The sequence below is a fragment of the Psychrobacter sp. CX18 genome (assembly GCF_057396215.1).
In genome coordinates this window covers 1-57,671 of sequence record NZ_JBXYJH010000001.1, presented here as the reverse complement: position 1 = coordinate 57,671, position 57,671 = coordinate 1, and the positions used below count along the sequence as shown (strand labels likewise).

The 57,671-nt window shown below is 41.0% G+C and carries 48 protein-coding genes, 1 tRNA gene and 1 riboswitch; of the genes, 28 read left to right on the top strand and 21 right to left on the bottom strand.

Annotated elements, in window-relative coordinates:
* Positions 1–255 precede the first annotated feature (255 nt).
* Positions 256–1,134 carry a KPN_02809 family neutral zinc metallopeptidase gene (ypfJ, locus tag AC2SLT_RS00245; RefSeq protein WP_486545213.1) on the top strand — a complete coding sequence of 293 codons (879 nt, stop codon included), beginning with the start codon at positions 256–258 and terminating at the stop codon, positions 1,132–1,134.
* Between the two features lie 166 nt (positions 1,135–1,300).
* Here the strand turns inward: ypfJ and rho are convergent, their stop codons facing one another.
* Entirely contained in the window at positions 1,301–2,569 is a 1,269-nt protein-coding gene (rho, locus tag AC2SLT_RS00240; RefSeq protein ID WP_486545642.1) for a transcription termination factor Rho, read from the bottom strand.
* A gap of 986 nt (positions 2,570–3,555) precedes the next feature.
* On the bottom strand, positions 3,556–3,882 hold the full coding sequence (gene trxA, locus AC2SLT_RS00235) for a thioredoxin (protein ID WP_486545211.1): 327 nt from the start codon (positions 3,880–3,882) through the stop codon (positions 3,556–3,558).
* Positions 3,883–4,332: 450 nt separating this feature from the next.
* On the opposite strand from trxA, the gene AC2SLT_RS00230 reads away from it, so the two are divergent.
* The 3 genes from AC2SLT_RS00230 to AC2SLT_RS00220 all read left to right on the top strand — a co-directional run bounded on the left by AC2SLT_RS00230 (position 4,333) and on the right by AC2SLT_RS00220 (position 7,194).
* Positions 4,333–5,046, top strand: a complete 714-nt coding sequence (locus tag AC2SLT_RS00230; RefSeq protein WP_486545210.1) for an RluA family pseudouridine synthase — start codon at positions 4,333–4,335, stop codon at positions 5,044–5,046.
* 235 nt (positions 5,047–5,281) lie between these two features.
* On the top strand, positions 5,282–6,400 hold the full coding sequence (locus AC2SLT_RS00225; protein ID WP_486545209.1) for an MBL fold metallo-hydrolase: 1,119 nt from the start codon (positions 5,282–5,284) through the stop codon (positions 6,398–6,400).
* Positions 6,379–7,194: an SDR family NAD(P)-dependent oxidoreductase gene (locus AC2SLT_RS00220; RefSeq protein WP_486545207.1), complete on the top strand. Its 816-nt coding sequence runs from the start codon at positions 6,379–6,381 to the stop codon at positions 7,192–7,194. Before AC2SLT_RS00225 ends, AC2SLT_RS00220 begins: the two co-directional genes overlap by 22 nt.
* A 372-nt stretch (positions 7,195–7,566) precedes the next feature.
* Here the strand turns inward: AC2SLT_RS00220 and AC2SLT_RS00215 are convergent, their stop codons facing one another.
* The 3 genes from AC2SLT_RS00215 to AC2SLT_RS00205 all read right to left on the bottom strand — a co-directional run bounded on the left by AC2SLT_RS00215 (position 7,567) and on the right by AC2SLT_RS00205 (position 10,429).
* Positions 7,567–8,178, bottom strand: a complete 612-nt coding sequence (locus AC2SLT_RS00215) for a nitroreductase family protein (RefSeq protein WP_486545205.1) — start codon at positions 8,176–8,178, stop codon at positions 7,567–7,569.
* A 269-nt stretch (positions 8,179–8,447) separates the two neighbouring features.
* Positions 8,448–9,380 (bottom strand): pirin family protein, encoded by a 933-nt coding sequence (locus AC2SLT_RS00210; protein ID WP_486545203.1) that lies wholly within the window; start codon positions 9,378–9,380, stop codon positions 8,448–8,450.
* Positions 9,381–9,715: 335 nt separating this feature from the next.
* The gene (locus AC2SLT_RS00205) at positions 9,716–10,429 is read right to left on the bottom strand and encodes a pirin family protein (protein WP_486545201.1); all 714 of its coding nucleotides are present in this window, start codon (positions 10,427–10,429) and stop codon (positions 9,716–9,718) included.
* A 335-nt stretch (positions 10,430–10,764) separates the two neighbouring features.
* On the opposite strand from AC2SLT_RS00205, the gene AC2SLT_RS00200 reads away from it, so the two are divergent.
* Positions 10,765–11,091, top strand: coding sequence for a GNAT family N-acetyltransferase (locus tag AC2SLT_RS00200; protein WP_486545200.1), 327 nt, complete (start codon positions 10,765–10,767; stop codon positions 11,089–11,091).
* A 156-nt stretch (positions 11,092–11,247) separates the two neighbouring features.
* On the opposite strand, the gene ycaC is transcribed toward AC2SLT_RS00200, so the two are convergent.
* The 3 genes from ycaC to AC2SLT_RS00185 form a co-directional block, all read right to left on the bottom strand.
* Entirely contained in the window at positions 11,248–11,898 is a 651-nt protein-coding gene (gene ycaC / locus AC2SLT_RS00195) for an isochorismate family cysteine hydrolase YcaC (protein WP_486545198.1), read from the bottom strand.
* A 277-nt stretch (positions 11,899–12,175) separates the two neighbouring features.
* Entirely contained in the window at positions 12,176–12,904 is a 729-nt protein-coding gene (locus AC2SLT_RS00190) for a YoaK family protein (RefSeq protein ID WP_486545197.1), read from the bottom strand.
* Between the two features lie 261 nt (positions 12,905–13,165).
* Positions 13,166–13,591, bottom strand: a complete 426-nt coding sequence (locus AC2SLT_RS00185) for a DoxX family protein (protein ID WP_486545195.1) — start codon at positions 13,589–13,591, stop codon at positions 13,166–13,168.
* Between the two features lie 495 nt (positions 13,592–14,086).
* Between AC2SLT_RS00185 and AC2SLT_RS00180 the strand changes: the two genes are divergently transcribed.
* On the top strand, positions 14,087–15,031 hold the full coding sequence (locus AC2SLT_RS00180; protein WP_486545193.1) for a LysR family transcriptional regulator: 945 nt from the start codon (positions 14,087–14,089) through the stop codon (positions 15,029–15,031).
* A 62-nt stretch (positions 15,032–15,093) separates the two neighbouring features.
* Here AC2SLT_RS00180 and AC2SLT_RS00175 read toward each other — a convergent pair whose 3' ends face one another.
* Both AC2SLT_RS00175 and AC2SLT_RS00170 read right to left on the bottom strand, forming a co-directional pair.
* Positions 15,094–16,371 carry an iron-containing alcohol dehydrogenase gene (locus AC2SLT_RS00175; protein ID WP_486545192.1) on the bottom strand — a complete coding sequence of 426 codons (1,278 nt, stop codon included), beginning with the start codon at positions 16,369–16,371 and terminating at the stop codon, positions 15,094–15,096.
* 452 nt (positions 16,372–16,823) lie between these two features.
* Positions 16,824–16,914: transfer RNA gene (locus tag AC2SLT_RS00170), tRNA-Ser, on the bottom strand.
* A gap of 544 nt (positions 16,915–17,458) precedes the next feature.
* On the opposite strand from AC2SLT_RS00170, the gene AC2SLT_RS00165 reads away from it, so the two are divergent.
* From AC2SLT_RS00165 to AC2SLT_RS00155, 3 genes are all read left to right on the top strand, one after another.
* The gene (locus AC2SLT_RS00165; RefSeq protein WP_486545191.1) at positions 17,459–18,355 is read left to right on the top strand and encodes a DNA/RNA non-specific endonuclease; all 897 of its coding nucleotides are present in this window, start codon (positions 17,459–17,461) and stop codon (positions 18,353–18,355) included.
* A gap of 126 nt (positions 18,356–18,481) precedes the next feature.
* Positions 18,482–18,820: a hypothetical protein gene (locus AC2SLT_RS00160; protein WP_486545190.1), complete on the top strand. Its 339-nt coding sequence runs from the start codon at positions 18,482–18,484 to the stop codon at positions 18,818–18,820.
* 292 nt (positions 18,821–19,112) lie between these two features.
* Positions 19,113–19,496, top strand: a complete 384-nt coding sequence (locus tag AC2SLT_RS00155; protein WP_486545188.1) for a DUF2147 domain-containing protein — start codon at positions 19,113–19,115, stop codon at positions 19,494–19,496.
* A 287-nt stretch (positions 19,497–19,783) separates the two neighbouring features.
* Here AC2SLT_RS00155 and AC2SLT_RS00150 read toward each other — a convergent pair whose 3' ends face one another.
* Positions 19,784–22,258 (bottom strand): neutral/alkaline non-lysosomal ceramidase N-terminal domain-containing protein, encoded by a 2,475-nt coding sequence (locus tag AC2SLT_RS00150; protein WP_486545187.1) that lies wholly within the window; start codon positions 22,256–22,258, stop codon positions 19,784–19,786.
* Between the two features lie 101 nt (positions 22,259–22,359).
* Between AC2SLT_RS00150 and AC2SLT_RS00145 the strand changes: the two genes are divergently transcribed.
* Positions 22,360–23,016, top strand: coding sequence for a YchJ family protein (locus tag AC2SLT_RS00145; RefSeq protein WP_486545186.1), 657 nt, complete (start codon positions 22,360–22,362; stop codon positions 23,014–23,016).
* Positions 23,017–23,173: 157 nt separating this feature from the next.
* On the opposite strand, the gene AC2SLT_RS00140 is transcribed toward AC2SLT_RS00145, so the two are convergent.
* From AC2SLT_RS00140 to AC2SLT_RS00130, 3 genes are all read right to left on the bottom strand, one after another.
* Entirely contained in the window at positions 23,174–24,130 is a 957-nt protein-coding gene (locus AC2SLT_RS00140; protein ID WP_486545184.1) for a class II glutamine amidotransferase, read from the bottom strand.
* Positions 24,131–24,472 (bottom strand): putative signal transducing protein, encoded by a 342-nt coding sequence (locus AC2SLT_RS00135; protein WP_486545183.1) that lies wholly within the window; start codon positions 24,470–24,472, stop codon positions 24,131–24,133. It lies immediately after the preceding gene.
* 209 nt (positions 24,473–24,681) lie between these two features.
* On the bottom strand, positions 24,682–25,935 hold the full coding sequence (locus AC2SLT_RS00130; RefSeq protein WP_486545181.1) for a homoserine kinase: 1,254 nt from the start codon (positions 25,933–25,935) through the stop codon (positions 24,682–24,684).
* A 723-nt stretch (positions 25,936–26,658) separates the two neighbouring features.
* Here AC2SLT_RS00130 and hisF point away from each other — a divergent pair.
* The 7 genes from hisF to glmS all read left to right on the top strand — a co-directional run bounded on the left by hisF (position 26,659) and on the right by glmS (position 34,968).
* The gene (hisF, locus tag AC2SLT_RS00125; protein WP_486545179.1) at positions 26,659–27,429 is read left to right on the top strand and encodes an imidazole glycerol phosphate synthase subunit HisF; all 771 of its coding nucleotides are present in this window, start codon (positions 26,659–26,661) and stop codon (positions 27,427–27,429) included.
* 232 nt (positions 27,430–27,661) lie between these two features.
* Positions 27,662–28,183 carry a 6,7-dimethyl-8-ribityllumazine synthase gene (gene ribH / locus AC2SLT_RS00120; protein ID WP_486545178.1) on the top strand — a complete coding sequence of 174 codons (522 nt, stop codon included), beginning with the start codon at positions 27,662–27,664 and terminating at the stop codon, positions 28,181–28,183.
* A gap of 260 nt (positions 28,184–28,443) precedes the next feature.
* On the top strand, positions 28,444–29,262 hold the full coding sequence (gene nusB, locus AC2SLT_RS00115; protein ID WP_486545177.1) for a transcription antitermination factor NusB: 819 nt from the start codon (positions 28,444–28,446) through the stop codon (positions 29,260–29,262).
* A 177-nt stretch (positions 29,263–29,439) separates the two neighbouring features.
* A complete protein-coding gene (thiL, locus tag AC2SLT_RS00110; protein WP_486545175.1) occupies positions 29,440–30,549 on the top strand; it encodes a thiamine-phosphate kinase in 1,110 nt (369 codons plus the stop codon).
* 27 nt (positions 30,550–30,576) lie between these two features.
* Positions 30,577–31,194 carry a phosphatidylglycerophosphatase A family protein gene (locus AC2SLT_RS00105; RefSeq protein ID WP_486545173.1) on the top strand — a complete coding sequence of 206 codons (618 nt, stop codon included), beginning with the start codon at positions 30,577–30,579 and terminating at the stop codon, positions 31,192–31,194.
* Positions 31,195–31,554: 360 nt separating this feature from the next.
* Positions 31,555–32,919, top strand: coding sequence for a bifunctional UDP-N-acetylglucosamine diphosphorylase/glucosamine-1-phosphate N-acetyltransferase GlmU (gene glmU, locus AC2SLT_RS00100; protein ID WP_486545172.1), 1,365 nt, complete (start codon positions 31,555–31,557; stop codon positions 32,917–32,919).
* 201 nt (positions 32,920–33,120) lie between these two features.
* Positions 33,121–34,968 (top strand): glutamine--fructose-6-phosphate transaminase (isomerizing), encoded by a 1,848-nt coding sequence (gene glmS / locus AC2SLT_RS00095; RefSeq protein WP_486545171.1) that lies wholly within the window; start codon positions 33,121–33,123, stop codon positions 34,966–34,968.
* Between the two features lie 118 nt (positions 34,969–35,086).
* On the opposite strand, the gene AC2SLT_RS00090 is transcribed toward glmS, so the two are convergent.
* Positions 35,087–35,605 (bottom strand): META domain-containing protein, encoded by a 519-nt coding sequence (locus AC2SLT_RS00090; protein WP_486545170.1) that lies wholly within the window; start codon positions 35,603–35,605, stop codon positions 35,087–35,089.
* A gap of 589 nt (positions 35,606–36,194) precedes the next feature.
* Here AC2SLT_RS00090 and AC2SLT_RS00085 point away from each other — a divergent pair.
* The gene (locus AC2SLT_RS00085) at positions 36,195–37,085 is read left to right on the top strand and encodes a fructose bisphosphate aldolase (RefSeq protein ID WP_486545168.1); all 891 of its coding nucleotides are present in this window, start codon (positions 36,195–36,197) and stop codon (positions 37,083–37,085) included.
* Between the two features lie 128 nt (positions 37,086–37,213).
* On the opposite strand, the gene AC2SLT_RS00080 is transcribed toward AC2SLT_RS00085, so the two are convergent.
* Both AC2SLT_RS00080 and thiC read right to left on the bottom strand, forming a co-directional pair.
* Positions 37,214–39,976, bottom strand: coding sequence for an autotransporter domain-containing protein (locus tag AC2SLT_RS00080; protein ID WP_486545166.1), 2,763 nt, complete (start codon positions 39,974–39,976; stop codon positions 37,214–37,216).
* A 220-nt stretch (positions 39,977–40,196) separates the two neighbouring features.
* A complete protein-coding gene (thiC, locus tag AC2SLT_RS00075; protein ID WP_486545164.1) occupies positions 40,197–42,215 on the bottom strand; it encodes a phosphomethylpyrimidine synthase ThiC in 2,019 nt (672 codons plus the stop codon).
* 421 nt (positions 42,216–42,636) lie between these two features.
* Positions 42,637–42,782, bottom strand: a riboswitch (TPP riboswitch).
* 353 nt (positions 42,783–43,135) lie between these two features.
* Here thiC and pstS point away from each other — a divergent pair.
* From pstS to phoU, 5 genes are all read left to right on the top strand, one after another.
* Positions 43,136–44,305 carry a phosphate ABC transporter substrate-binding protein PstS gene (gene pstS / locus AC2SLT_RS00070; protein WP_486545163.1) on the top strand — a complete coding sequence of 390 codons (1,170 nt, stop codon included), beginning with the start codon at positions 43,136–43,138 and terminating at the stop codon, positions 44,303–44,305.
* A 142-nt stretch (positions 44,306–44,447) separates the two neighbouring features.
* On the top strand, positions 44,448–45,398 hold the full coding sequence (gene pstC, locus AC2SLT_RS00065) for a phosphate ABC transporter permease subunit PstC (RefSeq protein WP_486545161.1): 951 nt from the start codon (positions 44,448–44,450) through the stop codon (positions 45,396–45,398).
* Positions 45,399–45,508: 110 nt separating this feature from the next.
* Complete coding sequence (gene pstA / locus AC2SLT_RS00060; RefSeq protein ID WP_486545159.1) at positions 45,509–46,408, top strand: phosphate ABC transporter permease PstA; 900 nt, start codon at positions 45,509–45,511, stop codon at positions 46,406–46,408.
* Between the two features lie 71 nt (positions 46,409–46,479).
* On the top strand, positions 46,480–47,391 hold the full coding sequence (pstB, locus tag AC2SLT_RS00055; protein WP_486545157.1) for a phosphate ABC transporter ATP-binding protein PstB: 912 nt from the start codon (positions 46,480–46,482) through the stop codon (positions 47,389–47,391).
* 380 nt (positions 47,392–47,771) lie between these two features.
* Positions 47,772–48,563, top strand: a complete 792-nt coding sequence (gene phoU, locus AC2SLT_RS00050) for a phosphate signaling complex protein PhoU (RefSeq protein WP_486545156.1) — start codon at positions 47,772–47,774, stop codon at positions 48,561–48,563.
* A 127-nt stretch (positions 48,564–48,690) separates the two neighbouring features.
* On the opposite strand, the gene AC2SLT_RS00045 is transcribed toward phoU, so the two are convergent.
* The 3 genes from AC2SLT_RS00045 to argH all read right to left on the bottom strand — a co-directional run bounded on the left by AC2SLT_RS00045 (position 48,691) and on the right by argH (position 50,884).
* On the bottom strand, positions 48,691–48,843 hold the full coding sequence (locus tag AC2SLT_RS00045) for a hypothetical protein (RefSeq protein WP_486545154.1): 153 nt from the start codon (positions 48,841–48,843) through the stop codon (positions 48,691–48,693).
* Positions 48,844–48,906: 63 nt separating this feature from the next.
* Positions 48,907–49,200, bottom strand: a complete 294-nt coding sequence (locus AC2SLT_RS00040) for an oxidative damage protection protein (RefSeq protein WP_486545152.1) — start codon at positions 49,198–49,200, stop codon at positions 48,907–48,909.
* A gap of 208 nt (positions 49,201–49,408) precedes the next feature.
* On the bottom strand, positions 49,409–50,884 hold the full coding sequence (argH, locus tag AC2SLT_RS00035; RefSeq protein WP_486545150.1) for an argininosuccinate lyase: 1,476 nt from the start codon (positions 50,882–50,884) through the stop codon (positions 49,409–49,411).
* 570 nt (positions 50,885–51,454) lie between these two features.
* Between argH and hemC the strand changes: the two genes are divergently transcribed.
* The 4 genes from hemC to AC2SLT_RS00015 all read left to right on the top strand — a co-directional run bounded on the left by hemC (position 51,455) and on the right by AC2SLT_RS00015 (position 55,086).
* Complete coding sequence (gene hemC / locus AC2SLT_RS00030; protein ID WP_486545148.1) at positions 51,455–52,459, top strand: hydroxymethylbilane synthase; 1,005 nt, start codon at positions 51,455–51,457, stop codon at positions 52,457–52,459.
* Between the two features lie 194 nt (positions 52,460–52,653).
* Positions 52,654–53,613: a uroporphyrinogen-III synthase gene (locus tag AC2SLT_RS00025; RefSeq protein WP_486545147.1), complete on the top strand. Its 960-nt coding sequence runs from the start codon at positions 52,654–52,656 to the stop codon at positions 53,611–53,613.
* A 22-nt stretch (positions 53,614–53,635) separates the two neighbouring features.
* Positions 53,636–54,106, top strand: a complete 471-nt coding sequence (locus tag AC2SLT_RS00020) for an acyl-CoA thioesterase (RefSeq protein ID WP_486545145.1) — start codon at positions 53,636–53,638, stop codon at positions 54,104–54,106.
* Positions 54,106–55,086: a hypothetical protein gene (locus AC2SLT_RS00015; RefSeq protein WP_486545144.1), complete on the top strand. Its 981-nt coding sequence runs from the start codon at positions 54,106–54,108 to the stop codon at positions 55,084–55,086. Before AC2SLT_RS00020 ends, AC2SLT_RS00015 begins: the two co-directional genes overlap by 1 nt.
* A gap of 36 nt (positions 55,087–55,122) precedes the next feature.
* Here AC2SLT_RS00015 and upp read toward each other — a convergent pair whose 3' ends face one another.
* Positions 55,123–55,761, bottom strand: coding sequence for a uracil phosphoribosyltransferase (gene upp / locus AC2SLT_RS00010; protein WP_486545143.1), 639 nt, complete (start codon positions 55,759–55,761; stop codon positions 55,123–55,125).
* A 215-nt stretch (positions 55,762–55,976) separates the two neighbouring features.
* Here upp and AC2SLT_RS00005 point away from each other — a divergent pair, with 215 nt between their 5' ends.
* Positions 55,977–56,612, top strand: a complete 636-nt coding sequence (locus AC2SLT_RS00005; protein WP_486545640.1) for a DNA glycosylase — start codon at positions 55,977–55,979, stop codon at positions 56,610–56,612.
* Positions 56,613–57,671 lie beyond the last annotated feature (1,059 nt).

Genomic DNA, 57,671 nt, shown 5'->3' with positions numbered 1-57,671 from the left:
GATTATAATATAATGACATAACTTAAAATACATTTAAAATTTTAATTAAATAGTCACTAAATGTTAAAATAAAATTTGCTTTCTTCATTATATAAATATAACTTTCTATAATACAGCAGCCTAATCTAAAACTTAAGACACACTTGAATCAAGTTTCTAGAGTTATTCTTTTAAAGTAGTACTCAAAAATGCTCTAAAGAAAGTATCTAAAAATGACCCCAAATAAAATTTAATGACATTCCGAGGCAAATACTGATGAAATGGCGTGATAGAAGACGTAGCTCAAATGTTCGTATGAGCGGTGGGAAAGCAGCTGGTGGCGGTATCTTTGGTATTATTATTGGTTTGGTTCTTTGGTTGGTATTTGGGGTGAATCCCATGACTGCTTTCCAAACGGGTCAATCAATGACTGCCGGAAGTAGCTCAACGACGCAACCGGTAGACGATAATAGTCGAGATGCACAGTTTGTTGAAACTGTTTTGGCAGATACGGAAGACGTTTGGCACCAAATTTTCCAAGAGTTTGGTGAAACTTATAAAGAACCGACATTGGTTTTATTTGAGGGAAGAGTGAGCTCTGCTTGCGGTAGTGCAACCTCTGCAACTGGCCCTTTTTATTGTCCAGGAGACCAGCAACTGTATTTGGATACCTCTTTCTTTAAGGAAATGCGGCAAAATATAGGGATTGCAGGTGATCAACAGGGATCTGGTGATGCAGAAAACCAAGGTAAAGCGGGTGACTTTGCGCAAGCCTATGTCATTGCACATGAAGTGGGACATCACGTTCAAACGTTACTTGGTACCTCGCAAAAAGTCAATCAGGCGCGCCGTCAAGTCAGTGAAGCACAAGGTAATGAGTTGTCTGTGCGTCAAGAATTGCAAGCCGATTGTTATGCTGGTGTTTGGGCCAATCGCAATCAACAGCGCGTGCAATTTTTGGAAGAAGGCGATATTGATGAAGCCTTACATGCGGCTAGTCAAATCGGTGATGATCGTTTAGCAAAAGCCAGTGGGCAATCCGTAGTACCAGATAACTTTACTCATGGTACCAGTCAGCAACGGGTAAACTGGTTCACCAGAGGGCTTGAAACAGGAGATATCCGTAATTGTGATACCTTCTCTGGCGCTATATAAACGACTTTCGTCTTCATCGATAGGTTGATAGATCTGATGCAACTAAATTAACATCAATTGACCAGAGAATAAAAAAAGACCGCTGTTCATCAGCGGTCTTTTTTTTATAAGCACTTAGGTATTTTTATAAGCACTTAGGTAATCGGGTGTCATCGCTCAGTTTAGCTTAGTTTTGCGATTTGCGCGTCATTTGATCAAAGAAATCATCATTAGTTTTGGCTTCTTTTAATCGATCTAATAAGAACTCAGTGGCCTGAGTACCATCCATAGGTTGCAGCAGCTTGCGCAAAATCCATACTTTACGTAGCGTGTCTTCATCAAGTAAGCGCTCTTCACGACGCGTTCCCGACTTTTTGATGTTAATCGCAGGGAAGACACGCTTTTCAGCTAAGTCTCGCTCTAGAGTGATTTCTTGGTTACCTGTCCCTTTAAACTCTTCGAAGATAACGCTGTCCATCTTACTACCGGTATCGATAAGGGCGGTTGAAATAATGGTCAAGCTACCCCCTTCCTCGATATTTCTTGCCGCACCAAAGAAGCGTTTGGGCTGAGCGAGGGCATTGGCATCCACACCACCGGTCAATACCTTACCTGAAGAGGGAACCACAGTGTTATAAGCACGAGCCAAACGGGTAATTGAGTCAAGTAAAATGACCACATCTTGTTTATGTTCAACAAGCCGTTTCGCTTTTTCAATAACCATCTCAGCAACTTGAACATGGCGCTGTGGTGGCTCATCGAAGGTTGATGCTACGACTTCTCCACGGACAGTACGCTGCATTTCGGTCACTTCCTCTGGGCGCTCATCTATCAGCAATACGATTAAGTAACATTCTGGGTTATTGCGGGTAATGGACTGTGCAATAGTCTGCAACAATACCGTTTTACCAGCTTTGGGCGGGGCAACAATGATAGAGCGCTGACCCTTACCGATAGGAGCGATAAGATCGATAACCCGGCCTGTTAAGTCTTCTGTAGTACCGTTACCCATTTCAAGTCTTAGCTGTTCTGTTGGAAATAAAGGCGTGAGGTTTTCAAAAATGAGCTTATGACGAGAGCGATCAGGGGTATCAAAGTTAATTTCACCGACTTTAAGTAAGGCAAAATAACGTTCAGAATCTTTAGGAGGACGAATGGTGCCTGCTATCGAGTCGCCTGTCTTTAAGCTAAAACGACGGATTTGACTTGGGCTTACATAAATATCGTCGGGGCCAGCTAGATAGGAGCCTTCTGAAGAACGTAGGAAGCCAAAACCGTCAGGCAGCACTTCTAGTACACCATCGCCATAGATGGCTTCCCCGTTTTTCGCATGCTTTTTTAATATAGCAAAAATGATGTCTTGTTTGCGGCTTCGAGCTAGGTTATCTAGCCCCATTTCCTTTGCAATATTAAGAAGTTCAGTAACGGAGTTCTTTTTAAGTTCAGTCAGGTTCATAGAGGTTTCGTTTGATGGTTGTTGAGTCATAGTCATTTGCCAGTACGCCAAAGTAAACTAAGCATATGCGATAAATAATAGAGGTCTAGACGATAGCGAGGTATCGCTATAGACAAGTGGAATTAACAAGTTCTGAAAGGAATAAAATAGTGTCATTAGCATGAAGCATTGGTTTAGATTTAATAAAAACTTATTTTAATAGACAGTAATATACAGATTTATAGAGTCACCATATAAGTAAATAATGCATTATAAAACTGCTTTAATAATTGTTATTCACAATTAATGTGTTACTCGGTCAGGTTGACTTAGCCTGTTAATGAAGTCTTGATGACAGTGTTTGGTGTATTAAACGTAGTCAACTTTATTGACCAAATTGACCGAGCTATCTGACTTAGACAAAGGTGGTAAATGATATCTTCGAGCAAAGATGAGGCATACTTTTTATTTAAGAAAGTGTGAAAAGATATAATGATTGTCAGTATGTGACTGATATCATCGATACTAGATCATAAAAAAATATTAATAACTGGCGCCATATCGAGCAGAAAGCACGTTATATGGGAAGCATTAAGGCAAGGAATGATCGAGCAGAGATTGCGTGCAGATTAGGGTCTACTTGTTAAAAGGGATCAACAAAGTGCGTATTTCTAATTGCAACTCACAAATTGACAATAGGTATTCTCTAGGACTCAAACTATACGGTGTTTACCCGCTTTATGTCAATGGTTTTGTTAAACTAAAGCAAAATTTAAAAGAAAGCAGCTTAATATTGTTCCTTAAGCTAAAAATTGTTCATAAAATAGCTCTAAACAATTCTAAAAAGAATAACTTAAAAAGATAAGCCCTAAGAAGATAAACTCTAAAAATGTAAAGTGACCGTTATTAAACAGTCACTTTATCATCACTGGCAAAAATGATGCCACTAGACTCTAATGATTTAAATAGAAATTTATATCAAATAGCGGTATCCATTAGTTAGTAGCTTATAGATGCTTATCTAATAGGGCAGCAAGATCCGCTTTTGGTTGTAAGCCCATGACCGTGTCTACTTTTTCGCCACCTTTAAATACCATTAACGTTGGGATGCTACGAATACCAAAACGGCTGGCTGTTTCTGGATTTTCGTCAACATCAATTTTCACAATAGTGACTTTGTCTTTATATTCGTCAGCTAATTCTTCAAGAATAGGCGCGATCGCTTTACAGGGTCCACACCAGGCTGCCCAAAAGTCTAATAATACAGGGAGCTCAGAATTAATAACGTCTTGATCGAAGTTGGCATCTGATGAGTTAATGATTAAATCTGACATGGTTGTATCCTTATGAAATAATAATAAAGTATAGAAATGAAAGGGAAGAAAGTAAATAGGTATCAAAAGATCGTATCAGTCAACCCAAGCTGTTACTGTCCAAAGTACAAGCGGGTGCTAATTGAAGAACATATTACCAATAATAAAAAAAAGGTAAGATTCGTTAAATTATACGCACTATAATACCATTATTAGATTAAATTTTTGTTCTTACCCCGTTAAGTATGGTTGATAATTGGTATTGATGTAATTGATGGTATACTCCTGCTATGGATTGGCTTAAGTATATTACCGGCAGTTAATCCTCTATTTAACCTGATACCAATTCTAGAAATTAACTTATCGAGGAAGACGCGTACAAACGCTACCAATACTAGGTTCAGCGAGACTGACAAAGATAGATTATTTTATAGAAAAGGTATTACACACCTTCAGCCATTGCGACACATTATGCCATTATCAATTGAAACCGTTAATCGACTAAATATTGAAGAAAATCAATACAACGAGCAGTTTTTTAAAGATTTTTTATCTCGAATTACCCTCTATGAAGATGAAGATATTCTACTCGTCAATAAGCCTGCAGGACTACTGAGTATTGACGGTAAAGACTTAAAGGTCAGCCTATTATCAAGACTTGAGCGGGCAATGCCTGAGGTGAAGCTGATCCATCGACTGGATATGGATACCTCAGGCTTAATGATATTTGCTAAGAACAAACTAGCACAGACCCATATTAGTAAGCAGTTTATTGAGCGTATTCCCCAAAAGGAATATCAGGCCATCGTGCAAGGCACTTTAGCAATACCCGGCAAAAAAGGGGAGATCAATATTCCTGTGCGCTATGAACCCAGTATTAAGCCCAAACATGTCGCAGATCCTGATTGGAAAAAGCATGCCTTAACTCGTTATGAAGTCTTACATCATGAGCTTCGTAAAGGTAAACCCGTCACCCGTGTGGCCTTACATCCTGTAACGGGACGTAGCCATCAGTTGAGGGTGCATATGGTGCATTTAGGACACGTCATTATTGGCGATCCGATTTATGCAGAAGGGGAAGCATTGGGCCTAGCACCGAGATTAAATTTGCACGCGCATAAATTACGCTTAAAACACCCGACCATGAATACGTGGATGGCGTGGGAGAGTGACGTTCCCTTTTAGAGTAAGTTCTAAATTTTTAGAAAAAACTTTCTTTCGTTTGAAACAGGTAGTATTTTATAAATGGTAGTAGTTAATGGTAATAGGTGATGTCATATTTTGACGATGACCACCCATTGTTCGTGTTTAGTGTCCTTTCTTTCTGAACTCATCTTTTATTTGAAGCCAAGCTTGTGTTAGACACCAAGCTTGTATTTTAACTAAATACACCTCTTCCCTCTCATACAAGGATAGTCATATGAGTATTATTCATCCTTTCTCTCACTTTAAATCAGCCCGAGATGCCGCAAAGCCATTAGATCGGGTTGAAGATGTTCGAGGGGCTGCAACAGACTTTCGTAACACCATGCTAGGTAAGCCAAAAGTAAAGTTTTACAAAACCTTTGAGCTTATCCGTATTCCGTATCCTACTAAATACGGCTATCTGAATGCCTTCGGACTACCCACGCCCTACCTGCATATCTGTAATAAACTGTTTGTCATTCAATTTGATAGTGAAGAAGGTATAAAAACCTTGCTCGTCAGTCCTTCTGATTGGGAACATCAACGAGATACGCCTTATTTCTACCATATGCTACAAGATACAGGTGTCTTAGCAAAACCAGTTGAGACGTTAATCGTCAAACCTAAAAACACCGTTTTGGGGGCACTTAAACAGCTTGGTCTAGATCCTGCAGATGTGGATTATATTACCTACGATCATTTGCATACTCAAAATATTACCCGGTGGTTAGGCGGTCAACGTGATGGCGAAAGTCACGCTGCTATTTTCCCTAATGCAAAGTTATTGGTCATGCGAGAGGAGTGGGAAAGTACGCAAGCACTACTGCCATGGCAAAACCAGTGGTATTGTCCTGGAGGTATTGATGGGGTAGAGGACAGTCGTATTGAGTTGTTGGATGGTGATGTGTTTTTAGGAGACGGCTCTGTAGCGCTCATGCATACAAAAGGCCATACCGAAGGCAATCATTCGATTGTGGCACATACTGATCAAGGACTATTGGTGACATCTGAAAATGGTGTTAGCATGGATGCTTATGCACCACAGCACTCTCAAATTAAAGGATTGGCTAAATATGCAGAGTTGACCCAATCTGAAGTGGTGATGAATGGGAATACTTTAGAATTTGGGGTGGATCAATACCTGTCAATGATTCAAGAAAAAACGGTCGCTGGTCCTTATCCTAAAGATGAGCGTTTCTACAATATGGCGTTATCTTCAGAGTCGGCCGGTTTTACGCTATTTCCAGGGACTGCGCCAACCGTACGTATGGGCGAATTAGAATTTGGTAAATTCACACCCAAAACTAAAAAAAATAAAAAAAGAGGTGGGATATGGCGCAAACTTATATCGTAACAGGCGCTGCATCTGGTATTGGATACGCACTAAGCCAAAGACTGCTAACATTGGGTCATAATGTCTGTGCCTGTGACCTCAATTATGAGGCGTTACAGGCGCAATATTTGGATCACGCCTTAGCCGATAAAGGGGGGCCACTTATATTGCAGCAACTAGATGTGCGCCGTAATGAGGACTGGCAAGCGATGGTGGAGCGCGTGCTCAGTCAATGGCAAAAGATTGATGTATTGTGCAATGTTGCGGGCGTTCTTAAAGAGAATTGGATAGCAGATATTGTGGTGCCAGATGACGTTGATTTTCATTTTGATATCAATGTTAAAGGTACTGTATTTGGCACCCAAAGCGTGGTCGAGACGATGATTAAGCAGGGCAGTGGTCATATTATTAATATAGCATCACTCGCGGCGTTATCCCCTGTACCTGGGTTATCGCTTTACAGTGCCAGTAAATATGCAGTGCGCTCGTATTCATTGGCGGCCGGTATGGAGCTTGCAGAACATGGTATTGCGGTGACAACCTTGTGCCCTGATGCGGTACAAACACCGATGCTGGATCAACAAAAAGATAAGGAGCAGGCTGCGCTTACTTTCTCTGGCAATCGTACTTTAAGTGTTGATGAAGTGGTTGATGCTATTGTCGGACCGGTATTACAGAAACGTCCGTTAGAGATGGTACTGCCAGCGAGTCGTGGTGTGGTGGCAAAAGTTGCCAATATGTTCCCACAAACGACCGGTCGATTTGTCGATATCTTCCAAAAGCAAGGAGCTAAGCGACAAGCAAAAAGTGAATAGTAATGTTAAAAATGTGGGCCTAACAATAAACACCAAAAATAACTTATCTTTGCCAAACGCTCTTAGCCAACAATGGGTTTGTTTCCAAAATAGGTTCAGTTTCAAAATAGGTGAATTTCAAAAATGCTATCAGAGTGTTCAACAGACCCTAAATAAAGGTCAATAAAAAAGCAGCCCTAATTTCTCAGGGCTGCTTTTTAGATCTCATTAGGCATTATGTATATCACAATGCTCATTTAAAGAGATTATTTTTAATACCTTTTCTATAAAATAACCTATCTTTGTCAGTCTCGCTGAACCTACTATTTGTAGCGTTTGCACTCGTCTTCCTCGATAGGTTAATTTCTAGATTTGGTATAAGATCAGCGATGATTATTTACCAAAAACTTTCATACGTTTTTCGATAGATTCAAACTCTTTGTCGCCAGCTGGTGCTTCAATACCACCGAATACCATTTGAGCAACAAGATCCCAATTCTTATCAATGTTCCAAGTGCTCGCAACTTGGCTATCGATTAGTGGGTTATAGTGCTGTAAGTTTGCACCAACATTAACGCTGGCTAGTGCAGTCCAAATAACATATTGATGCATGGCATTGGTTTGCTGTGACCAAGTTGGGAATTTGTTTGCATATAAAGCAAAGTTGTTTTGTAAGTACTCTACAACGCCTTGGTCTTCAAAGAATAAAACAGTACCAGCGCCCGCTTTAAAGCCTTCAAGTTTTTGTTTAGTGCCTTCGAACTGCTCATCATCTTGTACTACTTTACGTAGCTCGTCTTCAGTGATTTGCCAAAGTTTTTTATGGTCTTCGCCAAATAATACAACGATACGAGTTGATTGAGAGTTGAAAGCTGATGGGGTGTGCTTGATAGCATGCTCAACGATATCAACAACTTGTTGTTTATCAACAGGAAGTTGATCATTTAAAGCATAGATTGAACGACGAGCTTCTGCAGCGTTTTGAAGGGTTTTTAAGTCTGACATAATAAATCTCCATTAAACTAAATTGGTTAATTAACAATTATTTTGTTTATACATTGACACATATCAAAGTGTGACTCAATGTTATAAACAGACCCTAGTCTCAAGTACTCATTTTAATGCTTCGTTTTTCTTAGTTATCGTACTTTAGATCACTCAAATAACTTGAGACAATTATAAAAACTTATGCTTAGAACTGACATTGTATTTTTGTAAAATATTTTAACAATGACCTACCTAAATTAACTATTAATAAATAATTAAAATAGTATTTATTCTTTAAAGCCTTCTGGTAAAGCAGGGGCCTCTAAGCGCTTCAAATCCGAATCGACATTACCAAAGCGAGGATGGTGATTGTTCCAATCTTCAATGGCTTGTTCAATATCTTCTTTGTTGTCTGAGACAAAGTTCCACCATAGTAGAACCTTCTGGTTCAATGGCTCACCGCCTAATAGCATAAAACGAGTGCCTTTCTTACCTGAAACCTTAATTGTCGTCTGCTCTGTCACATCATCAAAACGGATTAGTTCATTTTGCTCATATTGAGTGCCGTTATAGTCAACACCGTCAACGACCATCAATATGCCATACTCCAAACCCGGTTCTAAGGTTAAGTTGACGTCACCATCTTCGACAAGATGAACATCTACCCCAACAAGTTTTGAGTATTGAATAGTCGGCGCTTCATACCGATCACCTTCTGGGGTGGTGTACTCACCTGTTGTCAATACAAGTTCAGCACCTTCTGCAGTCCAGCTTGGTAGCTCTGGATAATGATGGAAGTTACGTTCAATCTTCTGATCTAAAGGCAACGCAATCCATAATTGGACCATATTCATACCGCGCCATGCGTTGGCTGAACCACCAGTATCTGGAAAAACGCTTTGTTCGGTATGGCTAATGCCCTGATCTGGTCCAGTGCCTGCGGTCATGACGTTGACTTGGTTTTTGGTGATGACTTGCTTATTACCAATACTGTCTTTATGCAGTACTTCGCCATCAATCATCCAACTAAATGTCTGCAAATTGATATGGGGGTGACGACCGACTTGCATACCCTCTTCATCTTCGCCAAATTCAGCGGGGCCGGCATGATCCATAAAGCACCACGCACCGATAGGCTCCTTGCCTTTATTAGGCAATAAACGGGCAATAGGAATACCACCAACATCGGCTAAGCGGGGTTCAAGTGTTTTAGTTTTCATATTTACCTCTAAATATTTATTATTTATGATAGCTCAATAGTATTACTAATAGGTTATAAGAATTAAAAGGTATGTATCAAAAGTTGTATGAATACCGTGTTAAAAAATATTATTAACCATATATGAGCAAGGGGAAGTAGTACAGTAGTTTATCTCACTATTTTAAAATAAGCGACTTCGTTAAAAATTGTAATACTATGTCAGGGTCTACTCGTAGCGATAGGTCACATTGCCGATACTTCAAGATATTGGGCTGATTTTGTCTATTAAACGGTTGTTATTGCACAAGACTGGTCTAAAATAAAGACTGTCTGAATTAGTTATCATTAAGTCGTTTATAGTGTTAGTGGCACATCCATCACCAAGACTTGTGCATTTTCTAGTACATCCATCGTAAAGCCTTTGGTATCAGAAATACCAAGGCCATCGCGGCCTTCTAAAACCTGACCATGAATCACGACTTTTCCAGAAATGACAAAGACGTACGCCCCATTAAGAGGACCGCGTATGCTATAAGTCGTGGTAACGCCTTTATCAAACTGTCCCACACTAAACCAAGCGTTTTGATGAATCCAGACACCTTGATCGTCAGGGAATGGGGACAGCACTTGGCTAAATTGATTTTGCTTAAGTAATTCAACTAAGCTGACTTGTTGATAGCGAGGTTTGACATCTAAGGTATTTGGCACTACCCAAATTTGTAAAAACTTAACTGGTTGCACATCATCGCCGTTCATTTCAGAATGGGTCACCCCTGTTCCAGCAGACATGACTTGAATGTCACCACTTTCAATAACCCCGTGGTTACCCATGCTATCGCCATGTTTTAACTTTCCAGACAGGGGAATACTAATAATTTCCATATTAGCATGTGAATGGTCGCCAAACCCCATTCCTCCATCAACATGATCATCATTGATCACGCGCAGTGCCCCAAAACCAACACGATCAGGATCATAATAATCCGCAAAGCTAAAAGTATGTTTACTTTTAAGCCAGCCATGATGAGCGCCCCCACGGGAGCTTGCCGCATGATAAACGGTTTTCATATTTAATCCTTAACCGGACGTTTATTTTATATTAATAAAACTTAACTAATAAGTATTAAAATTTAATATAGCTACATAATAAGGGTTTATACAAATTTTTCAAGTCCTTAGTATGTTAATGATTTAACAGATTATTTTATAGAGTTTTAGGTAGCTACACATCATCACTAGACGTTAGAGCGTTCAATAGCTATTATGAGTTAGTAAATGGGTTAATAAACCTGAAATAGCTTTAATAGCTTTAATATTTATGTTGCTAAAAAAGCAAATAAAGCAAATAAAGTGAATAAAGCAAATAACACTGAGCATTTAACTAAATAAAAAAGAGTATCACTATGACCAATAATGAACACCCTAAATACGATGTCGTTGATAATAAAGAAGCCAAACGCTTTGAGATTCATGTGGATGGACATGTCGCCTTTGAGGACTATGACTACTTTACAACCAGTGCGGGCGAAAAGGGTATTGCCTATTTACATACCGAAGTGCCAAAAGAGCTTGGTGGACGCGGAATAGCAGGATATTTGGTAAAGTATCTTTTAGACTATGCCGCTGACAATAATTTACGGGTTAAGCCAATCTGCCCTTATGTTAAGGCCTATATAGACAAGCATCCTGAGTATCAAGATAATTCTGTGTTTCACAATGCAACGCCATAAGGCGTGATTGTTCGCCTAAACGGACCAAATGCTCTCGCTAATTAAATGAAAAATGCCACATCTCATCAGATGTGGCATTGTCGTTTTTGATGCTAAAACAATGATGTCTTTTTTAACTACTCTCTGTATCGGCTAAGCGAGTTAACCTTATACGTCTTATTTCTTGCCAGTTAACTTGTTATAGCTGTCAATAAGAGGGGCATAGGCAGGAATGTTTTCATAGAATAATTGAGTATAACCTTCCATATCCTCACGCCAGTCACGACGTAATTCATTAGACATTGCAAACCATGGCATCAGTTGCGCGCCAGCTTGTTGCATACGTAACCATGCAGAGTGACGGTTAATTTCGTTGAATGTACCTGATGCATCCGTGATAACGAACACCTCATAGCCTTCTTCAAGCGCTGCTAGGGCAGGGAATGCAACACATACTTCGGTAACAATACCAGCAATGATAATTTGCTTGCGACCTGTTTTCTTAACCGCTTTTACAAAGTCAGGGTTGTCCCAAGCACTAATTTCGCCTGGACGCGCAATATATGGCGCTTTAGGAAACTTTTCCTTAAGTTCTGGCATGATAGGACCATTTGGACCGTCTTCAAAGCTGGTCGTCAAGACTACTGGCAGATCAAAATATTCGGCACAATTGGCTAGTGCCATAACATTGCTTTTGAATTCTGCAGGTTCAATATCACGCACTAAAGACAAAAGGCCTGCTTGATGGTCGACAAACAAGACCACGGCGTCATCTTTGTTTAAGCGATTATAAGTATATTTTTGACTATCCGATTTAGAGCTAAACATAAAAATATCCTTCGTTATAAGTTATTTTAATTTAAACAAATAAGAAAATAAAAATGTATCGAAACAATGATTATTACTAAATAGTACTTAATAAAATAGTTCTAAAAACCATTAAAACTTAAAGTTCCAATACAGATTTAGAATAGCATTGGCTAATTTAATGACCTTATAAAGTTGGTATTGTTTAGTAATGGGTTTGTAAGTTATGTATGAATTATCACAATTATTTAACCATACTAAATAAAAACCTGTCATAAAACGTAGATCTGTTGACTGCTTAAGACTCGCTATACATATTCTGCAGCTTAAGATACTGGACATTGCGAGTTTTTAAAGCAAGATATAGTATGGCAATGATAAAAGGTGCAATCGACCAAAAACCAATATATAAATACAAAACAGCACCGGCAAATGCACCGAAAACAAAACTAAATACCACAGTTGAGCTGTACTTTAAGCTATCCATATTACATTGGGTGCGGTTAAAGACATAATCTGACAGATCCATTCCAAACTGAGTGGTATTACCTGTCATTAATAGAGTTGGGCGGGTTTTACCCATGACGGTTCTGTTTGCTGTGTTACGAATAGCAAACGCCATCAAACCTAAGAAACCTGTAATCGCAACATCCCACGCACCGGCAGTATCGAAGGGGCCAAACACTAAAGCGGAAATCATAAAGGCGGTTAAAAATGCAACTTCTGCAAACAATAGTTGGCTTAAGATCGGTTGACCTGATTGTCTTAGGTGAATAATACGCTGAGTGATCATAACGGTAATGATAAATACCGGTAAGGCACCAAGTTTTATCCATAGGCCTTTATCGTCTTTAACCATACCTGCACCAGCCATCACTAAGTTTCCTGTGACATGATTGGTGAAGAAGCCTAGCAAGGCAACAAAGCCTATCGTATTAATGGCACCGCCCACAAGGGTAAGTAAAATGGTAGACTCAAAGCGCTTCCACCAGCCCTGGTGTGCTTCGGGGTTTGAAGTAGTGCTCATGTTACTCTCCTATAAACTCGACTAGTTTATTAGCCAAGTGTGTCAAATACATCTCAAATACATCTTAGTTCGCTCAGAACTGACACCCTAATCATCTTATAAAGTTAAATTTGACTGTTAAAACGTGACCCTAACAAAGCGATCATTTAGCACGCAAAAAAAGACGACTGATATCAACCATGTCAATATCAGTCGTTTATAGTAGCTTAAAAGTCAGAAAATTATACTATATATTGTTAGATATATAGAAAGGTGTCGCTATTAAAGGGTGCGTGTTGGGCGACGATCATAGTCTTCTGGATAGGTGTATTTATCTTTATCGACTGATAAAGCGCCAGGGCCATGGCCTGCAATCATTAAGAAACCACCAGCAATAGCTAGGTTTTTCATAAAGTGCATCATTTGGTTTTGATCAGCAAAATCAGCATGGAATATGACAGCAGATGCGATGGTGAAAATAGCAAGGATCAAGGCAATCCAGCGTGCTTTAAACCCGACAAGAACAGCAATACCACCTAATATTTCTAAAGCAATGACCAAAGGAAGTAATCCTCCAGGCACACCCATAGATTCCATATAACCTTGCGTACCTTCATAGCCAGATATTTTTGACCAACCTGACATGATAAATAGTACGACTAATAATAGACGGCCTAATGGAGCAGCATAACGAAGTGCATTGTTCATAAGGTTCTCCTAACGTTAATTAATGTACATCAGTTTTTGTTTATTGTTTATACCTTTACTCTTGTGGTGCTATACTAATTGTTGACGCAGAAGAAATAAACCACTCAAATTGCAAATGATAATTCAGATTTTGAGAACAATAGCATTTAGTTTACCTTCAAAGTTACTAAATCCCTTTTGATGGTTAATACCTTCTCTATAAAATTACCTGTCTCTCAGACACGTTGAACCTACTATTTGCTGAGTTCGCTCTTGCCTTCATCGATAAGATAATATCTAGATATGGTAGACAATATTTTCGGTAGTGTGCTTTTAAAGTTCTCTTCAAAACATTCTTCAACGCCAATTAATCAGGACATAAGAATATCCAGTTTATTTGAGTTACAGAGTAGTACTAAGGTTGTTATTTGGTTAATAACAGAATCTGAGAGACTATAACAGGCTTGTATTAAATTTTTTTTAAATAGCATTAAAGGTTGGACTGCGAGGAGTGGTATGGGACAGTTAGAAGATATGTCGCTGTTTGTGCGTATCGTGGAGGCGGGCAGTATTACTAAAGCTGCCGAACAATTGGATATCGCAAAATCGGCAGTGAGTCGCCGTCTAAAAGATCTAGAAGATCGATTAAAAACTCAGCTTATCAACCGCACTACGCGTAACTCGACCTTAACGGAAGCCGGTGAGCAGTATTACCAACAGGCACGCATTATTCTTGGTGATGTGGCGGTGCTTAATGAAGAAATTAGTGGCGTCAAGGCCCACATTGAAGGTACGTTGAAAATAACGGCGCCATTGTCATTCGGATTGATGCACCTTAGTGATATCATTGACAGCTACGCTATTCAGCACCCAAACTTAGATTTTGAATTGGACTTTTCAGATAGGCGAGTGGACTTGATCGAAGAGGGGTATGAGCTGGCTATTCGTATTGGAGAGCTTAAGAACTCAAGCTATCAAGCAAGACGCCTCACGGTCATTCGGTATGTTTTATGTGCCAGTCCAGACTATATTGCACAAGCAGGTATGCCCAAATCTTTAGCGGACTTGCAACAGCATTCTTTTTTACAATATGGGTTTAACAAACAAAACAGCTTGGTATTAATCGATTCAGAAGGCAAGTCGCACAAAATAGACACGACATCAAAGATGAAGGCCAATAATGGTGACTTTTTGATAAAAATGGCAGTAAAAGGTCAAGGTATTGCCTTTTTACCAACCTTCATTGCCTATGAGACGATCGCTAGTGGTGAGTTGATACCTTTGATGACGCAGTACAAACTCCCTACGTTAAATGCTTATGCCGTCTACCCTAAGAATAAATTTTTATCACAGCGTTGTCGCTGTTTTATCGATTTTATCGTTGAGCAAATAGGGGATGAACCCTATTGGGATCAACTAGCTTTTGATAACGCAAGTTTTAGCAGTGCAAGCTTCAAATAATGCAACAGCTTAATTTCAGTTTAGTCAGTAAAACACTAATCGTTAGAACGGCGACTGTAGCCTTAAGTTTCGCTTGCAGCTTTAATTTTGTTAAGGATATTGATAATCTGTAAAGCCGTGAGATATCTAGGGACGGCATATGTATCACGAACTTCTTTAGCAGCAGCTTTGGCAATTTTCTTAAAGTCACTACTTTGCATACCCTTAACGGTATTATCTATATTCAACTCTTTGATTAAAGTGCTGACATGCTCGATAAAATAGTCGGCCAAATCACGATCATCTACTTTTGCGCCAGTCGTATCGATAATGCCCGTTATTTTAGCTAAGTGAGCAAGCCTTGTTTTACTGACCTCTCGATTGATATCAAGTATATAAGGCAACACAATGGCATTCGCACGACCGTGGGGTACACCATAATAAGCCCCTAACTGGTGAGCAATAGCATGCACATAACCTAAGCCCGCTTTATTAAAGGCTATACCACCGTAGTGGGCAGCAATACCCATGTGTTCCCGTGCCTTCAGGTCATTCCCATCTTTATAGGCAAGGGGTAGATACTGCATCACCGTTCTGGTGGCAGAGGCGGCATAATAGTCTGTCTCACTACTGGCGTTCACACTCATCCACGCTTCTAGCGCATGAGTCAGAACATCAATACCCGTATCCGCTGTGATATGAGGGGGCATACCTTGCATAATAGTCGGATCTATCGCGGCAGCTAAAGGCACCATTCTTGGGTCTATTGAAATGGATTTTTGATGCGTCTTATCATCTGACACTACGGCGCCAAGCGTCGCTTCCGAGCCAGTGCCTGCAGTAGTCGGGATACAATATAGCGGCATACATTTTGAAGCTTTTAGCAATCCCATCAGCTTTTGCGGCTTACGCTTTGTGGCTTGACTGATGGCCAAAATTTTGGACGCATCGATGACAGAGCCGCCACCTAACGCTAAGATTGCATCGCAGTTATGGTTTATCGAGTGATTTAGACCTTCTTCAACCACACTGAAAGTCGGATCTGGTGTGATGCCATCATACAGATGATAGTCAACATTATGCTCTTTTAAATACTGAGTTATTTTGTCAGGGATACCCAAATTGTTTAAAACAGAATCGGTCACAATCAAGATATTTGTGGCGCCTTCATTAATCATCATATCGCAAAGCTCGAAGCACGATTGTTCACCTATAAAGAGTTGCGGTCTAGGTATAGGTACTACCATGGCAAATGCTTGCAAGGCTTTGGCGCGAGTTTTGGCAATAGCAAGATAGCCGGTATGGTTTAAGGTACGTGGAGATAGTGATTTTAGGGTACTAAGAGGCTTAATTGCTGGCATGTAAAAGTCCTTTTAACGCTGCGTGCAGGGTATTTGCTTGCGTGTCAGAAAATGGTGAGTATCAAATAGCATTTAGCTCTGAGGCCTGACTACCTGTATTAAGATAGATCAAAAATTAAATGATTTAAAAGTCTTAGATAAATCAATATTTTAATAGGCGCTCTTTCATTGAGTATGCTTAATCAAAGGATATAGTAATTCTTATAACAGAACAACAAAAAACGTAACTAGACAGTATAATGCAGCGCGGTACAAGTCCACCTGATTAAAAAGAGCCTATCACACCAATTAACGCGGGCGAGAATAGCATAGTAGCTGCGACGTTCTTACCCGTAACTTTATGTTCTTTAAAGATTAAAAATACTGAGGAATATTGGCAAGGCAATACAGTATTGGCATGACACTATGCAATATAGGGGGAAGGGGATATAGAATAAAGCGAAAAACAAAATTGGCGGTGAAGGAGGGATTCGAACCCTCGATACGCTATTAACGTATACACACTTTCCAGGCGTGCGCTTTCGACCACTCAGCCACTTCACCGTTTTGAGCGATATAGTATACCTAAAGGCAAGTCAAATGTCATCCTTAGCGATCCGTTTTATTTATTGTCGGTAATTCGACCTATATTGACTCTATATTTTCACATTTTGTTCGACAAATCTGAGCATTGAGTGCGTCACCAAATGACGTTTAATTGTACTCAAAGCTTTACACTTGCTATAACCATTGGTAGCATGACCTTCTTTTGCCTTTATTGACCAGCGCTATCTTATTAAAAACAAAGTTTTTTTTGATAATTTATGACATATAACGCATATAGCTGGCACTTATAATCAAGGCGTAAAAGCAGCAGTTAACAGTAGGTAACTTGGTCAAAGTAGAGGCGGTAAACGTGGTAAGTGGTCATGACCAAACAATGCGATATAAAGTTCCCTTAATCTTAATGTCCTTATTAATAGTACGATTTTTAAAAATACCTTTATTAATACCTATATTTTTAATGCTTTTATCAGTAATCATGAGGGTATTAATAGCTGGGTTAATGGCTCTAAAGGCGGTGGTGTATTTACCTAAAGCGTCTACAATGAGCTTTCACAGAGTGTTACCGTTTTGTTTAGCATTAATGAGCAGTACGGGTCTGTCTACAGGGGCGTGGGCAACAGATTTTAGAGACTGTGATCAAAACTTTTATGCTGCCACGGCACCAGATTATATCGACGACAGGGTCATCAAACGAAGTGTCCCCTTGTGCTTTGAAGGCTTTGCTACTTTATACTCAGGCGTATCGCGCACCCCGCTGTGGTCAGCTGAACACATTACACGGAAACGACTTGATCAAGCAGAGGAAATTCCAAGAGAGGACAGCTTTCATAGTGAAAGCAGACTGCCTGAGTCTCTAAGGGCAGAAATATCAGACTACAAAAACTCAGGATTTGATCGAGGGCATCTGGCACCTAATGCAGATATGGCCAATACTCGTCAGCAATATGACAGCTTTAGTCTTGCCAATATCGTGCCGCAATCTCCTAAAAATAACCGATATGTCTGGCGAAATATCGAATCAGTTACCCGATATTTAACTAAAAAATACGGTGAGGTTTACGTCATAACGGGTGTGGCGTTTAAAGGCAGTAAGCTGACTCAGTTACATGATCGAGTCTTGGTACCGACACATATGTTTAAAGCCATATTTATTCCTGCTACAGGTGAGGCGGGCGCCTATTATGCGCCTAATGATGATAGCGAGCGCATAGAAGTTATTAGTATTGATGAGCTCGCTCTGCGATCTGGTATTGATGTTTTTCCCTCTATTGCTTCAGAATCTAAAGCAGTCGCCATGGCATTGCCCACAAGCGTCAGTGATATTACTGATAGAGACAGTAGCACTAAAAGCTCTAATCAAGTAGATGATGAGCCTCTTTGGTATCTTGTTTTGATTGAAATCTTACGTTGGATTGTTGATAATTTTTTGTCAAAATAACCGTTTAGATAATGACGCATAAAGCACAGGTTCTTGGTAATATGGATATGACTTGTAATTTTGAGGACTTTTATCCTGTACTTTTTATGGATACTTATATTGATGCGCAATTAAGGGATATGCATTATGAAACATCCAGACATTCCAGACAATAAGACTGAAAACAATCCAAGCTTTGAGACAATAGCATTTTTGCCTTATCAAAATGACCATCAAAGTATGCAGATAGGGGAGTTGGTGTTTGAGAACCAAACAGATAAAGTCACTGTCTATGGGGATATAGATATTATTAAAAGTGAAGCAGGATTAGAGCAAGCGTTAAAGCTTCAGCACGTTTTTCAAGCGATAGTCGATGAGTTACAACAGGCAAAGACCGCGGGAAACCTTCACGATACGGCAACAAAAGAGTCTATTGTAAGCGAGCAGACGCAAACCAGTAAGAAGATAGACAATCCGTTTTCATAACTCTTACACTAAAAAAAGGTAAGGGCAATAGTTTGTTGATTTAGTGCTTTTTTTTGATAAAATTATCGTTATAATCAATTATAGCTTTCATGGCAGATAAATAAAAAAATATCTTGACCGCTCTACCTTGAGCCTCTAAGATATCCAAACCATGAATTACGACATAATAGATTAGCTGCTAATTATTTAGATAATTATTTAGACAACTTTCAATTTTAAGCTAATCTCTCTTATGGCTTGTATTTAGTTTTAAGTACTCAAGTTAACATTTTCTCTCGAAAGGAATCGCATTATGAAATTATTAAATCAATCTGTTTTAGCTCTTTCAGCTCTAGGTCTTGCAACAGTCGCTATGGCTGCTGATCCGTTAGCCAATACGACTTGGCAAACGTATGACGATGGTGAGCCAAAAGCGCTTATCAAAATTACTGAGTCTGGTGGTGCCTTAACGGGTAAAATCATCTCTACTAACCGTGCTGAAGGTAAAAAGTATGTTGGTCGCACGGTGATCTCAGGTTTGAAAGCTGATGGTGGTGGTAAGTATAGTGGTGGTAAAATCACTGATCCAGAAAACGGTAAAACATATCGCTTAACTGCGACGCTAAGTGGTAATACTTTAAAACTTAAAGGTCACTTAGGTCCATTCTCACGTAGCCAAACGTGGAAAAAGAAATAAGTTAATCTAAAATCGTATGCTTGAAGTGTATGACTAATAGCTCATACATAACTCAACTACTATAAGCGATTAAAGACACCTTATTATAAGAAGCCAGACTTTAGAAGTCTGGCTTTTTTTGTCTGTTAGCTATTCTATAAATTAGTTATGCTATAAATTAGTTATTCTATACATTAGTTATCCTATAAATTAGCTTTGCTATAAATAAGTACGGTATCAATTAATGGGTGGGTGGTTCTAATAGTACTTATCTTTTAAACCTAGTCTTAGTAGACCTTAGCCGTGACTTATCGAACCTCAAAAGAGCGTGATCGACCCGAATAAGGGGTGATGGTATCGTCCCAACCGTTTTTCCAATCGCCTTGATGGACAATACGGTAGGTGCCAGTGGGCGTCTTATCAGAGATTCGCCACTCAATCGTAACCCTACTATACGCAACCCCTTCACGTTGCCAATGGTAGGTGGTATCGAAGTCTCTATCGGTAAGATAATCTACCCACTGTCCATTTATTAAGCGTTGTACCTTTAAAAAGGTATCTTCGGTACGCAGATTATTTTTTGGATGGGCGCCACGGAACACAACGTGAGCGGTCTCGCCTTTTTGATAGCTCAGTTTGGGCGGTGTTAGTACTTGTCCCCAGTGTTGATGTATCGGCTTGTCATCGTAGAGTACCCCTGGTCTTTCAGCAAACTTTTGAGCAGAACGATCAGGTGGTGCAATAGCGCTGTCTATATCAGTATCTTCTCGTATCGCTTGCGCCAACTGGGTATATTCTTGGATAAAGGCATTACTTTGATAGGGCCCATACTCGGTGGATGCCCCTTCATAATGCTGTAAGGCGTACTCTTCAGGCGTTGTTATATAACCTGTATAGTTATTAGCGAGACCGTTTACTATTACCGTATCTACTCCTATTGGTTTTAATTGTTCAAGTACCGCAGAGCGTAGATGCCGTCCTACCATTGTGGTAGGTTCACCTGGTATGGCGACAATAGCAAGATTGCCAATGCGCATCAGTTGCACCGGTTGTTGGCTAGTGACCCAGCCCCATTGCCCCGTCGGAAGTAAGACTGGCTTTTGTGCCTGACAGTCATCTTGATTGACTGACGATACAAGGCTAAAAGCACCTCGGGTAACACTGCCGACAACAGAAGTATCTACTTTATTGACGCTATCAGAGATGCGTAAGGTATCACGAGTCATTCCTTCATATATGCCAGGGATATTTGAGGGACCATTTTCAGCACCCGCTGCAAAAGAATAGCCACGTGCAGGTAGGCATAACGTCTTGTTACCAGCGCCATCTGTAAATTTAGCATCAACCTGATAGCCATTTAAGTCGATCCAACGCGAGCGAGTCGACACAGAACCTGATACTAGTCGTCCCTTGTCCCACAGATCAAGCGCCTTGTTAAGCTGGAGTGATCCATCACGGACGACATTATCCCACTCATTATCACTGCCTTCAAAACCAGGAGCTGAGTTGGCATTACCCCCTGCAGCTACCACATCCCCTTCATCAGCATTGGCGAAAGCGGCAACAAACGGATGCCCATAGCGCTGAGCCATAGAGGATTCGATACCGAGCTGAGCCACCCCTTTGTTGTCTGCGCTCAAATATTCGAATTGGTTACTAAAGCTGGTCGGATGTATCGCAAACCAGTTGATCAGACCTAAAGGCGTGCCATCTAGGGCGTCGAGGCGCAATTGGGTCATCAGCTCATTGACGTTGCTATCGTATTGCTTGGCATCAGGATTCATATTATAGGCGGATACTGAGCGATTTTTCGTAGCGCCTTGCAGTTTATCTTGAGCTATAGATAAGGTACCTGGGGTCAATGAGTGATGAGCACGCTCAATTGAAGTGACAATACCGTCAACTATGGCGTTAAAGTTTTGGCTACTATAGCCGGCACCGGTGTCGTCTTTACTGGCAATTTGATACAGTCTTTGATGAGAGTAGCCAGCATTGCCGACATGGGTATGGGTGGCCGTAAGCATGACATTACTATCGGTGTAAAGCGTGCCATATTTTGTGTGTAGCTTTTTAATGACGGCTTGTTTCACGGCAGTGAACATGGCGCCCATGTCTGCTGAAACATAAACCACACGATGCTCTGATGGATTATCTTTGTCGTTATCTTTGTCAATATTGGAATAGGTTTTTGAATTATAATGTGCGTCTGAATTAACCTTAGCGCCTGAGTCATGAGTAGTGTCTACATGATGACTTTGTTCAGACTGTAGCGACTGATGTGAGCTTGAGTTGTCTTCTGCAATAATAAAAGCATGCGCATATAAACGGTCGTTAAGACCCTCAACCACCTGTTCAGCAGCATAACCAAACATGCCTGTCTCAGCGGCAGCTCCAGTAATATCTGCTTTACCAGCACCAATTAAGTACTGGGTTGCTCTAGGCTTAGGTGTACTAGTCTCAGAGGCATTTGATTTAGAGGGATTGAAAGTAGAGGAGGGTGTGGTGTGGCTAGGTAAAGCTTCATATGATTGTTGGTCAAACGCTGCATTGTCAGGCTCTACTAGGTGAGGCTGTATTTTGTTAGGTGCTATTTTGTCAGGTGCTATTGGATAAGGCGCGCTGTCTTTGGATGTATTGATATTAGAGGCAGCAATAGCATTGTTGAGAGAGCCATCAAGGAGAAGGTTAGCAGTATCGTTAAACGGGTCTTGTGTCTCGTTTAGTGCTGTATAACACGCAGTGGTAAGAGCAAGTGCGCTATAACAAAGTGTATTTAGTAGCATAGTAACCGTCTCAGTTTTGTCTAACGACCCTAGTATCTGTTAGAGTTTCGTCAATGATAATGAATCGATGGTTTTATCAACATCGTTTAGAGGCTTAAAATATGATATCCAAAATCTGTCCCTGTCGCATACAGCTGACTGAGCCAAACACTCAACGTTTTGAGTCTACTACGCCCAAATCTAGTCAGAAGAGTCATGCTCTAAGAGCTCTAGACTCGAAATTAGATAAACCAAATAGTCAACTTACCTATAGTGAGTGCTGTCAGCCGTTACATGAGGGTAGGGAAGTCGCCGAAAGTGCTGAAGCCTTAATGCGCTCTCGTTATTCGGCGTTCGTCTTAGCATTCACCGACTATATCGTGTCTACGACAGTGCCTGCTCAGCAAGCATATCTTGATAGGTCAGCAATTCAGGAATGGGCGTCACAAACCGATTGGGCCGGCTTACAAATAGTGCATCACGGCCTAAAGCTTGGCAAGCGTCATGCTCAAGTCGAGTTTAAAGCCTATTATCATGACTTACAGTCTGGTCAATCTGTGCTCTTAGCCCATCATGAGCGGTCCACATTTGTCAAACTAAAAGCGGGGCAAGGGGTGGCAACTACCATCGAACAATTATCAACACCATCCACAGCGCCATCCAAAGCAAAATGGTATTTTTTAGACCCAACTGTCCCAATTCGCCTGACTCAAAAACAGCCATGTCTTTGTGGTTCAGGCGAAAAGTTTAAGCGCTGCTGTCGCCAGTATCTGTTATAAGACGCTTAGGGTCTATTAGGTATGAAGGGTTAGCATAGGGTGTATAGCGATAGAGCTCACAATTATTGTGTTGCATATCTTGTGTTGCGTGACTCTTAACGATAATAGCAAACAATATAACCGCCAATGTATAACTGCCAATAATCAACAATTGATTTTAAAGGCTTGCCCCAACGTCGCGCGCTATGGCGATACCTTCTTCAATGGTTAAATATTTGCGTAAGCTTGGTGTATCTTGGAACAGGATATCACCGTCACGAAATACCAAGCACTCATTGACCGCTAATTGTTGCCACTGTTCATTTTCAGTTAAAGGAACGGTTACCAAAATAGTGACTTTGTCTTTATCGGTCGTGACATCACTAAAATTAATTGATAAGTCATCATCGGCAAGCTTAGCTTCACCAAACGGCGCCTTACGTGTTAGATAAAATAATAACGAATTGGCATAAGCCAGTTGCCAGTCTCCATTAGATAACAAACAGTTAAAGAGCCCATTAGCCGCTAAATAACGACATTGAGCGGTCAAAAATTTAAACAGCTCTTCGTCCGAAGGTCGCTTTTTATAAGTCGATTTCAAACGATTAATAAGGTAACAAAAGGCAGCTTCTGAGTCTGTGGTACCGACTGGGCGGCAATACTCACTATTACCATTATCCTGTAAACGCTGACAACGCTTAATAAAACCTTCGGTCATTTGCCCATTATGAGCGAACACCCACTGCTCGCCCCACACTTCACGAACGAAGGGGTGGGTATTAGCCAGACAATTCGTTCCTTGAGTAGCTTTGCGAATATGAGCTACTACATTTAATGCTTTGATAGGATAGTTTTTTATCAATTCAGCGACAGGCGACTCAAAGCTAGGCTTATCATCGTGAAAGACTCTAAGCCCACGGCTGCGATTTTTGGCGGTGTTAGCCTTATCAATCTCAGTAGAGTCAGTATCATTCGTGTCAGCGTCTGCATAAGTTGTACACCTATTCGGCTCAAAGAAGGCAATCCCAAAACCATCGTTATGATGGTCTGTATTACCACCTCGGTGCTGAAAACCCGAAAAACTGAATCCAATGTCTGTCGGAGTGTTGGCATTCATGCCTAATAACTGACACATTTATAACTCACCACCTTGGTCTCTAAATGGCTGATTAACATTGGTCTGATCAGACTCATTTTCTAAGCGACTGTTTAACTCACTGTCTAAGCCATTGTTTAAGTTATCGTCTAATTCGTTGGCAATAGGATCTTTATCAATATTATCTAAGATTTGTTTTGCGGTCTCTAAATCATCATTTTTAACCCAAATGACACTGCCTGAATTCATGCCAGGTATGGCACTTAACGTTTGTACAGACACAGGGATACCATTATTCTTTAATAAGTTGGCATGCAGTTCACCCTGAATATTGGTGTCATAGCTAGCCAGCTTATGCCAGTCATCAATGTGGTCGCTCATTATATTTTCCTTTTGGCAAATCAGGACCAGTCGTGCAGATCATTGATTTTGATTAATATATTTAGTCGATAGTAACGTTTGATCATAAACATCAGAGTCTGAGCAAATAGACCTTACACTTTGCAAATTGACTATCTAATATTTGATTATTGTTTCACGTGAAACAAACCTTTCATTAAAAGAAGACTCTAAGTTAAAACAAACTAGGCTTAAGAGTCACTAAATCCAGAAGACCAATTGATCTCGCCTAAAGGGTAGGCATCAATATGAAAGCCATTCGGATAATTTTTAAAGCTTGGTTTGTCTTTAACTTTTTCTATCGCAGCCCGCGCTTGACCCTCACTAGTGAATATTCCAACGAGAGAACAATCCTCAAGGATATCATCCCTATTGTCATTTTTGAAGCGGGCATGTTCTAGCACATAGACCGTCTGCTGTTGATGACGTAATTTTTCTACCTCACCCCAATGATAAGCGGCTAAACGCTTCATCAAGTCTGGGTTTTTCACCATGATATTATCGCCAGTACGACCTTGCTCACGGTTATAATAAATCACATTTAAGCGTAGTAACCAAAAAGTAACTGCAGCCATAGCCAGCATAGTAGGCATGGCCGCTTGCTCTGCTTCATTTAAGGGACGTATACTTTGATAGCCATCAATAAAGGCGTTCATTTTTTGGGTGTTAAAGTTGACCGACTCACCATCACCCGCATCGCCCCATGTGGTACAAAAGTCATTAATGGTAATGGCAATATCCATCACATAATGTTCAATGCTAACCTCAGTAAAATCAAGCAAGCCGGTTAGCTGTTCCTTACCTTCACTAAGATCCCATAAGGTATTATCGGCAAACATGTCTAAATGACACAACCCTTGCGGTAAGCTTGATAAAGGCAAAGTCTCATAGCTTTGCCAGATATCTTGCATCAGTTTGGCTTCATCGGCTGGCATAAACTGAATTTCGCGATCACGCACTTCATGCCAAGGATACAAAGGGACTTCATAGTCTTCAGCGGGTGTCAAACTCTGAAGGCTGTTGTGCAATGTGGCCAACGCCTTTCCCATTTTGTAACACATGTTAGCGGTGGTAATGGTCGGATGGCTACCAGATAAGCAGGGCACTAATGTAATGGCTTTACCTTCATAATGGATCAAATAATCATCAAAGTCTTCAGCTTTCTCTTTAGCTTCATTGGATTGTTTGGCTAAGGGGGCTGCAACAGGTAGCGTGCCTTTAAGACGATTTAGGATAGCTGCCATTTTGGCGATATCAGAAGGGGGACGCTCCTCAAATAAGGTAAATACATACGAGTACTCACCGTCATCATCTTCTGTGGTTTGGATAAACCAGTTTGAGTTTTTGATGCCTTGAGTGATGGGAATGGCCTTGGCAAATGACACCCCAAAGGTTTGGCAAAAATCAGTAAATTGGTCATGAGACAGATGGGTATAAACAGACATGAGTTTCTCTTATGGGGCTATTAAAGATGAGTAATACCAAATCTATAAAATAATCTACCCTTGATAGAGTCGGGCAGGCTCATTATATGGACTGTGTGTCGCATTGGCATTCGCCTTCTTCGATAGGTTAATTTCAAGATTTGGTATCAATTGTTTAAAGGTTTTTATTTTAGAGTGTTGTTAAAAATATTTAGATAAATAATTTGAAGATTATATAGCATATTCATACTCTCATTATATACTTAAGCTGACAAGGGGCATTTCACTCAATAATTAGTCTTAAGTGTGACGTATGATGCGTTTGATTGCATTGATGTTATCTTATTTTAAACACTGTTTTATAAAAGCAATGTTAAAAAAGCTATGGTATAAAAACTGTGTTATAAAAGGTGCCCTGAATAATAGGGTCGGTGTATGACATCTATTAAAGAACTATTTTAAATAAATGGACTATTTTTAGCCACTAGATACCTACCCACCACCCACCAAGGCTAATACCTTTTCTATAAAATAACCTATCTTTGTCAGGCTCACTAAACCTACTATTTGTAGCGTTTGTATTCGCCTTTCTCGATAGGTTGATTTATAGATTTGGTATAAGTTGAGGTATCACTCAATTTTAGCAAAAATCGAGTGTTTAATTTTGCTAAAATGCGGCAATAGAATACTAATAAGCTAAACGTTAACCAAGATGAATGTCATCGAACTCATAAGGCGCAACCGATGTTAGCAAAACGAATTATTCCATGTTTAGATGTTGATAATGGCCGTGTGGTAAAAGGGGTGCAGTTTGTCGATATTAAAGATGCAGGCGATCCAGTAGAAGTGGCTAAGCGTTATAATGAGCAAGGAGCAGACGAGATTACCTTTCTCGACATTACCGCCACTCACCATGGGCGAGAAACCACGTATGACATGGTCGAGCGTATTGCTGAAACGGTATTTGTCCCTCTTACTGTTGGCGGCGGCGTTCGTAAGCTTGAAGATATTCGGAACTTATTAAATGCTGGGGCGGACAAAGTTGCCATCAATTCAGCCGCGGTGTTTACGCCTGATTTTGTGGGAGAAGCGGCCGCTAAGTTTGGCAGTCAATGTATTGTGGTGGCGATTGATGCGAAGCGAGTAGAGGATATCGATGGCCAGCCAAGATGGGAGATATTTACGCACGGCGGGCGTAAACCAACAGGAATAGATGCCGTTGCTTGGTCAGAAAAAATGGCAGACTTGGGTGCAGGCGAGCTATTGGTTACCTCAATGGACGGCGATGGCACCAAAAAAGGCTATGACCTAGCACTTATGAAAGCCATCACTAGCCGTGTCAATATCCCAGTGATTGCCTCGGGCGGTGTGGGCAACTTGCAGCATTTGGCCGATGGGGTGCTCGAAGGCGGTGCGGATGCAGTATTGGCAGCCAGTATCTTTCATTTTGGTGAGTATACCGTCAGTGAAGCAAAACAGTTTATGGCAGAACAGGGCATTGAGATGCGTCTTTAAGCCATTTTCGTCATTGAAACGTCTGTTTACCAGAGATGTATATCCTTTGTTAGCCTACTTATAAAGCGGATGATTTGTCTTGAATAACCGAACTAATAACAACAAATGACTGCTAATTTTATCCTCAAAAAATGTTATGATAACAGTCATTTTTATTCATATATATCTGCCTGCTCATATCTATCTATTTTGCTCAAATAGATCTTATTAATTATTTCATTAGGATGCCATTATGCAAGATTTACAAAAAGAACGTGACGCCATTACTCACCTTGAAGGTAATTTATATCAAAATACAGATGCCCGTATTGGTATCGTTGTTGGACGTTTTAATGCATTTGTCGTCGAGTCATTAGTGGATGGTGCGATAGATACCTTATTACGTCATGGGGTATCTGGTAGTAATATCAGTGTGATTCGTGTACCTGGTGCTTTTGAATTACCTTTAGCGGCGCAGCGTGCTGCTGAGTCTGATCGCTTTGATGCCATCGTGGCGCTAGGCGCAGTTATCCGAGGCAGTACGCCGCACTTTGACATCGTTGCAGGTAGCTCTGCCAATGGTCTGAGCAGTGTCTCAATGGATTACAATATCCCAGTGATTAATGGCATTATTACGACTGATAGTATCGAGCAGGCCATTGAACGCTCAGGCACTAAAGCGGGTAATAAAGGTGCTGAAGCTGCATTAGTTGCGCTTGAGATGATTGCAGTACTGTCGCAACTTGAAGTCGATTATGATGAAGACGAAGACTAGTGTAATAAGTTAAGCTGCCAGTTTGTATGACGCTCAGATTAACGTCAGGACATGATTTAACATTAAGTTTTTATAATGCTTCAGTCTTAAAACGTTTAGCGCCAATTTCGATAGCGAGCGTTTAACACCATAGTCCGAGTCTGTTAACCCTAAAAGGCTTGCGCAGCTTTTAATTCTGCTATAGCCGATGTTTTAAAAAGACCCAAATCCATAGTCATAGTAACGTCAAAGCCCCTCTTTGATGATAGGTATTTATATCCATGAGTAATCAACATCCGGTACAACCTGCAGACACCTCTCATTCAGATCTTCAGTCAGATTTTAATGTTGACTCTAAGCCTGATGATCAGTTTGATATTAGTGAATCCACGTATAAGACAAGTCACACTGCTGTGCGAAAAGCACGCCGCTTTGCATTACAAGGGTTGTATGAGTGGTTAATGACAGATCGTCGCTTCGAGCAGTCAGGTCAAGTCGAATGGAAAGAAAATCCACCCCATGATATTGCGGCGCGTACCCGTGCTACGAATGCCATGCATACCGTGCACTTGGGTTATTATCATACGATGATGCGCGAGATTCCACAGCAAATAGATGAGCTCGAAACGTTAATTGCTCAACACTTGGATCGCGGTATTGATCAGATTGATAGGGTTGAGCATGCGGTTTTACTCATTGGTGCTTATGAACTAAAGCACAGCTTACATATTCCCTATAAAGTGGTGCTCGATGAAGCGATGAAGCTTAATACCCACTTTGGGGCAACCGACGCTCATAAGCTAATCAATGCTGTGATGGATAAGCTTGCGGCAGAGCTCAGAGCAGTCGAAGTAGAAGCGGATACCGGTAGTGGCTATAAGCAGAAAAAACAACAGACCAAAGCTAAGGTCAAACAAAAAGAGGCATTAGCAAAAGACAACGGCTTTGACAATGATATTCCGGCTACAGATGTTACCCTTGATAGTGACACTCAGCCACTCGATATAGAGACGGCAGTGGATACGGGCACTTCCCAAACTGAGCAGACACGCCAGCCCAAACCAAGAATTGGTCTAAAATCCAAAAAGCCTAATAAGTAACTTAATAAGCAACTCAATAAAAAGCAATTCAAAAAAACGCTTTATATATTGGACTACAGTGTTTACAGCTATAGTGTCTAAATAAGGAGAGCCAAAGAATGCTTTGCAGACTCTCAAAACACGGCAAAAACATTAAGAACGGGTAGTGCTTAAACCCCTCTTTTAGGATGACGCAGGATGACGGAATTTGAGCTGATTGAACGTTATTTTAACCAGCAGCACCTTAATCAACAGCAAAATGATAGTCAGTCTGCTGAGCAGGCAGTAATCACCAAAGGTTTGGGTGACGATGCAGCAGTGGTGACGTTAAGCGGCTCAGTTAATCAATGGGTTACCTGTGTGGATACGTTGGTACAAGGGCGTCACTTTAGTGAGGATTGGGTTCAGGTATCATCATTAGCCTTTGCGATTGGCTATAAATCTGTGGTAGTGAATGTCTCTGATATCGCTGCTATGGGAGCGACACCGCATAGTATTTTACTGGCTTTGGCATTGCCTGAGCGTTTGGCACATCAAGATTGGTTAAGTGAGTTTGCCAAAGGTTTATTTCATGCCTGTACGCAGTATAGTGTGCGCCTGATCGGTGGTGATACCACCCGCAATGATAAGCTGGTTATTAGTATCACTGCTAATGGCATCATGGATAAAGGGGTGTCGCCCATATATCGTCATGGCGCGCAAGTGGGCGATAAAATCTATCTCTCAGGCACGGTTGGTGATGCCAGTTATGCTTTATATCATCCTGACAATGAGGTCGGTCAACAACTTGCCCATCGCCTGCATATGCCCACACCACGCGTCAAATTAGGTAAAACCTTGTCCAGCCTTTCTCAAGCTACCTCAATGATAGACATATCGGATGGATTGGTGCAGGATTTGGGTCATATCTGTCAGCAAAGTGGGGTCGCCATGCGGATTGATTTAGAGACGTTACCTGCTAGTGAGCCTTTACAGCAGATAGAGCTAAGTGAGAGACTAAGGTGTCAATTGACGGGTGGTGACGATTATGAATTGGCCTTTACCTTGCCGGCGTCTGTGAGCCTTTCAGATGAGTTTATGGCCTCAGTAAATACTCAAGTCACCTGTATAGGTGAGGTGATAGCTTGCGATAGCACTTTGCAAAATAGCCGCCCAAACCCAGTAGCTCATGGCTCAGATACTTTGGTTAATCAATCTATTAATCAACCAGTAAAACTGGCCTATCAAGGTAATGAGGTTACTCAAGAGAATCCTTATCCATTTGTGGATGTACCTGATTTAAGTGGCTATCAGCATTTTATTCACTAGCACACCAAGTTTAAGGAATGCCTTTATATGTCACCTCAGTCTGCTTCAAATGATACCAAAGAGACACCGCCGAGCCATAAACCAGATATTCGCAAGGCAAATACTTGTCCGCCTTTACCGATAGGCGCAACTTTGCTTGATAAAATAGTCTATTGGCTGGGTATTGGACTGGGTAGTGGGTTACCGAAGCGTGCGCCCGGTACTTGGGGGACATTAGGCGGGCTTGTCATTGCTTTGCCGATGGTTCAGTTGGGTTTTATCGCTTTTTTAATGCTGACCATATTTGCGAGTATTATTGGCATATGGATATGTGATCGCACCTCTCATTTGATGCAAGTTCATGATGACCCGCATATTGTTTGGGATGAGTGGGCGGGTATTTGGATAAGCTTAATTCCGCTATCCTTTATTATCAGCTATGCCCCTCAGTATTTGACCCTGGGTACTTATTGGTTTGCGATCGGTTTGGCCTTTGTATTATTCCGCTTTTTTGATATTGCTAAACCCAACCCTATTAGATGGGCGGATGTTAAGGTATCGGGTGGACTGGGTATCATGCTAGATGATATCTTAGCCGGTATTATGACGGTAGTCGCTTGGCTGATGATTGTGGCTAGCCTGCTGGTTTTTTACCCCTCCTCTTAAAATTTGTGTCTTTCTATTCATTGTAGACGTCAATCGCCAATTATGGGACCTGAATACAACTCGTTAAATAATGAGAAGTTCACTACAGTTGTTATAAAAAGGCATATAATAAAAATGTAACCTAGCTTTGTAATAATGCCTCTTTTTTTTAAATCGCAGTTTGCTACAGACCTTTTTGACATTGCTGGATTCTATATTATTCTTATTTAAAGAGCTTAGGTCTGTTTGATGATTTGTTCTTGATAGGGAGTTAAATTATCCTCAAGACTATATTTTTATAATGATGACGTGTGAATGAACAATTAGATTTTTTATTTGATAGACTTTATTTTTATCGCTTTTGTTAATAGTTGAAAACTTATGGATAACACGCTTACGACGATCATTCTTGCCGCTGGCAAAGGCACCCGCATGCAGTCAGCTAGACCTAAAGTATTGCAAACTTTAGCCAATAAACCCTTATTAGCGCATGTATTAGACACCTGCCTTAGTATCAAAGTTGATAAAACCATTGTGGTATATGGATTTGGCGGAGACCAAGTTCAAAAGGCGATGGCCGACTACAACGTGACATGGGTAGAGCAAACCGAGCAGTTAGGGACAGGTCACGCAGTGAGGGTCACGTTGGATGATTTACCCAAGGACGGTAAAAGTTTAATTCTATATGGTGATGTGCCATTGGTTGGCGCCGAGACATTAACGAAGCTAAAAGAGGCGAATACGGAAGGGCTGTCTATGCTGACCTTAACCGTAGAAAATCCTTTTGGTCTAGGTCGTATTAAACGCAATGAACAAGGTAAAATTGTCGCTATTGTTGAGCAAAAAGATGCCACTACTGAAGAGCAAGCCATACGAGAGATAAATAGTGGTATTTATTGTGTAGACAACGCTTTATTGCATAAATATCTGCCTCAGTTGTCAAATGATAATGCACAACAAGAATACTATCTTACCGATATTGTGAAAATGGCCGTTGCCGATGGGGTCACTATAGCCGCTATTGAGCCTGATCGAGCGTTTGAAATTGAAGGGGTTAATAACCGTCAACAATTGGCTCAACTAGAACGCAGTTGGCAAGCAAAACTGGTCGAAGACTTGCAAGTAAAAGGGGTGCAGTTTGCAGACCCAAAACGTGTGGACATACGTGGCGAGATAAGCGTTGGTCAAGATGTGTTTGTTGATGTTAATGTTATATTTCAAGGCAACGTATCGATAGGTCATAATGTGACTATTGAGGCCGGCTGTATCATTAAAGACAGTAAAATCGGCGACAATGTGCATATAAAGCCCTATTGTGTATTCGATGAAGCTAAGATAGGGAATGAGGCTACCGTGGGACCTTTTGCTCACTTGCGCCCTCATAGTGTGTTGGGTGACAGCACAAAAGTGGGTAACTTTGTGGAGATGAAAAAGTCGACGATTGCTCAAGGCAGCAAAGTGAACCATTTAAGCTATATTGGCGATGCTGAAGTCGGAAGCAATGTGAATATTGGCGCAGGGACGATTACTTGTAATTATGATGGTGTCAATAAGCATAAAACCATCATTGGTGATAACTCATTCATAGGCACAAACTCATGCTTGGTTGCACCGGTAAAAATCGGTCATACTGTTACCGTAGGTGCAGGCTCAGTCATCACGAAAGATGTAGATGACAATGCACTGGCAATAGGCCGGGGACGTCAAGTACAAAAGGATAATTATCAGCGCCCTACTAAGAGATAACGTCAGTTATCCAATAAGTGCTATAAAAGAAGTGTTATAAATCGAAGACGTCACAAGACAAAAAGTCAGCATACGATAACTTAAGCAATATTTAAGCAGTATACAGCCCCTAAAGGCAATGCTAACAAGTTATACAAACTAGATGACATCACGCTATCAGCGATAAGGTGCGCATCAAAAAGAATACATTGAGGATAGAATATGTGTGGAATAGTCGGCGCAATTGCTGAACGTAATATATCTAGTGTTTTATTAGAAGGTTTGAAGCGTTTAGAGTATCGAGGTTATGATTCGGCTGGATTGACGGTCATTCGTGAAGGTCAGCTCCATCGTGAGCGTCAGGTCGGTAAGGTACAAGCCTTGGTAGATGCCGTTGCAAACGATGACGCCAACTTTAAAGGTAATATAGGGATCGCTCATACGCGCTGGGCAACTCACGGTGAGCCTGCTCAGCACAATGCCCATCCTCACGTATCGGGTAAAGTAGCCGTTGTTCATAACGGTATTGTGGAAAATTACGGTCCCCTTAAAGAAGAGTTGATCGAAAAAGGGTACGCCTTTACCTCTCAGACTGATACAGAAGTTGTCGCGCACTTAGTCGCCGAAGCCTATCAAGAGACCAATAATTTATTCAAAGCAGTAGAACAAGTTGTTCCGCGTTTACATGGGGCGTTTGCGTTAGGTGTCGTTCATGTCGATAATCCTGACGAACTTATTACCGTTCGTTTAGGCTCTCCCTTAGTTATCGGCGTTGGTATCGGTGAGAACTTTATTGCCTCAGATCAATTAGCATTATTACCCGTAACCAATCGCTTTATGTATTTAGAAGAAGGTGATATTGCTATTGTTAAACGCGACAGCATTGAAGTATTTGCGAATGGGAAGCCTGTCGAGCGTCATATCACTGAATTAGATGCCAAACATCATAATGCGGATAAAGGTGAGTTTAAGCATTATATGCTTAAAGAGATTTATGAGCAGCCTGATGCGGTAGCACTGACGCTTGATATGGGCATAGAAGGCAATGATTTAAAAGCGGACTTCCTGCAAAGACATGAAGAGACATTGGCAGGTGTACGCCATATACAAGTGTTGGCCTGCGGTACCAGCTATCATGCAGGTATGGTGGCCAAATACTGGTTTGAAAATTTGACACGTCTGCCTTGTTCAGTAGAAGTGGCTAGTGAATACCGCTATCGTAATCCTGTGGTGATGGATGATACGCTAGTCGTATGTTTGTCTCAATCAGGTGAGACTGCCGATACGTTATCTGCATTGCGGGAATCTCAGCGCAGAGTCAAAGAAGGCGAGATTAAAGGGCTTGTGAGCTTAAGTGTGTGTAACGTCGCCACGTCGTCACTGGTACGTGAGACAGATATCTTCTTGCCGACGCACGCTGGCGTGGAGATCGGAGTTGCATCAACCAAAGCATTCACCACCCAACTTGCCGCCTTGATGCTATTGGTATTAAAAGTGGGTAAAGTGCAACAGCGTATTGATGCCAAAGTATTCAGCTCGATTATAGAGGGTATGCATGATTTAAAAGGCCAGCTTGATAGAAGCTTGGCGCTTGATCAGCCTATTGAGGAGATGAGCCAGAAGTTTGAAAATAAGCAAAGTACCTTGTTCTTAGGCCGTGGTGTTCAGTATCCTATCGCTCTTGAAGGGGCATTAAAGCTAAAAGAGATCTCTTATATCCATGCAGAAGGTTATGCGGCGGGAGAGCTGAAACATGGGCCGTTGGCATTGGTGGATAAAGACATGCCAATCGTGGTACTCGCACCAAAAGACAGTATGCTTGATAAGCTTAAAGCCAATATGCAAGAAGTTCACGCCCGTCATGGAGAGCTGTTTGTATTCGCCAGTGAGAGCAGCAAGTTGGTGAGTGATGAGAGACTGCATGTCATTCATGTACCGGATGTCAATGAACACTTAGCGCCTATTGTCTATAGTATCCCCGTGCAGTTTTTATCCTACCATGTGGCCGTTATGCGCGGTACGGATGTCGATCAACCTCGGAACTTAGCTAAGAGTGTTACGGTCGAGTGATATGAGTGAATGTTGATCAAATTAATAACGCCTTACTAAATAGTAAGGCGTTATTGTTTTTGCTTTAGCAATTAAAAAGACTAGGTTAAAGCTGTTTTACGAATCCAAAATAGACGTTTTACTGAGTTTTTGGCACCGCTTTAAAGTGAGAGACCTGGTTGTCATTAGTAATGACTAATATAGGCGTTTTGTTAGCGTCTTCGCTGAGCGTATACTGGCCCTGTATGGTTGCTGCTGCAGCAGTATCAAATTTGGCCTGTGGTTCAGGGCATGCCTTCAATGTAGACATAAGAGTGCCTATTTTTACAGTACCGCTGTCCACGCTATAGCTTGATGACATTCTATTACAAGTATTTATTAACGATACGATATTATGGCCATCAGCTTTTGAGAAGCTTAAGGTGAGGGGCTTAGCAGGATCAATAAATAGCTCATTAACCTTGCTACCATTACTTAGCGTAGCATCGATAAGCTGCCAGTTATTAGCCTGTAAAGCTTGATTCGTAATTGGGTGAGTTGTTAGTTTCATAGAGGGCTGAGACGTAGCTTGAGACATACCGGTAGCGGTTTGACATCCTGTCATTAAAGTACCTATAGTAAGCATACTAGCCAAAAGGGAAGTCGATAGTATTTTCATAATAATCCTTGTATTATTAAATGGTTAAAAGATACACATAAATCAATATGACTATCAATAGTTTAGAGTTATAGACTTGTGGTTTTATGATCCCCGTTAATTGTAGGACTGTATTACCATTATCTCACTAACATTGTAGTGATGAGCCTTAACTAATCGTATTTAGTCATCGTATTAAGTCAGATTGTACCTTGCTTATATGGCTAAACAAGACACTTTAACCTTTTGCATACCATATCGATTAATAAAATTACTGACAAAAAAACTTAGTATATTAAGTTATTCATGGTTTTTAAGATGAATACGTGATTATTTTTTAAGCTCATTAGCGTATAATAACCTTAAGTTTTATAGGGTAGATAGCGTTATTGTCTTAAAAAATCTGTATGCTTGCTAAATGCTTTTTATAATTAGGTCTTATTCAAGTGTGTCAATTGCAAGATTAATCAGCTTAGATCAAAGCTGATCAGATGACTGGCGCTATAGAACTAACGCTAAAGAAGATTTTCCAATAAAAGGCTCGATTTTGTCATAAAATAATTAATTGTTTTTATGATTTCATTTTTTTCAATAGGAATTAGGAAAAATTATGAGTTATCAACAACAGCTTGAACGCATCAAAAATGACATTGGTTTTATCGCCGCTTTAGACCAAAGTGGGGGTAGTACACCAAAGGCTTTACGAATGTATGGGGTAGAAGAAAGCGAATACGCCAACGATGATGAAATGTTTGCAAAAGTGCATGAGATGCGTACACGTATTATGACGTGTGACTGCTTTGATAGTGGACGTGTATTGGGCGCCATTTTATTTGAAGATACTATGGATCGAGAAGTCAATGGTAAGCCAACGGCCAACTATCTTTGGGAAGATAAAAATATCGTACCATTTTTGAAGGTGGATAAAGGGTTAGCTGAACAGATAGATGGTGTACAAGTCATGAAGCCAATCCCTAATTTAAGTGCTTTGTTAGAAAAGGCAAAAAATTACCCTATCTTTGGTACCAAAATGCGTTCGGTTATCCATAAAGCAACACAACATGGTATCGAAAAAGTAGTACAGCAACAGTTTGATATTGCCAAGCAGATTTTATCTGAAGGTTTTATGCCAATCGTTGAGCCAGAAGTCAATATTCAAAGCGAAGACAAGCATGAAAGCGAAGTGCTGTTAAAAGAGGAAATTTTACGCAATTTGGATCGTTTGGATGATGATCATCAGGTTATGCTTAAGCTGACATTGCCAGAAGAGCAAGGTTTTTATAAAGAGTTAGTGGATCATCCAAAAGTACTAAAAGTGGTTGCTTTATCTGGTGGTTATAGCCGTAATGAAGCGTGTGAACGTTTACAGCAAAACCCTGGTATGATTGCAAGCTTCTCACGTGCGTTCACTGAGGGCTTATCAAAAGGTCAAACTGATCAAGAATTTAGCGATACGATTAATGCCTCTATTGAAGAGATTTATACGGCTTCAAAAGTATAGTGTTGTTCATAAAATTTGATGCATTAATTTGATCTAAGTTTATTTCATTTTACGGTAATAAAAAAAAGCTTGAGCTCCATTACGGAACTCAAGCTTTTTTACTTACACGTACAGTTAAAGCAGGCTAACTAGAACTTAGTTTCGAACACAATAGCCGCACCCTGATCATCATAATTATCACGCCACTCGCCACGATAATTAGCAGAGATCGTCGTATTAGCCGTTGGTTTGAATGCTAAACCAATGCCTGCGATACCAATGGCCTCTTTACTCTCTTGACCTTTGGTATTGAACTTAGCAGAGCCCACATCAGTAAAGCGTGCAGTGATATCAGAATAATCATCCCCATTCTCAATTGCACCTGCCAATTGACCGGTTAACGATAGGCTAGGAGTAACCGCTTGATTAAAGCGCACACCTGCTGTCAAGCGTAAAGACTCATAACTATTATCATCTACCGTTAAGTTATACGCACCGGCACCAGACTCACGATAGCCATCACTTTCTGCACGAGCATAGTTAAAGCTTGCAAACGGTGACACATTACGAGCTTCTGTTCCGACCCGATGCGACACACCAAGTCCCGCTTGCAGAGTATCGACATCATAGTCGGATTTAGCGGTTAGGGCAGACGGTAATTGGATATGACGCTCACCTTTCACGCTACTTTGACCGGCACCGGCATGGAAGTTAATACTCGTTGTATCACTTGCGGCATAGTTACCATAACCAAGGACTTGCCAGTTTTTAGCTTCCACCTCATGATTTAGCGCATGACCATCAGTATCTGCATCGTTTTCGATATAAGAGACGGCAACACCTAAGTTGAGGTCAGGATTGACAGGCATATCTAAACCGACGATAGCGCCATAGTTCTCAGAGTTATAACCGGTTACATAGCCATCCGCATCATGCGTCATATCACTACCAATAGCTTTCGCCCAAAGGTTACGCTCAGGTGTGGTTTGAGCATGCTCACTGATCGCATCGCTAACAGCATAGTTGCTGTCGGTGATTAAGCGATTCGTTCCACCCATAAATAGGGGTTGAAGCTGTTCTGCTGCCTCGCCCACTTGAACGTGACTAAAGTTTTGGGTATCTGAAATTAAAGCATTGGCTAACGCATTATTGTTACTGGCGACTTTGTCAGCAATTGCATCGTCTAATACACCCGCTAAGTTCAACGCAGGGTAGTTATTGATTAGCTGAGTCGCTTCAACAAAAGTAATATCGTCGTTACTTGGCGTAGGTTCAGGAGTTGGCTCTGGTTCAGGAGTTGGTTCTGGCTCAGGCGTTGGTACTGGTTCAGGCGTTGGTACTGGTTCAGGCGTTGGCTCTGGTTCAGGAGTTGGTTCTGGCTCAGGAGTTGGTTCTGGCTCAGGGGTTGGTTCTGGCTCAGGGGTTGGTTCTGGCTCAGGGGTTGGTTCTGGTTCAGGGGTTGGTTCTGGCTCAGGGGTTGGCGCTACCACTTTTAAATGAACGGCATTCGCATCACTATAATCCGCTTGGAAACCTACTAAAGGGCTGTTATCAATAATGTCTTTAAACTCACCGTTTAGTTTGGTTGCGGTAACGACCTCTTTATATACTGAGTTTAACTCGGGGTTTTCAAAATATCGAGCTATATAAACCTTTAATTTTCCATCTGAAATATCTAGATTACCAATAACGGATATACTTCCATATTCGTCATTATCTATCTTACCGTCTTCATTCCAGTCAATTAATCCTACCGCTAGACTCTCGCCTTGTGGCATCTTGTAGTCACCTTTTAGTATTAATTCACCCTCACTAGCGCCCCAATCTCCTGTCCACTGCTTGTTATAGGTAGTTAGTTCTAAGCTTCCCACACCAGTTTTGACAAACCCACCAATATCATATTCATCAGTAAGATTAATATCGAGGCTACCAACATCGCCGGTAATAACTGCATTAGGATCTACTACGACCGAGATGGGCTTCGCAACATCGTCGCCACCATATTGAGGTATCTCTGAACTAATATAAGCGCCTTTAGTACCAAGATGAATTATATTTTTATCTGTGAAGTTATCGAATAGGAGTTCTTCGTCAGACGCTATCTCTATCCCACCGCCATTGATATAAATATCAGACTTAATTGAATTAGGGTTACGCCCAAGATATTCTGTTTCTAAATCTCCCGCATTATTTAAATGTAAGGTACCCGAACCTGTATTTCCAACCAATACCTTTGGACTAACATAGGTACTGTCATTAATTGTCAGACTACCTGTGGCTGTTGTGCTATCAGGACCATATCCGCCAATATAGGTAACATATCGGGCTTGAGTCAGGCCACCATGGTATGGCGTGTTCTCAATAACTATATTTCCTTGACCTTGTTTACCAATTATTAAGTTATCGGTTCCAAGATATCTATAACCAGAGACGGTTATATTACCGATTCCTGATTTTTTGTTACCCAGTATTGCATCCTTTGAAACGTATAGCCCACGATAAATATGTTGACTAGACTTTTCAGTTTGAATCATGGAAATACTACCACTGCTAGTATCTCCAATGATGACATTATTTTGGGAACTAATGCCGCTAGCTGTATTATCAAGAAGAATAACCTGACTATTATTATCTATAATCAAATTATTTTCTGCGACTATGCCTTCATCGTTACCTAGCTCAATAATCTCTCCTTGATTGATTATGAAATCATTAGGATTAGTTGCAGAAAAAGCTATATTAGAACTCAAGAGACCAAACATTGCTACAGACAGCGCTGTTAAATTTAATGTGGATTTATGACGTGTAGTCGCCGACTTACCCGATGACTTGCCACGAGACTTTGCAATTTCTGATACACACTGATAAACGCCTAAAGCGCGATTGAAAACGATACGGTAAACATGGTTCATATATAACACCTAAAAAAAGAATTGAGGGGCCAATTTGACTGGAGCTTGATGTTTGAGGGCTAAGTTTTGCAAGCTTATCTGTTAAATAAATCTCAAAAAAAAGTGTTGTTAATATTAAAATAATACCCTATTTTAATATCAACAACACAGATTTTTTACAAAAACTAAATATGTATTAAACTATTACCGTAAAGTGAATTGGTAATTTGTTATATTAAGCTTACACTTCTTTATACAGCTGACGTCCTTCTGTATTATACTTTTCACTCATTTCTTGCATGCCTTTTTGAACCTCATCAAAGCTTGCTTCACCTACCTGACCGACAAGTTCTGTATCCACTTGTTTAATCAGATGAGCCTCATCTTTTAAGTCGCCACTGCTCGGTGTCACAGAAGGTGTCACTGGTGTTTTTAGACCAGCGGCATATTCGCGCACGTTTTGAGTGATCTTCATTGAGCAAAACTTAGGCCCACACATTGAGCAGAAGTGTGCAGATTTATGCGCATCTTTCGGCAGCGTTTCATCATGGTATTCACGAGCCGTGTCAGGATCTAAGGCCAGATTAAACTGATCGTCCCAACGGAATTCAAAGCGCGCTTTGGACAAGGCATTGTCTCGGGCTTGTGCGCCAGGGTGACCTTTGGCCAAGTCAGCAGCATGGGCAGCTATCTTATAAGTGATAATGCCGTCTTTTACATCTTTTTTATTGGGTAAACCCAAGTGCTCTTTTGGGGTTACGTAACACAGCATCGCCGTACCATACCAGCCGATCATCGCCGCACCAATAGCACTGGTAATATGATCGTAACCTGGAGCGATATCCGTGGTTAATGGGCCAAGGGTATAGAAAGGCGCTTCATGACACATCTCAAGCTGTAGATCCATGTTCTCTTTAATACGGTTCATGGCAACATGACCCGGACCTTCAATCATCACTTGTACATCATGTTTCCAAGCAACTTGAGTAAGCTCACCTAGAGTGCGTAGCTCACCAAATTGTGCATCGTCATTAGCATCTTGAATACAACCAGGGCGCAGACCATCTCCTAAGCTAAATGCGACGTCATACTGTTTCATAATCTCGCAAATATCTTCAAAGTGAGTATATAAGAAGCTCTCTTTATGATGTGCCAAACACCACTGTGCCATGATTGAGCCACCACGAGACACAATCCCTGTCAGTCGATTGGCCGTTAAAGGTACATAACGAAGTAGCACGCCTGCGTGAATCGTAAAGTAATCCACACCTTGTTCGGCTTGTTCGATCAACGTATCGCGGAAGATATCCCATGTTAAGTCCTCGGCGACACCATCTACTTTTTCTAGCGCTTGATAAATAGGCACGGTACCAATAGGCACAGGAGAGTTTCGGATAATCCACTCACGAGTTTCATGAATGTGCTTACCGGTTGATAAATCCATAATAGTATCAGCGCCCCAACGAGTCGCCCATGTCATTTTGGACACTTCTTCATCGATACTTGAGCCTAATGATGAGTTACCAATATTGGCATTAATCTTGACCAAAAAATTACGCCCGATAATCATTGGTTCTGATTCAGGATGGTTGATGTTGTTCGGTATAATGGCACGGCCCGCGGCGACTTCATTACGGACAAATTCAGGCGTGATAATTTTAGGCGTATTAGCACCAAAGGTTTCACCATCATGTTGACGCATATCCGTCAGCTCATGTTGTTTCTGAGTTTCCCGAATGGCGATGTATTCCATTTCAGGCGTAATAATACCTTTACGAGCGTAGTGCATTTGGGTGACATTACCAGCTTTACCATTGACAGCTTTTGCACGACGAGGCTTATCAATATGGGCAAATCGTAGATTAGCCGTTTTGATATCACTAGCGCGCTCACGTCCATAATTGCTGGATAATCCCTCTAACTGTTCGGTATCGCCCCGTTCTTCAATCCACTTTTCACGTAGCTTAGGTAAGCCTTTGGTGAGATCAATATCAACATTGGGATCGGTATATACACCCGAAGTGTCATACACATAAAACGGCGGATTTTTTTCACCATTTTCTAGACCAAACCCTCCGGTGGGGGTATCGGTTAAGGTGATTTCACGCATGGGGACTTGAATGTCTGGCCGAGAGCCTTCGATATAGACTTTTTTGGAGGCAGGTAAATTGCGGGTTAGATCTCGCGCTTCTTCATCGAAGCGTTCATCCGTTACCGAGCGGTGAGCAGGGGTTTTTATAGTATGATCAGAGTGACTCATGTGATTGTCCTTATTTAATCTAAAAGGCGTGATGCCAAATTGGTTTATCGTTTTTAGGGAGACCAAATAGCGCTATAAGCTATCAACTGTAGGGCTATAAAAAAAGAAAACCGAAGAATAAAAAAAGACTCGATGAGTGCCGTATCTTCTTAATACTTAACCACAGTGAGGCAATATTGAAATGAGTCATAAATACGTCAATTCAAAAAGCAAACTGCAAATAGAAAGGTAGCCATTTGAACAAAACTTATTTTACCAATGCTTACCGTGACAGATAGAACCTCAAGCTGTACTGGCGTAATCAGCATTGATGATAACTGTTTAAATAATTACTTTAAGTAGGATAGATCAAATAAGGCTGACACTTTCATTTTAAGCTTGCCATAATAGTAGAGTAACTATAGTTACTTTGTTATGTATTAAGAATAAGCGATGACTTTCCTACGACGGTATTAACCGTATCAGGTTCAACGGGTGATGTCTCAGCAAACGCATCTATAAGTTGGCTTTGTAACGACGTGACAATTACTAAGGCATTATAGATGGACTGCACCCCGAGTCTTATTATGTTACCTATATTAGCAGAATAAAATGAAAACTGCTTTGTCTAATCATACTTTCTCTACTCTTTAATAAGATAGCGACTTATATGATATTGCCTATAAAAGGCGTTTGAAAAAATAATGTCAATGAGTTGCCGTAGATTTGTTAATGAGGATTTAAATTAATTTACATTGTTTAACAAATAAAATCTAATTTCATCAAACTGTCATATTTAAGAGTCAAAATGTTGTCAATCGAGTAGGGAGAGTTTTTTTTAGCTTCTTCCTGTTTTGTGATAGGACTGTTTCTGTATAAGCCTTATTAATAATATTAATTAATCCTTTGTAATTAAAAATGACAACTCTTTAGGAGAGAATATGCGTTATTCATTATTAGCTGTTGCAGTAGCAAGTGCGTTGACCTTAGCTGCTTGTGATAAAAAAACTGATGACACCGCGACCACAGGTGATGAAACAGCCACTACTGCTACATCAACAACACCTGCTGAAACGACAACTACTGCTGGTGGTGCTGATAGTTACACTGATATCGAAGGCGTAGAAATGAATATCAGTGGTGCCGGCGCTTCATTCCCAGCACCTATCTACCAAAAATGGTCTGCAGACTACCAAGCCGCTACTAAAGGCCAAGTGAACTATAACTCAATCGGTTCATCTGGTGGTGTTAAGCAAATCAAGGCAAACACAGTTGATTTCGGTGCCTCTGATAAGCCACTTAAGCCTGAAGAGCTAGAAGAAGCCGGTCTTATCCAGTTCCCAACCGTTATCGGTGGCGTAGTACCTATCGTTAACATCGAAGGGATTGAGCCTGGCCAGTTAGTATTAAGTGGCGAAGTATTGGCTGATATTTACTTAGGTAAAATTACCAAATGGAATGATCCTGCGATTACTGCATTAAACGAAGGCGTTGAGCTTCCGGATGCAAATATCACAACAGTTCACCGTTCTGACGGATCTGGTACTACTTTCAACTTCACTTATTACTTAAACGAAGTTTCTAGCGACTGGGCTAACGTTGGTGTTGATAAGAGTGTTGAGTGGCCAACTGACCAAACTGGTACTGGTGTTGGTGGTAAAGGCAACGAAGGCGTTGCTGGTATGGTAACACAAGCACCTAACTCTATTGGTTATGTTGAATATGCTTATGCTAAGCAAAACAACATGTCACATACCTCTATGATTAATGCTGCTGGTAACCGTGTTGAGCCATCTGCTGATTCATTCGCTGCCTCTGGTAACGTTGATTGGTCAAAAGCTGAAGGCTTCTACAAAGTTATCGCTAACTCTGATACTCCAGAAGCATGGCCTATCGCTGCTGCAACATTCATCCTAGTTCATAAAGAGCCTAAGAACCCTGAAAAAGTTGCTGGTGTATTGAACTTCTTTAACTGGGCCTATAACGAAGGTGATCAAGCGGCATTAGACCTTGACTATGTACCTTTCCCAGACGAAGCAGTTGCTTTATTCAAAGAAGAATGGAAGCAAGTAGTTGGTGCTGACGGTCAGCCAGTTTATAACCCTAAATAATATTCGTTAACTTGTCACTGTTAATGAACGTTAAAGCAATTGGCAAGTAAATGATATTTCATTTGCTTGCCTTTTATTAGTTAAATTATTAGTTAAATTCAGATAGTTTTATTAAAAATATTTTACTTACGTTGGGGTTACCATGTCTGACTTACACGCTCAGTTAGCAAAGCAGCGAAGAAATGACGTCTTGTTTGTTAATTTGACCAAGTTTTTTGCACTATTGGTTCTGGTCTCACTAGGCGGAATTATGGTGTCGCTGGTTATCGGAGCATGGCCAAGTATTAAAGAATTTGGTTTTGGTTTTTATACTAGTTCGAACTGGAGCACCGTCAATGATGAATATGGTGCTTTAGCACCTATTTACGGCACAATCGTGACCTCAATCATTGCTATTTTAATCGCCGTACCTGTCAGTTTCGGTATTGCTATTTTCTTAACAGAGCTTTGCCCTAAGACGTTACGCCGTCCCTTGGGCATGGCGATTGAGTTATTGGCTGGTATCCCCTCAATTATTTATGGCATGTGGGGTTTCTTTGTACTGGCACCTTTATTCGCTAAGTATGTACAACCTTTTATTATTAAAGTTATCGGTCCAGTCCCTGTTATTGGCAATTTCTTTGGTGGGCCACCACTGGGTATCGGTGTTTTTACAGCATCACTGATCCTAGCTATCATGATTATCCCCTTTATCGCAGCAACCATGCGGGATGTGTTCTCTGTAGTTCCAGAGCTATTAAAAGAATCGGCTTATGGTGCTGGAGCAACCACGTGGGAAGTCATGTACAAGATTATTCTTCCTTACACTAAAGCAGGTGTTGTCGGCGGTATTATTCTTGGGCTTGGTCGTGCCCTTGGAGAAACCATGGCAGTGACGTTCTTGGTCGGTAATACTTATAACATTAACTCTAATTTATTTGGCTCAGGGGTTACGATCACATCGTCCATTGCCAATGAATTTGCTGAAGCATCAAGTGAGATGCACGTCGCGACCTTATTACATTTAGGCTTAATTCTATTTGTTATAACTTTTGTTGTTTTATCAATATCTAAAATTATGCTGTCACGTATTGACAAGAAAGCGGGTAACTAATCTTAGTAGCTAATATTAGTAGCTAGGTTTAACAGTTATTAGATATTAATGAGTCGATAACCAGCTCAATTTAGACAACACAATGATAGATATTTAGCAGGAATAATATTATGACAATGAATTCAAGTTCAACACCAGTAGCCAGTCGTTCAACCAGTTTTGAGCAGCGGATGAATAAGTCGCTATACTCGAAGCGTAAGTTTTATAACGTATTAGGTCTTATCTTTGCTTTTTTAGCGATGGGGTTCGGTCTCATATGGTTAGGTTGGATTCTGATTGATCTACTGCGTAATGGTATGGAAGCGATGTTAACGATGCCTATCTTCACTGCAGATACGCCACCCCCAAATACAATGGGTGGTTTGCGAAATGCAATCGTAGGCTCAATCATGATTGCGGGTACAGGTCTATTGATAGGCGCACCTATCGGACTCATGGCTGGCGTTTATTTAGCAGAGTTCTCTCAAGGCTCATGGCTTGGTAAAGCCACTCGATTTATTAATGATATCTTGCTATCTGCACCTTCTATCGTGATTGGTTTATTCATCTTTACGTTAATGGTGAATAACCGCAGTTTCTCAGGTTGGGCGGGCGCTATTGCATTATCACTCATTATCATTCCTGTTGTGGTACGTAGTACCGAAACCATGCTGAACTTAGTTCCAAACCAATTACGTGAAGCCTCCTATGCACTAGGTGCACCAAAATGGAAAGTGGTGACGGCGGTCACTATGAGTGCTGCAAAATCAGGCTTAATTACAGGTGTTCTTTTAGGCTTTGCACGTATCACCGGTGAGACCGCACCTTTATTATTCACAGCACTGAACAACCGATTCTTTAGCTGGGATATGGGAAGTGCGATGGCTAACTTACCAATGACCATTTATCAATTTGCTGCAGCTCCCGATGACACACAAAATATGATAGCATGGGGCGGAGCACTGCTTATCACATTTTCAGTATTGGGTCTTAACATCATTGCACGCATCGTTGGGCGGGATAAAAAGTAAGCTGACACATTGTTGAAACGTGTAAATTGATTATTGACCAACATTTATTAAAGAGTTTAAAAGGTAGTATTATGACTGATACAATTGAAAAGAAAGTAGTGGTAAAAGATACTCAAGCCTCAAGCGAGAGCATGCTTGATCAGCCAATGGAGACAGGTAATCAACAAGAACAGCCTGATACGTCTTCATTCACAAAGCAAACAGTCGCAGATTTGCCAGACAATATGCCAGAAGCAAAAATGCAAATTCGTGATTTAGATTTCTTCTACGGTGATTTTAAAGCCCTAAAACAAATCAACATCGACATACCTGAAAAGAATGTCACCGCTTTTATCGGACCGTCAGGGTGTGGTAAATCGACTCTATTACGTACTTTTAACCGTATGTATGATTTGTACCCTGGTATGCATGCGGAAGGTAAAATCCTTCTTGATGGCAAAAATATCTTAGATAAAGACGTTGATGTTAATTTGTTACGTGCGCGAGTGGGTATGGTATTCCAGAAGCCAACGCCATTCCCAATGTCCATTTACGACAATGTAGCATTTGGTGTGCGTTTATACGAAAAGCTAAGCAAGTCAGAGCTTGATGATCGTGTTGAATGGGCTTTGAAAAAGTCAGCCTTATGGCCTGAAGTAAAAGACAAGCTTAAAGCTTCAGGTTTGTCATTATCTGGCGGACAGCAGCAGCGTCTATGTATTGCTCGCGGTGTAGCAACAAAACCTGAAGTATTGTTGTTAGATGAGCCAACATCGGCACTAGATCCAATTTCAACCGGTGCGATTGAAGATCTGATTGAAGATTTGAAACATGATTATACTATCGCGATTGTAACGCATAACATGCAACAAGCTGCTCGTGTTTCTGACTATACTTGCTATATGTATCTTGGCGATATGGTTGAGATGGGTGAAACCAATCAAGTATTTACCAACCCAGCTCAAAAAGCGACTGAAGACTATATCACCGGTCGTTATGGCTAAAATTGAATTGGGTTTGGTTCATCACTCAACTCTTCAAGCCAGATACTGACTAAAATAAGGTATCTGGCTTTCTGGTTTTTGGGGTGGGTTAAATGGTGCAGTCACTTAAATCTTAAAAACTTAAACCTTTTCTATAAAAAAACCTATCTTTGTCAAACCTGCCTAGTCCACAATGGGTAGTACTTGCCAATATAACGTTTATTTTTCTTTATATGTTAATTTTCAAAAATGGTATATTATTTTATCGTTTAAAACTACGACTATCAGGGTGATAGATTGCATACTATGATGGCATAGGTTTAATATACTTAGGGATAGATAGTCCGAATTTACCAACACTTTGAACAATAATTAAAAATAATTATTAAGGATATACATCCATGCCAGTTAATGAAAAACATTCGTCACGCAGCTTTGATAATGATTTAAATGAATGTTTAGATTTATTCATGCATATGGGAAATATGGCTGCCGATCATGTCACGCTTGCCACTCATGCCTTAATTGACAGTAACGAGGAAGTAGCTGTTAAAGTAATAGATGATGATAATGAGATCAATCAGATGGAGATAAAGGTTGATGAATTGCTAATTTTATTGGTAGCAAAGCGTCAACCGGCCGCTAATGACTTACGTTTAGTGATGGCGATGACCAAAGGTGTTGTGGATATCGAGCGTATTGGTGATGAAGCCAGCAAAATCGCTCGTATGGCAATTCAGTTGAAAAAAGAAGGCGTATCACCACGCGGCTATTCAGAAGTTCAACATTTATCAAATCAAGTTCGTTTAATGCTATTAAATGCTTTAGAGGCGTTTTCACAAATGGATCCTGAAAAAGCTTTTGCCGTCATGCAAAGCGATGAAAACGTCAATGTAGAATATCAATCGGCATCTAGAGCGTTAATGACTTATGTTATGGAAGACAGCCGTCATGTCTCAAAAGTGATCAATATCTTATGGGTGTTACGTGCTTTAGAGCGTATTGGCGATCACGCCCGTAATATCGCAGAATTGGTTATATACTGCATTAGCGGGAAAGATGTCCGTCATACCGATTTTTATACCATAGAGCAAGCGGTACAACTGGCTACTGATAGTATTGCAGCACGCAATGGAGATAATGGCACTGTGCCTCCTAAAATTGAAGGTGGCAACAAACCGAATGAGGATTAATCTTTGAGTTTTAAAGCCCTTATTTATAGACCATAACGTTTGATAACATCTTTAGAGCGCCAACGGTAGCAAGATACTTGTGACTTTCTATTTCAGTGAGTCCTGCCCCCGTATCGACAATCCACGATTAATGGTTTTTAATATCAGGAATGATATCGATGCAAGACAGGCGCTTCCTATTCTCTAATTTATCCTTCCGATCGGGGTGTTCAATGCGACGACGCACAATAGAGTCATGAGCATTTTGAACAAGCTCTCGCAGAGCACCAGTCTCACGCATAGCAAAAGTAGGGATAGAGGGTGTCAGTGAGTCCTTTATTTAGTAAAAGTTACTTAATGTCACCTATTTAGTCTCAGGTGACCAGCCTTCTGGACGTTGGTAATCTTCATTATCCAAGAACTTTTCACGCTGCTCATTGATGAACTTTTTAGCTTCTGGATCAATCATACTTAAGTGATTTTCATTGATTAACATGGTTTGCAGTTCTTGCCATTCATCCCATGCCTTTTTAGAAACGGTATTTTGAATCTCTTCGCCTTTCTTATTCGGGAAAGGTGGGTTTGGCATTTTAGGTAACTCTTCTTTATATTTACGGCAAAACACCAAGTTTGCTTTTGGATCAAAAGTAGCTGTCATGGTTTTATCCTATTATGACAAATGTGAATGAAGTCTATCCGTTGTTAATCAGTCAGTCTGCAAATCAAATACTTAACCGGCTTTAATCATCAAGGTTCTTTAATTATCAGCGTTCTTAAAGTTTCAGCGTTCTTAAAGTTTCAGTTTTTTAAGTTTCAGTTTTTTAAGTTTCAGTTTTTTAAGTTTCAGTTTTTTATGTTTCAGTTTTTTATGTTTTAATGTTGTATTTTTCAAGACGTTTACGACCTCGAGCAACTGCTTGCATAACCTGATTTGGCGCAGTCCCACCAAGATGGTCACGAGCAGCAAGCGAGCCCTCTAAAGTCAAGTAATTAAAGACATCCTCACCGATAGCATCGCTAAACTGTTGTAACTGAGCAAGCTTTAATTCGCTAAGATCAACGCCCTCTTTGATGGCCAGCGCGACCGCATTACCAACCACTTCATGGGCATCACGGAAGGCCACACCTCGGCGAACTAAATAATCTGCTAAGTCTGTTGCCGTGGCATAGCCTTTCATGGTTGCCGCTCGCATGTTGTCTTTATTGGGCGTGATATTGGGAAGCATATCGACAAAAGCAAGTAGAGAGCCGGTTAAGGTATCGACACAGTCAAATAAGGGCTCTTTGTCTTCTTGATTGTCTTTGTTATACGCCAGTGGTTGATTTTTCATGAGAGTAAGTAGGGTAATCAGTTGACCAAAGACGCGGGCCGCTTTACCACGTACCAGCTCGGGCACATCTGGGTTTTTCTTCTGCGGCATAATGGATGAGCCGGTGCAGAAGCGGTCTGGAATCTGCACAAAGCCAAACTGAGCCGACATCCATAAGATAATCTCTTCACTCATACGGGATAAGTGCATCATTAAGATAGAGGCCGCAGAGGTAAACTCAATCGCAAAGTCTCTGTCTGAAACAGCATCTAATGAGTTTTCGCAAATACCTTCGAAACCTAATAACTCAGCGGTGATGGTACGATCAATAGGGAAAGTAGTACCCGCAAGGGCAGCACTGCCTAAAGGCATTTGATTAATACGGCGACGGGCATCAATAAGACGCTCGGTATCTCGGTTTAACATCTCAAACCATGCCATAACATGATGACCAAAGCTCACAGGTTGCGCCGTTTGTAAATGAGTAAAGCCTGGCATAATGGTCTCAGTATGTTGCTCTGCCAACCCGAGTAGTCCAGATTGCAACTTGACCAATAGCTCGACAATATTATCAACCTCTTCACGTAGCCAAAGGCGAATGTCTGTCGCAACTTGGTCATTACGGCTGCGTCCTGTATGTAGCTTTTTACCAACTGTACCGATGATATCGGTTAAACGTGACTCTACATTCATGTGCACGTCTTCAAGCGCAATCGACCAGTTAAATGTACCATCATCGATTTCCTGTTGAACTTGATGTAGGCCATCGATGATGGATTTGACCTCATCAGAGGTTAAAATATTACAGCGACCTAACATGGTCGCATGAGCGATCGAGCCTTGAATATCATGTCTGGCAAAACGCTGATCAAACCCAACAGAGGCTGTAAAAGCTGCCACAAAGCTGTCAGTCGCTTCGCTGAAGCGTCCGCCCCACATTTGTTGACCTTGCTGGCTTTGTTGGGGTGCGGTTGTACCTGATGTGTTTGATTGGTTTGTTAAGTTGTTAATAGAGTCGTTATTGTCAGTCATATCAGTTAAAATCCAGTAAAGTACATCGAGCAAATAGTTTATCAAAGGCAGTATAGCAAAGGACAAGGTGGCGGTGCTAGCTAAGCGGCTTTAATTAGTAAAACAGTTTGAATTACTAAAACGATTTGTTATCAGCTAAATAGTTTGATTTAGCAAAAGAGTTTGCATCGAGTTTAGAATACCATTAGTTTGTAACACACTTAATTGCTTATTAATTATTTGTATCATCCTATTATAGCCAAAGAAGCCTAAAATGGTTACGAGGCAACCGAGTGCAAGTACTAAGTGCAAAGTACTACTATAGTAGGCTTAACGAGGTTAACACTGTAACCGTTTAGTAGTTCGCTAACTATAGCTGCATCGTTAAGCATTCCAACATTGCATCACTGTAATAATGATTGATTTATAATTAAATAATGCGCTTTATACTTTAATTTAACTTGCCTTGTTTTGTCACGTACATTGAATACTTCTATTAACCTGTCTATTATTACTCATATTGTTTGTTAACTTCTTGATTAACAGTAAGTAAACTTGATCCCCCTTATAGAACCCTAAGAAAAGAATTTTATGACCAAATCAGCGCATAGTACCGAGTTAAAAACCCTAAAGATTGCCACCCGTAAGAGTCCATTAGCCATGTGGCAAGCAGAGCATATTAAGTCACGGTTAGAGTCTTTATACCCTAATTTAGAGGTCAGCTTAGTGACGATGGTCACCAAGGGCGACAAAATCTTAGATACGCCACTGGCAAAAATTGGCGGCAAAGGTCTCTTTGTTAAAGAGCTAGAGCAAGCTTTATATGATGGGCGTGCCGATATTGCGGTGCATTCTTTAAAAGATGTGCCGATGCAGTTACCCGAAGGCTTAATGCTGGGCACCTATTGTAAGCGTGAAACTCCAACTGATGCGTTTGTGTCGAATCTATATGATAATTTAGACGCTTTGCCACAAGGTGCTATAGTCGGTACAGCAAGTCTGCGTCGTCAATGTCAAATAAAAGCCTATCGTCCTGACTTAGTGATTAAATCCTTACGGGGCAATGTACAGACTCGCCTAAGCAAGCTTGATGCAGGAGAATATGACGCAATTATCTTAGCCACTAGTGGCCTCATTCGCAGTGAGCTTAGTGACCGTATTAAAGAAGAGATCGATATTGAAGTCAGTTTGCCTGCGGTAGGGCAGGGTGCACTTGCTATCGAATGTCGCAGCGATGATAAAGCGGTACTTGACTTGTTAAAACCACTAAATGACGGTCAAGCCCGAATTCGTCTGAAAGCAGAGCGTGCTTTAAACCGTCGTCTTGAAGGCGGCTGTCAGGTGCCTATCGCGGCCTTTGCCGTCATTGAAAAAAAGTCTGAAACCTCTAATGCCAAGACATTATGGCTACGGGGGCGCGTCGGCTCAGAAGATGGTCAGACGTTACTCAAAGCAGACAATCGCGTGGTCTTAAGTGGTAATCAGGCAGATCGTGAAGAGCAAGCGGAACAGTTAGGCGTTGAGGTTGCAGATCAGCTTTTATCTATTGGGGCTGAAGATATCTTAAAAGCTATCTATACTGATAAAAACAAGTAAGTCTGACAAAATTAGGCAGACAAAAAAGAGTCAGATAGCTTTTTTAACAGTTAATTCCTTAAAAATGACTTCTTTAATAATTTGTCAGTAGTAATTTGTCAGCAATAATTTATCAGTATCGGCATTATAAGGTCTTAATTGCTGTTGTTGGTGTCAGTCCTAGTCATGATTTCAGATGGGTTTAATGTGGTGCTATGATATTTATCAACACTCGTCCTGCTAACCGCGCGCAAGCTTTAACCTCCGCTATGCAGGATAAAGGCATGACTGTCTTAGAGCTGCCACTATTAGAGCTAGTGCCTGTTGCTATTAGTGATGGCGAACATCAGCATCAACAAGACTTCTGTCAGCAACCAGATAGTTATCAAGCCTTAGTTGTAGTAAGTCCTACTGCAGCACGGCTAGGTCTGGCTTCATGCCCTCAAAGCTTTGTACCAAAATGTCCTGTTATTGCGGTAGGTCATGCGACAGCCGAGGCGCTACATGTTGTAGGCTGGCAGGTTCAATGTCCTGATGAGTATAGTAATGAAGGTATGATGCGTATGCCTGAATTAAATACATTGGCGCAGGGTGATAAAGTTCTGGTTTGGCGCGGTCGAGGCGGACGACGACAATTGGTCCATTTCTTACAAGGTGAAAAAGTGACCGTCGATGCTATTGAATGGTATCAAAGACGCTGTCCCCCAGACGCCTTAGAGAACTTTCAAGCCATGCAACGTGACATTATCAAGTCAAACGCAGTATCTCAACATTCACCTGCACCGACTTCTGAGAAAAGCAACAGTCATCAACATGACACTATCCTCGAAGAGGATGGCGCTTTCGGTTTTCAAAAATATGAAAAACCAGTAGTACTAATCAGTAGTGGTGAGGCTTTTACCAATTGGCGTTTGTTAGTTACTGAGCAAAACCAATACATACAACACCAACGCGCACAACACCAACGCTCAAAAACCCCTACTTTCCAGGACAGCCATCAGCCTACTGATTTAAAACCTGCGGATATTGAATTAAGCAGCTTCAACTATCTAACCTTTGGCAAACGCTTAACCCAAACGTTGCAGGATTTAGACTTAACGTGTGTGCGCATTGAGCATCTTGATACCGATGAAGTTTGGCGCGGAATAGCCTTTATACAATCAAATTATAATTAATGTCATTAGGATATTGAACACCATGAGCATCCCTAACAATACCGAAAATTTTGAAACCCCTGATGAGTTATCTAAATTCGCCAGTGTGTATGTGCAACCCGTGATTTGGAATGACATGGATGCGTTTAATCATGTTAATAACGTTGTTTATTACCGATATGCCGAGTCAGCTCGTATTAACTATCTAAACCAAACTCAGGCTTTTTCAGACGACGCAACGAATGTGTTAGCCCAGTCAAGTTGTACTTATCTCAAGCCTGTGGTATATCCCGATACCTTGCTTATTGGCGTACGGACCAAAAAGCTTGATAACACCAGTGTGGTGATGGAGTACCTTTATTACAGTACGGCGCAGCAGGCAGTCGTGGCGACAGGCGATTCGGTGATGGTGAGACTTAATAAAGACGCCACATCAAAAGAGCCTTGGACTGAAGCCGAACGTCAGACGATTCTCGCTTTTGAACAAAGCGCGGGTCATATCCCAGAACAGTAATGTTTTCCTTTTTCCAAACACAGTCTAACCCCCAGACTACTCCTGTGCTGCCGCATCTTGATCAGAGTCTTTATCCTATGCAGTGGCATGGGCAGGACGTTGATTCTGCGCAAACCCTATTATTCCATAGTTTAAACAATAGGGTTTTAAACAAGCAAGCGTTAAATAATTTACAGTTGCGCAGCTTAGATCTTAATGATCTCAATGCTGAGTTAGATCTAAATGAGGACTTTAAAAGTCCTGAGGCTGAGTCTGACTTGCAGGCTGATAGACAGCAAGCGTTTGCTCAAACGCTAACTTCTGAGCAAACGCTGTTTAGCCAGCATCTGCAGGATAATGAGGTGTATCAAGATTGGATAAACTTTACAGTGTTTGGGCGTTATGTTCAGCGCAGTTTTAGTGCCTTTTATCGGCAACAAGAAGATGTGTTTAATGCTGATATGCCAGAGCTATTAAGGCATGAGCTTATGCGCCATACCCAGCGGCTGCCCATAGATCAAGTATTGTTTAGTGGGGGTCAATTGCCGAATACCGTGCGTCAAGAAAAGCTATTAATGACCACTTTAAATCCATTTACGGCAATCATTGATGCTTTAGGTGGTATAAACTCGGCGCTTCATCAAAAAGTGAATCAAGTGGTTCATCAGGCTGAACATCACTCTGGTTTGCACACTAGGCTAAAAACTAAAACATCTGACGCCAATAGACGACAGCCGATTCAAGTTAGTCAAGCTGGCCAAGTCAGGCAACTAAAGCCAGCGCAGCCGTTTATCATTAATATTATTAGCGTGACGTCTGATGCTGTAAACGCCTTTGCCATAAAGCACAACAAGCGGACCCGGGAAGGACTTCGCAACGAGGTCATGATTTTGGATTTCAAATGGCTAACGCTAATCAAAGAGGAGCCCTTTTCGAATAATCCTCAATCAGATAACGCTTACCCAGCTCATGGTCTACTCAGATACTACAAGATAAGTTAGACGTTTTTGGCGATTCATTAACCCCAACATGAAACCTTATTTTGTGCCAAATATCTTATCGCCTGCATCGCCAAGACCGGGGATAATATAACCATCTTCATTAAGATGACTGTCCAAAGAGGCGGTATAGATTTTGACATCTGGATGTGCCTCATTGACTAAACGCACACCTTCAGGCGCTGCAACCAATACCAAGGCTTTAATATCACAACAGCCTTTTTGCTTTAACATATCGATGGTCGCAACCATCGAGCCACCAGTTGCCAACATCGGATCGATAATAAGGGCAGGACGGCGGTCTACATCCGACACCAGCTTTTCAAAAAACGGAACGGGTTGTAGCGTCTCTTCATCACGTTGCAGACCCACCACAGAGATTTTAGCTGTAGGGATCAAGTCCAATACCCCGTCGAGCATACCAAGACCGGCTCGTAAGATTGGGACCACCGTGACTGTTTTACCAACGATTTGCTCACCCGTAATTTCAGTACCATCCCAGCCTTGCATGGTGATTTCTTCGATTTTAAAATCACGACACGCCTCATAAGCCATCAAGCGAGCAAGCTCTTTGGTCAACGTCCGAAACTTATAAGTACTACAGTCTTTGGCGCGAATTAAGCTTAGTTTATGGCGTACTAAAGGGTGGCTAATGATTTCAACATTTAACGTGTTCATAAGACCTCTTGGACGGGGGTAAAATTAGGGTGCACTATATTTTAGCGTTAGTCTTAATAAGTTAACGCTTTATAACTTACGTTAATTATAGCAATAAAACAAAAGCCACTGACACACTTCACCGTTTAGATAGGCTAAGAAATACAATATCGAACCTCACCTATCAAACTTCATATAGGAGTAAAGCATTGAGCGACCCAAAAGATAACCTTGCCATTGATTCAGTTGACAACTCTCACAGCGAACAACCGGTCGAAAGTCACCCCTTTGGCCCCGTGCTTCCTAGCGATGCCACCATTATGATGATGGGCACCTTTCCCCCTACCTCAGACAAATGGGGCATGAGCTTTCACTATCCAAACTTTTACAATGACATGTGGCGCATCTATGGGCGCGTCTTTTTTGAGGATGGGGATTACTTTCGTGATGGTGACAACAAAGCCTTTGACCCTGAGCGCATCCAAGCATTCATGCACCAGCGAGGTATCGCCTCTTGCCCGACGGTTAAAAAGGCCATTCGTGAACAAGGCAACGCCGCTGACAAACACTTGAGCATTGTTGAACCCGTTGATTTAAAACAAATTCTACATCAAGTCCCAAAGGTGCATACCCTCTTTACCACAGGCGGCAAGGCGACCGAAATTCTGATGGGGTTATTAGCGGAGGAACAGGGCAAACCTATTCCAAAATCCCAAATCCCAAAAACCAATCAATACATAGCGTTTCCCTATGCAGGACGTGACTTGACGCTGTATCGCTTACCATCTACCTCCCGCGCTTATCCATTATCATTGGATAAAAAAGTCGACGCATATCGAACATTTTTTCAGTGCGTAGGCAAAATAGAATAGTGTGCAAATTGAAGTACACGATAACTACACGAAAAGTGCCATAAGTAGCTCATCCCGCTTTTTGCTACTATCTGGGTGTGCATAAGGCAATGTGCTACGCTTTACCTCGTTCCTGCTTCGCGATAACGATTTAAAGCAAGCACCTTTGCCTTATACTCCACCCAGTATAGCCGCTGCAATCGGGGCTAGCGGTGCCATCAAATACGCAACACGATGTATCGTAGTTATTATAACGCTATCTTTAATAGCTTTTACTACTTTGAAAGTATGCTTATTCATAAGAACTATAGAAAAGAAAATGAGAGAAAAACTGAAGGTGTTTGTTCAAAGGAGGGGACGGGCAGCTCAATAATATAACAATACCTCATGCTCAACCCTTAACGTAGGCTGTGATTTTAGCCCAGTATTTTTGATTAAAGATCTTGATTTACTGGGCTAAAAGCACCAGCCTACTGTGAAATTTAAAAAGTTAAGAACGGGGTAACGATGTAAATAGATATAGTTGCGAAATTAGCACGTAAATAAGAAGGTTATAAGCTTAAAGTATTGATTTAAATTAATTTGTATAAAAGCCTTGACCAATGTTAAAAACGCTCTATAATACGCCACCTGTTTAAGAGAACAAGAGGGTAGTAAAAACCATTTTGTTCATGGATTAGTTTGCTAGATATCTGTTCAAAGATTCGTTTTCGAACATAAGGTATTGAAAAGCCATCTTAACAAAAAGTAAATTAAATCAAAAACTTCTTGACAGACAAAATAAACTGCGTATAATACGCACCTCATCAAGGCAATGAAGAATAAATACAGGCTTAACAACCCACATTTATTGCTCGTTAATTTGATAAACGATTTAAAAACAGCTTGACAGTTATTTTATATAAGATATACTAGACGGCTCGCTAAGTAAAAACGACTACTCGAATTGAGAGAGTTTTATTGAACTTAGTACAACTTACCTTGGACGACAAGATAAGTCAACTATTTAAAAGCTAAAATCAAAGAACAACTTGTGTGGATTTTTGCTGATTTAGGATGCTGAGAAATTAAAGTTGGGGT

Excerpts from the sequence above, each read along its gene's own strand:
- AC2SLT_RS00230 (WP_486545210.1), top strand. The coding sequence starts at position 4,333 with ATGCCATTATCAATTGAAACCGTTAATCGACTAAATATTGAAGAAAAT.
- AC2SLT_RS00080 (WP_486545166.1), bottom strand. The coding sequence starts at position 39,976 with ATGAACCATGTTTACCGTATCGTTTTCAATCGCGCTTTAGGCGTTTAT.
- thiL (WP_486545175.1), top strand. The coding sequence starts at position 29,440 with ATGACGGAATTTGAGCTGATTGAACGTTATTTTAACCAGCAGCACCTT.
- AC2SLT_RS00215 (WP_486545205.1), bottom strand. The coding sequence starts at position 8,178 with ATGTCAGACTTAAAAACCCTTCAAAACGCTGCAGAAGCTCGTCGTTCA.
- AC2SLT_RS00145 (WP_486545186.1), top strand. The coding sequence starts at position 22,360 with ATGATATCCAAAATCTGTCCCTGTCGCATACAGCTGACTGAGCCAAAC.
- glmS (WP_486545171.1), top strand. The coding sequence starts at position 33,121 with ATGTGTGGAATAGTCGGCGCAATTGCTGAACGTAATATATCTAGTGTT.
- ycaC (WP_486545198.1), bottom strand. The coding sequence starts at position 11,898 with ATGTTTAGCTCTAAATCGGATAGTCAAAAATATACTTATAATCGCTTA.
- AC2SLT_RS00160 (WP_486545190.1), top strand. The coding sequence starts at position 18,482 with ATGAAACATCCAGACATTCCAGACAATAAGACTGAAAACAATCCAAGC.
- AC2SLT_RS00220 (WP_486545207.1), top strand. The coding sequence starts at position 6,379 with ATGGCGCAAACTTATATCGTAACAGGCGCTGCATCTGGTATTGGATAC.
- ribH (WP_486545178.1), top strand. The coding sequence starts at position 27,662 with ATGCAAGATTTACAAAAAGAACGTGACGCCATTACTCACCTTGAAGGT.
- AC2SLT_RS00045 (WP_486545154.1), bottom strand. The coding sequence starts at position 48,843 with ATGCGTGAGACTGGTGCTCTGCGAGAGCTTGTTCAAAATGCTCATGAC.
- AC2SLT_RS00225 (WP_486545209.1), top strand. The coding sequence starts at position 5,282 with ATGAGTATTATTCATCCTTTCTCTCACTTTAAATCAGCCCGAGATGCC.
- AC2SLT_RS00190 (WP_486545197.1), bottom strand. The coding sequence starts at position 12,904 with ATGAGCACTACTTCAAACCCCGAAGCACACCAGGGCTGGTGGAAGCGC.
- AC2SLT_RS00135 (WP_486545183.1), bottom strand. The coding sequence starts at position 24,472 with ATGAGCGACCACATTGATGACTGGCATAAGCTGGCTAGCTATGACACC.
- AC2SLT_RS00175 (WP_486545192.1), bottom strand. The coding sequence starts at position 16,371 with ATGCCAGCAATTAAGCCTCTTAGTACCCTAAAATCACTATCTCCACGT.
- AC2SLT_RS00200 (WP_486545200.1), top strand. The coding sequence starts at position 10,765 with ATGACCAATAATGAACACCCTAAATACGATGTCGTTGATAATAAAGAA.
- trxA (WP_486545211.1), bottom strand. The coding sequence starts at position 3,882 with ATGTCAGATTTAATCATTAACTCATCAGATGCCAACTTCGATCAAGAC.
- phoU (WP_486545156.1), top strand. The coding sequence starts at position 47,772 with ATGCCAGTTAATGAAAAACATTCGTCACGCAGCTTTGATAATGATTTA.
- AC2SLT_RS00165 (WP_486545191.1), top strand. The coding sequence starts at position 17,459 with ATGAGCTTTCACAGAGTGTTACCGTTTTGTTTAGCATTAATGAGCAGT.
- AC2SLT_RS00090 (WP_486545170.1), bottom strand. The coding sequence starts at position 35,605 with ATGAAAATACTATCGACTTCCCTTTTGGCTAGTATGCTTACTATAGGT.
- AC2SLT_RS00130 (WP_486545181.1), bottom strand. The coding sequence starts at position 25,935 with ATGTCTGTTTATACCCATCTGTCTCATGACCAATTTACTGATTTTTGC.
- AC2SLT_RS00205 (WP_486545201.1), bottom strand. The coding sequence starts at position 10,429 with ATGAAAACCGTTTATCATGCGGCAAGCTCCCGTGGGGGCGCTCATCAT.
- nusB (WP_486545177.1), top strand. The coding sequence starts at position 28,444 with ATGAGTAATCAACATCCGGTACAACCTGCAGACACCTCTCATTCAGAT.
- AC2SLT_RS00185 (WP_486545195.1), bottom strand. The coding sequence starts at position 13,591 with ATGAACAATGCACTTCGTTATGCTGCTCCATTAGGCCGTCTATTATTA.
- upp (WP_486545143.1), bottom strand. The coding sequence starts at position 55,761 with ATGAACACGTTAAATGTTGAAATCATTAGCCACCCTTTAGTACGCCAT.
- AC2SLT_RS00210 (WP_486545203.1), bottom strand. The coding sequence starts at position 9,380 with ATGAAAACTAAAACACTTGAACCCCGCTTAGCCGATGTTGGTGGTATT.
- AC2SLT_RS00040 (WP_486545152.1), bottom strand. The coding sequence starts at position 49,200 with ATGACAGCTACTTTTGATCCAAAAGCAAACTTGGTGTTTTGCCGTAAA.
- ypfJ (WP_486545213.1), top strand. The coding sequence starts at position 256 with ATGAAATGGCGTGATAGAAGACGTAGCTCAAATGTTCGTATGAGCGGT.
- AC2SLT_RS00150 (WP_486545187.1), bottom strand. The coding sequence starts at position 22,258 with ATGCTACTAAATACACTTTGTTATAGCGCACTTGCTCTTACCACTGCG.
- AC2SLT_RS00155 (WP_486545188.1), top strand. The coding sequence starts at position 19,113 with ATGAAATTATTAAATCAATCTGTTTTAGCTCTTTCAGCTCTAGGTCTT.
- pstA (WP_486545159.1), top strand. The coding sequence starts at position 45,509 with ATGACAATGAATTCAAGTTCAACACCAGTAGCCAGTCGTTCAACCAGT.
- AC2SLT_RS00180 (WP_486545193.1), top strand. The coding sequence starts at position 14,087 with ATGGGACAGTTAGAAGATATGTCGCTGTTTGTGCGTATCGTGGAGGCG.
- AC2SLT_RS00020 (WP_486545145.1), top strand. The coding sequence starts at position 53,636 with ATGAGCATCCCTAACAATACCGAAAATTTTGAAACCCCTGATGAGTTA.
- AC2SLT_RS00105 (WP_486545173.1), top strand. The coding sequence starts at position 30,577 with ATGTCACCTCAGTCTGCTTCAAATGATACCAAAGAGACACCGCCGAGC.
- AC2SLT_RS00140 (WP_486545184.1), bottom strand. The coding sequence starts at position 24,130 with ATGTGTCAGTTATTAGGCATGAATGCCAACACTCCGACAGACATTGGA.
- pstC (WP_486545161.1), top strand. The coding sequence starts at position 44,448 with ATGTCTGACTTACACGCTCAGTTAGCAAAGCAGCGAAGAAATGACGTC.
- AC2SLT_RS00015 (WP_486545144.1), top strand. The coding sequence starts at position 54,106 with ATGTTTTCCTTTTTCCAAACACAGTCTAACCCCCAGACTACTCCTGTG.
- hisF (WP_486545179.1), top strand. The coding sequence starts at position 26,659 with ATGTTAGCAAAACGAATTATTCCATGTTTAGATGTTGATAATGGCCGT.
- AC2SLT_RS00025 (WP_486545147.1), top strand. The coding sequence starts at position 52,654 with ATGATATTTATCAACACTCGTCCTGCTAACCGCGCGCAAGCTTTAACC.
- thiC (WP_486545164.1), bottom strand. The coding sequence starts at position 42,215 with ATGAGTCACTCTGATCATACTATAAAAACCCCTGCTCACCGCTCGGTA.
- rho (WP_486545642.1), bottom strand. The coding sequence starts at position 2,569 with ATGAACCTGACTGAACTTAAAAAGAACTCCGTTACTGAACTTCTTAAT.
- AC2SLT_RS00085 (WP_486545168.1), top strand. The coding sequence starts at position 36,195 with ATGAGTTATCAACAACAGCTTGAACGCATCAAAAATGACATTGGTTTT.
- glmU (WP_486545172.1), top strand. The coding sequence starts at position 31,555 with ATGGATAACACGCTTACGACGATCATTCTTGCCGCTGGCAAAGGCACC.
- pstB (WP_486545157.1), top strand. The coding sequence starts at position 46,480 with ATGACTGATACAATTGAAAAGAAAGTAGTGGTAAAAGATACTCAAGCC.
- argH (WP_486545150.1), bottom strand. The coding sequence starts at position 50,884 with ATGACTGACAATAACGACTCTATTAACAACTTAACAAACCAATCAAAC.
- hemC (WP_486545148.1), top strand. The coding sequence starts at position 51,455 with ATGACCAAATCAGCGCATAGTACCGAGTTAAAAACCCTAAAGATTGCC.
- pstS (WP_486545163.1), top strand. The coding sequence starts at position 43,136 with ATGCGTTATTCATTATTAGCTGTTGCAGTAGCAAGTGCGTTGACCTTA.